The organism is Pseudomonas sp. TE12234 (assembly GCF_054061835.1).
Window position 1 is genome coordinate 228,755 of the sequence record NZ_JBSSEP010000003.1, and the last position, 57,671, is coordinate 286,425.

47 protein-coding genes and 2 pseudogenes (2 of these 49 running past the window's edge) are annotated in these 57,671 nt (G+C 60.3%); 22 read left to right on the forward strand and 27 right to left on the reverse strand.

All coding sequences use genetic code 11. The features are described 5' to 3' along the window. From ACVWYU_RS07530 to tauD, 7 genes are all read left to right on the forward strand, one after another. On the forward strand, positions 1 to 1,859 hold the 3' portion of the coding sequence (locus tag ACVWYU_RS07530) for a Tex family protein (RefSeq protein WP_090327862.1). Its footprint begins 466 nt before the window's first position; only the last 1,859 of its 2,325 coding nucleotides appear in the window; its start codon lies beyond the left edge, outside the window; its stop codon occupies positions 1,857 to 1,859. After that, positions 1,859 to 2,242 carry a PaaI family thioesterase gene (locus ACVWYU_RS07535; RefSeq protein ID WP_247256704.1) on the forward strand — a complete coding sequence of 128 codons (384 nt, stop codon included), beginning with the start codon at positions 1,859 to 1,861 and terminating at the stop codon, positions 2,240 to 2,242. Before ACVWYU_RS07530 ends, ACVWYU_RS07535 begins: the two co-directional genes overlap by 1 nt. A 207-nt stretch (positions 2,243 to 2,449) precedes the next feature. Further along, on the forward strand, positions 2,450 to 4,033 hold the full coding sequence (gene gshA / locus ACVWYU_RS07540) for a glutamate--cysteine ligase (RefSeq protein ID WP_090327856.1): 1,584 nt from the start codon (positions 2,450 to 2,452) through the stop codon (positions 4,031 to 4,033). 242 nt (positions 4,034 to 4,275) lie between these two features. Beyond that, positions 4,276 to 5,253, forward strand: a complete 978-nt coding sequence (gene tauA / locus ACVWYU_RS07545) for a taurine ABC transporter substrate-binding protein (protein ID WP_457372346.1) — start codon at positions 4,276 to 4,278, stop codon at positions 5,251 to 5,253. Positions 5,254 to 5,269: 16 nt separating this feature from the next. Further along, a complete protein-coding gene (tauB, locus tag ACVWYU_RS07550; RefSeq protein ID WP_090327851.1) occupies positions 5,270 to 6,064 on the forward strand; it encodes a taurine ABC transporter ATP-binding subunit in 795 nt (264 codons plus the stop codon). Beyond that, entirely contained in the window at positions 6,061 to 6,894 is an 834-nt protein-coding gene (gene tauC, locus ACVWYU_RS07555) for a taurine ABC transporter permease TauC (protein WP_457372347.1), read from the forward strand. The genes tauB and tauC overlap by 4 nt, the downstream gene beginning before the upstream one ends. A 72-nt stretch (positions 6,895 to 6,966) precedes the next feature. Next, the gene (gene tauD / locus ACVWYU_RS07560) at positions 6,967 to 7,809 is read left to right on the forward strand and encodes a taurine dioxygenase (protein WP_090327846.1); all 843 of its coding nucleotides are present in this window, start codon (positions 6,967 to 6,969) and stop codon (positions 7,807 to 7,809) included. Positions 7,810 to 7,968: 159 nt separating this feature from the next. On the opposite strand, the gene mgrA is transcribed toward tauD, so the two are convergent. After that, on the reverse strand, positions 7,969 to 9,006 hold the full coding sequence (gene mgrA, locus ACVWYU_RS07565; protein WP_090327844.1) for an L-glyceraldehyde 3-phosphate reductase: 1,038 nt from the start codon (positions 9,004 to 9,006) through the stop codon (positions 7,969 to 7,971). A gap of 437 nt (positions 9,007 to 9,443) precedes the next feature. Between mgrA and ACVWYU_RS07570 the strand changes: the two genes are divergently transcribed. Then, positions 9,444 to 9,704: a hypothetical protein gene (locus ACVWYU_RS07570; protein WP_090327842.1), complete on the forward strand. Its 261-nt coding sequence runs from the start codon at positions 9,444 to 9,446 to the stop codon at positions 9,702 to 9,704. Between the two features lie 8 nt (positions 9,705 to 9,712). On the opposite strand, the gene betT is transcribed toward ACVWYU_RS07570, so the two are convergent. Both betT and epsC read right to left on the reverse strand, forming a co-directional pair. Continuing rightward, the gene (betT, locus tag ACVWYU_RS07575; protein ID WP_457372398.1) at positions 9,713 to 11,668 is read right to left on the reverse strand and encodes a choline transporter BetT; all 1,956 of its coding nucleotides are present in this window, start codon (positions 11,666 to 11,668) and stop codon (positions 9,713 to 9,715) included. A 403-nt stretch (positions 11,669 to 12,071) separates the two neighbouring features. After that, positions 12,072 to 12,998 (reverse strand): serine O-acetyltransferase EpsC, encoded by a 927-nt coding sequence (epsC, locus tag ACVWYU_RS07580; protein WP_090327837.1) that lies wholly within the window; start codon positions 12,996 to 12,998, stop codon positions 12,072 to 12,074. A 197-nt stretch (positions 12,999 to 13,195) separates the two neighbouring features. On the opposite strand from epsC, the gene ACVWYU_RS07585 reads away from it, so the two are divergent. The 13 genes from ACVWYU_RS07585 to ACVWYU_RS07645 all read left to right on the forward strand — a co-directional run bounded on the left by ACVWYU_RS07585 (position 13,196) and on the right by ACVWYU_RS07645 (position 26,557). Beyond that, entirely contained in the window at positions 13,196 to 14,203 is a 1,008-nt protein-coding gene (locus tag ACVWYU_RS07585) for a D-cysteine desulfhydrase (protein WP_247256708.1), read from the forward strand. A 285-nt stretch (positions 14,204 to 14,488) separates the two neighbouring features. Then, on the forward strand, positions 14,489 to 15,283 hold the full coding sequence (gene tcyJ / locus ACVWYU_RS07590) for a cystine ABC transporter substrate-binding protein (RefSeq protein WP_090327831.1): 795 nt from the start codon (positions 14,489 to 14,491) through the stop codon (positions 15,281 to 15,283). Further along, positions 15,283 to 15,948: a cystine ABC transporter permease gene (gene tcyL / locus ACVWYU_RS07595; RefSeq protein ID WP_090327828.1), complete on the forward strand. Its 666-nt coding sequence runs from the start codon at positions 15,283 to 15,285 to the stop codon at positions 15,946 to 15,948. The genes tcyJ and tcyL overlap by 1 nt, the downstream gene beginning before the upstream one ends. 4 nt (positions 15,949 to 15,952) lie before the next feature. Further along, the gene (gene tcyN, locus ACVWYU_RS07600) at positions 15,953 to 16,708 is read left to right on the forward strand and encodes an L-cystine ABC transporter ATP-binding protein TcyN (RefSeq protein WP_390958111.1); all 756 of its coding nucleotides are present in this window, start codon (positions 15,953 to 15,955) and stop codon (positions 16,706 to 16,708) included. Between the two features lie 466 nt (positions 16,709 to 17,174). Next, positions 17,175 to 17,939 (forward strand): hypothetical protein, encoded by a 765-nt coding sequence (locus tag ACVWYU_RS07605; protein WP_457372348.1) that lies wholly within the window; start codon positions 17,175 to 17,177, stop codon positions 17,937 to 17,939. A 368-nt stretch (positions 17,940 to 18,307) separates the two neighbouring features. Next, on the forward strand, positions 18,308 to 19,549 hold the full coding sequence (locus ACVWYU_RS07610) for an SfnB family sulfur acquisition oxidoreductase (protein ID WP_457372349.1): 1,242 nt from the start codon (positions 18,308 to 18,310) through the stop codon (positions 19,547 to 19,549). A gap of 38 nt (positions 19,550 to 19,587) precedes the next feature. Beyond that, complete coding sequence (locus ACVWYU_RS07615; RefSeq protein WP_457372350.1) at positions 19,588 to 20,781, forward strand: SfnB family sulfur acquisition oxidoreductase; 1,194 nt, start codon at positions 19,588 to 19,590, stop codon at positions 20,779 to 20,781. Continuing rightward, positions 20,781 to 22,133, forward strand: a complete 1,353-nt coding sequence (locus ACVWYU_RS07620) for an LLM class flavin-dependent oxidoreductase (protein WP_457372351.1) — start codon at positions 20,781 to 20,783, stop codon at positions 22,131 to 22,133. The genes ACVWYU_RS07615 and ACVWYU_RS07620 overlap by 1 nt, the downstream gene beginning before the upstream one ends. Before the next feature lie 262 nt (positions 22,134 to 22,395). Next, positions 22,396 to 23,205, forward strand: coding sequence for a MetQ/NlpA family ABC transporter substrate-binding protein (locus ACVWYU_RS07625; protein ID WP_457372352.1), 810 nt, complete (start codon positions 22,396 to 22,398; stop codon positions 23,203 to 23,205). A gap of 2 nt (positions 23,206 to 23,207) precedes the next feature. Continuing rightward, positions 23,208 to 24,329, forward strand: coding sequence for a methionine ABC transporter ATP-binding protein (locus ACVWYU_RS07630; RefSeq protein ID WP_457372353.1), 1,122 nt, complete (start codon positions 23,208 to 23,210; stop codon positions 24,327 to 24,329). Beyond that, positions 24,319 to 24,963: a methionine ABC transporter permease gene (locus ACVWYU_RS07635; RefSeq protein WP_090327810.1), complete on the forward strand. Its 645-nt coding sequence runs from the start codon at positions 24,319 to 24,321 to the stop codon at positions 24,961 to 24,963. The genes ACVWYU_RS07630 and ACVWYU_RS07635 overlap by 11 nt, the downstream gene beginning before the upstream one ends. A gap of 464 nt (positions 24,964 to 25,427) precedes the next feature. Then, entirely contained in the window at positions 25,428 to 25,784 is a 357-nt protein-coding gene (locus ACVWYU_RS07640; RefSeq protein ID WP_247256715.1) for a DUF6124 family protein, read from the forward strand. 143 nt (positions 25,785 to 25,927) lie between these two features. After that, on the forward strand, positions 25,928 to 26,557 hold the full coding sequence (locus ACVWYU_RS07645) for a class I SAM-dependent methyltransferase (protein WP_090327805.1): 630 nt from the start codon (positions 25,928 to 25,930) through the stop codon (positions 26,555 to 26,557). A 122-nt stretch (positions 26,558 to 26,679) separates the two neighbouring features. On the opposite strand, the gene ACVWYU_RS07650 is transcribed toward ACVWYU_RS07645, so the two are convergent. The 5 genes from ACVWYU_RS07650 to ACVWYU_RS07670 form a co-directional block, all read right to left on the reverse strand. Then, complete coding sequence (locus ACVWYU_RS07650) at positions 26,680 to 29,733, reverse strand: efflux RND transporter permease subunit (protein ID WP_090327802.1); 3,054 nt, start codon at positions 29,731 to 29,733, stop codon at positions 26,680 to 26,682. Further along, positions 29,730 to 30,797 carry an efflux RND transporter periplasmic adaptor subunit gene (locus ACVWYU_RS07655; RefSeq protein ID WP_247256716.1) on the reverse strand — a complete coding sequence of 356 codons (1,068 nt, stop codon included), beginning with the start codon at positions 30,795 to 30,797 and terminating at the stop codon, positions 29,730 to 29,732. Before ACVWYU_RS07655 ends, ACVWYU_RS07650 begins: the two co-directional genes overlap by 4 nt. Beyond that, on the reverse strand, positions 30,794 to 31,897 hold the full coding sequence (locus ACVWYU_RS07660) for an efflux RND transporter periplasmic adaptor subunit (RefSeq protein WP_090327797.1): 1,104 nt from the start codon (positions 31,895 to 31,897) through the stop codon (positions 30,794 to 30,796). Before ACVWYU_RS07660 ends, ACVWYU_RS07655 begins: the two co-directional genes overlap by 4 nt. A gap of 120 nt (positions 31,898 to 32,017) precedes the next feature. Continuing rightward, positions 32,018 to 33,163: an RHS repeat-associated core domain-containing protein gene (locus tag ACVWYU_RS07665; protein WP_457372354.1), complete on the reverse strand. Its 1,146-nt coding sequence runs from the start codon at positions 33,161 to 33,163 to the stop codon at positions 32,018 to 32,020. Between the two features lie 522 nt (positions 33,164 to 33,685). After that, on the reverse strand, positions 33,686 to 34,468 hold the full coding sequence (locus ACVWYU_RS07670; RefSeq protein WP_090327789.1) for a MetQ/NlpA family ABC transporter substrate-binding protein: 783 nt from the start codon (positions 34,466 to 34,468) through the stop codon (positions 33,686 to 33,688). A gap of 199 nt (positions 34,469 to 34,667) precedes the next feature. Between ACVWYU_RS07670 and ACVWYU_RS07675 the strand changes: the two are divergent. Further along, a pseudogene (locus tag ACVWYU_RS07675) lies at positions 34,668 to 34,745 on the forward strand (outer membrane lipoprotein carrier protein LolA); the annotation flags it as partial. Here the strand turns inward: ACVWYU_RS07675 and ACVWYU_RS07680 are convergent. The 19 genes and pseudogenes from ACVWYU_RS07680 to tssA all read right to left on the reverse strand — a co-directional run. Beyond that, positions 34,741 to 35,664 (reverse strand): sigma 54-interacting transcriptional regulator, encoded by a 924-nt coding sequence (locus ACVWYU_RS07680; protein WP_457372355.1) that lies wholly within the window; start codon positions 35,662 to 35,664, stop codon positions 34,741 to 34,743. The pseudogene ACVWYU_RS07675 and the gene ACVWYU_RS07680 sit on opposite strands and share 5 nt — an antisense overlap. A 67-nt stretch (positions 35,665 to 35,731) precedes the next feature. Continuing rightward, a complete protein-coding gene (locus ACVWYU_RS07685) occupies positions 35,732 to 36,313 on the reverse strand; it encodes an alpha/beta hydrolase (RefSeq protein WP_047536146.1) in 582 nt (193 codons plus the stop codon). Between the two features lie 281 nt (positions 36,314 to 36,594). After that, positions 36,595 to 36,726, reverse strand: a pseudogene (locus tag ACVWYU_RS07690) (ExbD/TolR family protein); the annotation flags it as partial. A gap of 411 nt (positions 36,727 to 37,137) precedes the next feature. Continuing rightward, a complete protein-coding gene (locus tag ACVWYU_RS07695; protein ID WP_457372356.1) occupies positions 37,138 to 38,142 on the reverse strand; it encodes a serine/threonine-protein kinase in 1,005 nt (334 codons plus the stop codon). Further along, the gene (locus ACVWYU_RS07700) at positions 38,139 to 38,867 is read right to left on the reverse strand and encodes a PP2C family protein-serine/threonine phosphatase (protein ID WP_390958084.1); all 729 of its coding nucleotides are present in this window, start codon (positions 38,865 to 38,867) and stop codon (positions 38,139 to 38,141) included. Before ACVWYU_RS07700 ends, ACVWYU_RS07695 begins: the two co-directional genes overlap by 4 nt. Then, on the reverse strand, positions 38,867 to 42,388 hold the full coding sequence (gene tssM / locus ACVWYU_RS07705; RefSeq protein WP_457372357.1) for a type VI secretion system membrane subunit TssM: 3,522 nt from the start codon (positions 42,386 to 42,388) through the stop codon (positions 38,867 to 38,869). Before tssM ends, ACVWYU_RS07700 begins: the two co-directional genes overlap by 1 nt. Before the next feature lie 13 nt (positions 42,389 to 42,401). Beyond that, on the reverse strand, positions 42,402 to 43,277 hold the full coding sequence (icmH, locus tag ACVWYU_RS07710) for a type IVB secretion system protein IcmH/DotU (RefSeq protein WP_248916132.1): 876 nt from the start codon (positions 43,275 to 43,277) through the stop codon (positions 42,402 to 42,404). Positions 43,278 to 43,282: 5 nt separating this feature from the next. Continuing rightward, positions 43,283 to 44,614 carry a type VI secretion system baseplate subunit TssK gene (gene tssK / locus ACVWYU_RS07715; protein WP_390958078.1) on the reverse strand — a complete coding sequence of 444 codons (1,332 nt, stop codon included), beginning with the start codon at positions 44,612 to 44,614 and terminating at the stop codon, positions 43,283 to 43,285. Positions 44,615 to 44,617: 3 nt separating this feature from the next. After that, positions 44,618 to 45,118, reverse strand: coding sequence for a type VI secretion system lipoprotein TssJ (gene tssJ, locus ACVWYU_RS07720; protein ID WP_390958076.1), 501 nt, complete (start codon positions 45,116 to 45,118; stop codon positions 44,618 to 44,620). 5 nt (positions 45,119 to 45,123) lie between these two features. After that, positions 45,124 to 46,320 carry a type VI secretion system-associated FHA domain protein TagH gene (gene tagH / locus ACVWYU_RS07725; protein ID WP_457372358.1) on the reverse strand — a complete coding sequence of 399 codons (1,197 nt, stop codon included), beginning with the start codon at positions 46,318 to 46,320 and terminating at the stop codon, positions 45,124 to 45,126. 17 nt (positions 46,321 to 46,337) lie between these two features. Beyond that, complete coding sequence (locus ACVWYU_RS07730) at positions 46,338 to 46,478, reverse strand: type VI secretion protein (protein ID WP_248916128.1); 141 nt, start codon at positions 46,476 to 46,478, stop codon at positions 46,338 to 46,340. Between the two features lie 87 nt (positions 46,479 to 46,565). Beyond that, a complete protein-coding gene (locus ACVWYU_RS07735; protein ID WP_457372359.1) occupies positions 46,566 to 48,083 on the reverse strand; it encodes a sigma-54 interaction domain-containing protein in 1,518 nt (505 codons plus the stop codon). A gap of 10 nt (positions 48,084 to 48,093) precedes the next feature. Beyond that, the gene (tssH, locus tag ACVWYU_RS07740) at positions 48,094 to 50,739 is read right to left on the reverse strand and encodes a type VI secretion system ATPase TssH (RefSeq protein ID WP_457372360.1); all 2,646 of its coding nucleotides are present in this window, start codon (positions 50,737 to 50,739) and stop codon (positions 48,094 to 48,096) included. Positions 50,740 to 50,752: 13 nt separating this feature from the next. Beyond that, positions 50,753 to 51,760, reverse strand: a complete 1,008-nt coding sequence (tssG, locus tag ACVWYU_RS07745) for a type VI secretion system baseplate subunit TssG (protein ID WP_457372361.1) — start codon at positions 51,758 to 51,760, stop codon at positions 50,753 to 50,755. Next, positions 51,724 to 53,511, reverse strand: coding sequence for a type VI secretion system baseplate subunit TssF (tssF, locus tag ACVWYU_RS07750; protein WP_457372362.1), 1,788 nt, complete (start codon positions 53,509 to 53,511; stop codon positions 51,724 to 51,726). The genes tssG and tssF overlap by 37 nt, the downstream gene beginning before the upstream one ends. 156 nt (positions 53,512 to 53,667) lie before the next feature. After that, positions 53,668 to 54,078 (reverse strand): type VI secretion system baseplate subunit TssE, encoded by a 411-nt coding sequence (gene tssE, locus ACVWYU_RS07755; protein WP_248916123.1) that lies wholly within the window; start codon positions 54,076 to 54,078, stop codon positions 53,668 to 53,670. Positions 54,079 to 54,092: 14 nt separating this feature from the next. Beyond that, positions 54,093 to 55,568 (reverse strand): type VI secretion system contractile sheath large subunit, encoded by a 1,476-nt coding sequence (tssC, locus tag ACVWYU_RS07760; RefSeq protein ID WP_248916122.1) that lies wholly within the window; start codon positions 55,566 to 55,568, stop codon positions 54,093 to 54,095. Positions 55,569 to 55,596: 28 nt separating this feature from the next. Next, positions 55,597 to 56,100 (reverse strand): type VI secretion system contractile sheath small subunit, encoded by a 504-nt coding sequence (gene tssB, locus ACVWYU_RS07765; RefSeq protein ID WP_457372363.1) that lies wholly within the window; start codon positions 56,098 to 56,100, stop codon positions 55,597 to 55,599. Positions 56,101 to 56,132: 32 nt separating this feature from the next. Further along, positions 56,133 to 57,671 carry the 3' portion of a type VI secretion system protein TssA gene (tssA, locus tag ACVWYU_RS07770; RefSeq protein ID WP_248916120.1) on the reverse strand. 18 nt of this gene lie beyond the right edge of the window, so 1,539 of the gene's 1,557 nt are visible here — the last part of the coding sequence; its start codon lies beyond the right edge, outside the window; the stop codon is at positions 56,133 to 56,135.

Below are 57,671 nucleotides of genomic sequence, written 5' to 3' on the forward strand. Positions count from 1 at the left end.
CCCTCGAAGGCGCCAAGTACATCCTCATGGAACGCTTCGCCGAGGACGCCGGCCTGCTGGACAAGCTGCGCAATTACCTCAAACAGGAAGCCACCCTCAGTGCCCGCGTGATCGCCGGCAAGGAAGAGGAAGGCGCCAAGTTCCGCGACTACTTCGAACACGACGAACCGTTGAAAAGCATGCCGTCGCACCGCGCGCTGGCGATTTTCCGTGGCCGCAACGAAGGCATTCTCAGCTCCGCGCTGAAAGTCGGTGATGAACTGCCCGGCACCATGCACCCGTGCGAAGGCATGATCGGCCAGCACGTCGGCATCCAGAACCAGAACCGCGCCGCGGACAAATGGCTGGGCGAAGTGGTGCGCTGGACCTGGAAGGTCAAGCTCTACACCCACCTGGAAACCGACCTGCTGGGTGAACTGCGCGATAGCGCGGAAACCGAAGCGATCAACGTGTTCGCCCACAACCTGCACGACCTGCTGCTGTCGGCCCCGGCCGGCCCGCGTGCCACCCTGGGCCTCGACCCGGGCCTGCGCACCGGCTGCAAGGTCGCCGTGGTTGATTCCACCGGCAAGCTGCTGGATCACGCCACGGTTTATCCGCACGTGCCGCACAACAAATGGGACCAGACCATCGCCGTGCTCGCCGCCCTGTGCGCCAAGCATTCGGTCGATCTGATCGCCATCGGCAACGGCACCGCCAGCCGTGAAACCGACAAGCTGGCCGCTGAGCTGATCAAAAAATATCCAGCCATGAAGATGACCAAAGTCATGGTCTCCGAAGCCGGCGCGTCGGTTTACTCGGCCTCGGAACTGGCATCCAAGGAATTCCCTGACCTCGACGTGTCGATCCGTGGCGCCGTGTCGATTGCTCGCCGCCTGCAAGACCCGCTGGCCGAGCTGGTGAAGATCGATCCGAAATCCATCGGTGTCGGCCAGTACCAGCACGACGTGTCGCAGCTGAAACTGGCGCGCGGCCTGGATGCGGTGGTCGAAGATTGCGTGAACGCCGTGGGCGTGGACGTGAACACCGCTTCCGTGGCGCTGCTGGCGCGCATCTCCGGCCTCAATGCAACCCTGGCGCAAAACATCGTCAGCCACCGCGACGAGCACGGCGCATTCAAAACCCGCGCCGCGCTGAAAAAAGTCGCGCGCCTGGGCGAGAAAACCTTCGAACAGGCCGCCGGCTTCCTGCGCGTCATGAATGGCGAGAATCCGCTGGATTCGTCCGCCGTGCACCCGGAAGCCTATCCGCTGGTTCAGCGAATCGCGGCTGAAACCGACCGTGACATCCGCTCGCTGATTGGTGATGCCGCGTTCCTCAAGCGTCTCGATCCGAAGAAATACACCGACGAAACCTTCGGTCTGCCGACCGTGACCGACATTCTCCAGGAGCTGGAAAAGCCCGGTCGCGACCCGCGTCCCGAGTTCAAGACCGCCGAGTTCCAGGAAGGCGTCGAAGACCTCAAGGACTTGCAACCGGGCATGATCCTCGAAGGTGTGGTGACCAACGTGACCAACTTCGGCGCGTTCGTCGACATCGGCGTGCATCAGGACGGTTTGGTGCACATCTCTGCACTATCGGAGAAGTTCATCAAGGATCCACGGGAAGCGGTGAAGGCAGGCGATGTGGTGAAAGTGAAGGTCATGGAAGTCGACATCCCGCGTAAACGCGTGGGCCTGTCGATGCGCATGAGCGACACCCCGGGCGAGAAAATCGACGGTGCTCGCGGTGCACGTCCAGGATCGGCTCCGCGCCAATCCCAGAACACCGCGCCGCGCAAGGAAACCACGGCGGCGGCTCCGGCCAACAACGCCATGGCTTCGCTGTTCGCCAATGCCAAGCAGTTGAAGAAACGCTGATGGACATCCCGGCCGGGCTGACCGAAAGCGCGTTTTTCAAGCATCTGGGCTGTCGTCTGCACAGCCTGGAAACCGGGGTGGCGCAAGTCGCCCTGGCGCTGGAACCCGAGCTGCGCAATCGCGGCGGCAAGCTGCACGGCGGGGCCTTGTTCAGTCTGGTGGACATTGCCATGGGGCTGGCCTGCTCCAGCACCCACGGCTTTGATCAGCAGAGCGCGACCATCGAATGCAAGATCAACTACATCCGCGCCGTCGCCGACGGTGAAGTGATGTGCACCGCCCGGGTGATCCACCCGGGCCGGCGCACGCTGGTGGTCGAAGCTGACGTGATGCAAGGCGACAAACTCGTCGCAAAAGCACAAGGCACGTTCGCTGTCCTGTAGCTAGACGTCATCGATTTGAGTTAATTTCAACGCAATCAAACCTGTGGGAGCGAGCTTGCTCCCACAGGGATTGTGCGGTTATTGACTGACCGGCATATGGCCTGAGCGGCTCCAGAAACCAGGCGAAAACGCCAGTTTTAACTTCACCCTTGTAGACCGTCTTGCCCACCCCCATATTGGGGCGACTGACGCGTGAAGGAATCCAACTTGAGCGAACTTCTCAACCGCCGCCTGGCCCTGCTCGGCGAGCGCGCTAACCTCTCTCTGCTCGAACAGTGCCTTCACGGCATCGAACGTGAATGCCTGCGCGTGACCGATGAAGGTCGGCTGGCGCAAACGCCGCACCCGGAAGCATTGGGTTCCGCGCTGACCAACGAACAGATCACCACTGACTATTCCGAATCGCTGCTGGAGTTCATCACCCCGGCCCTGCCCGATCCGGCGGACACGCTGGCGAGCCTGGACAAGATTCATCGCTTTGCCTACAGCAAGCTCGGCAACGAGTACCTGTGGAGTCCGTCGATGCCGTGCCCGCTGCCGGCCGAGGAAGATATCCCGATCGCCTATTACGGCACGTCCAACATCGGTCAGCTCAAGTACGTCTACCGCAAGGGCCTGGCCCTGCGTTACGGCAAGACCATGCAGTGCATCGCCGGGATTCACTACAACTTCTCCCTGCCGGAGAAACTCTGGCCTCTGCTCAAGCAGGCCGAAGGCTTCGTCGGCACCGACCGCGACTATCAGTCGTCGGCCTACATCGCCCTGATCCGCAACTTCCGCCGCTACAGCTGGCTGCTGATGTACCTGTTCGGCGCATCGCCGGCACTGGACGCCGGCTTCCTGCGCGGCCGTTCGCATCAGTTGGAACAGCTGGATCCGGACACCCTGTACCTGCCGTACGCCACCAGCCTGCGCATGAGTGACCTGGGTTACCAGAGCAACGCCCAGGCCGGCCTGACGCCGTGCTACAACGATCTGGGCAGCTACATCGACAGCCTGCGCAAAGCGGTGGCCACGCCCTATGCGCCGTACGTCGAAGTCGGCACCCACAAGGACGGTGAGTGGGTTCAACTCAACACCAACATCCTGCAGATCGAAAACGAGTACTACTCCAACATTCGCCCCAAACGCGTGACCTACACCGGCGAGCGGCCGATCCAGGCGCTGATGGCCCGTGGCATCCAGTACGTTGAAGTTCGCTGCCTGGACATCAACCCGTTCCTGCCGACGGGCATCGATCTCACCGAATCGCGCTTCCTCGACGCCTTCCTGCTGTACTGCGCCCTGAACGACAGCCCGTTGCTGACCAACACCAGCTGCGGCAATGCGACCTCGAACTTCCTCAGCGTGGTCAAGGAAGGTCGCCGTCCTGGCCTGCAGCTGCAACGCGATGGTCACCCCGTAGACCTGAAAGAGTGGGCCGCACAATTGCTGGAAAACATCGCGCCCCTGGCGGCGATGCTGGATCAGAGCCACGGCGGCGATGCCCACAGCAAGGCGCTGGATGCGCAACTGGCCAAGGTCAAGGACCCATCCCTGACGCCATCGGCCCAGGTCCTGGCGGCCATGGCCGAGCACAAGGAAAGCTTTGCCCAGTTCTCCCTGCGCCAAAGCCGCGCCCACGCCGAGTTTTTCCGCAGCCAGCCATTGCCGGCTGAGGAACAGGCCCGGTTTGAAGAACTGGCGCGCTCGTCGCTGGCTCAACAGGCGGAGCTGGAACAGAACGAAGTCGGCGATTTCGACGTGTTTGTCGGGTCGTATCAGGCGAGCATTCTGGCGATCAGCAACTAACCTGCAGCCGTAGCCTCCTTGTGGGAGCGGGCTTGCCCGCGAAGGCGCCGTATCAGTCAACATGGTCGTCGACTGACACGCCCTTTTCGCGAGCAAGCCCGCTCCCACAGAAAGACGATCCAAGCGACTCCTTAGATTTTTCCGCTCATAAGCTCATTCGAAAAAGTTATTTATTTTCGAATTCTTAGATCATTTAGTCTCCTTTCACGCCGACTCTCGGTCGCCTGACAAGGAGCTTCCCGATGAAACTGCATTTCCCTCTTCGCCTGCTGGCGGCCGCCTCTCTAGCGGCAGCGAGCTTCTTTGCCCAGGCGGCTGATGTGACTGTCGCCTACCAGACCACCGTTGACCCGGCCAAAGTCGCCCAGGCCGATGGCGCCTATGAAAAAGCCACCAAGGCCGACATCAGCTGGCGCAAATTCGATAACGGTGCCGACATCATCGCCGCCATCGCCTCCGGTGACGTGCAGATCGGCTACCTCGGTTCCAGCCCCCTGACGGCGGCCATTACCCGCAAAGTCCCGGTGGAAACCTTCCTGATCGCCACCCAGATCGGCGCCGCCGAAGCGCTGGTGGCCCGTGACGGTTCCGGGATCAAGACCCCGCAAGACCTGATCGGCAAGAAAATCGCCGTGCCATTCGTTTCCACCGGCCACTACAGCCTGCTGGCCGCTCTGAAGCACTGGAACATCGACCCCTCGAAAGTCACCGTCCTCAACCTCGCCCCGCCCGCCATCATCGCTGCATGGAAACGTGGTGACATCGATGCCACCTACGTGTGGGACCCGGCCCTGGGCGTCGCCAAGGAAAACGGCAAAGTGCTGATCACCTCCGGCGAACTGGCCAAGTTCGGCGCGCCGACCTTCGATGCCTGGATCGTGCGTAAGGACTTCGCCGAGAAGCACCCGGAAATCGTCACCGCGTTCGCCAAAGTGACCCTGGACGCCTACGCCGACTACCGCAAAGACCCGAAAGCCTGGCTGGCCAATCAAGGCAATGTCGACAAGCTTGTAAAACTGTCTGGCGCCAAGGCCAGCGATATTCCGCTGCTGCTGCAAGGCAACGTCTATCCACTGGCGGCTGATCAGGTCATCACCCTGGGGGCGCCGACCACCAAGGCCATCACCGACACCGCCGCGTTCCTCAAGGAACAAGGCAAGGTCGAGGCTGTGCTGCCGGACTACGCACCCTACGTCAGCACCAAGTTCATCACCAACTGATCGGGAGTTCATCGCCATGGCCTTGCTACAGCTGGAGCGCATCAGCGCACAGTACCCTGGCAGCCCGGAACCGGTGCTGGCGGATATTTCCCTGAGCCTGGGGCCCCGGCAATTGCTGGTTGCCCTCGGCCCGTCCGGCAGTGGCAAGACTTCGCTGTTGAACCTGATTGCCGGTTTCGTCGAACCCAGCGCCGGGCGCATCACCCTCGACGGCGTGCCCGTCAAAGGCCCGAGTGCCGAACGCGGCGTGGTGTTCCAGGACGACGCTCTGCTGCCCTGGCAGGACGTGCTGGCCAACGTCGGCTTCGGCCTGGAACTGGCCGGCATTCCTCGGGACAAACGCGAAATCCGCGCCCGGGAAATGCTCGCGCTGGTAGACCTTTCCGGATTTGAACACCGCCGCATCTGGCAACTGTCCGGTGGGCAGAAGCAGCGCGTCGGCCTGGCCCGCGCCCTCGCTGCCGACCCACGGGTTCTATTGATGGACGAACCCTTTGGCGCCCTCGATGCGTTCACCCGCGAGCAGATGCAGGAACTGCTGCTGCAAGTCTGGCGGCGCACGGCCAAACCGGTGTTCCTGATTACCCACGACATCGAAGAAGCCGTGTTCCTCGCCACCGACCTGATTCTGCTGGCGCCCAATCCGGGGCAAATCGTCGAACGCCTGAGCCTGGACTTCGGCCAGCGTTACGCGGCCGGCGAGTCGGCACGGGCGATCAAATCCGACCCGCGCTTTATCGAAACCCGCGAACACGTGCTCGCCAGAGTCTTCTCCCAACGCAGCGCCGCCCAGCGGCAGGAGCGCGCATGAGCAGCTATGAAATTCCGGCCGTTGCGATAAAACCCGGCGCTTCGGTGATTCCGGTTCGTCGCACTTTGAGCACTCGCTGGATCAGCGTGCTGACGCTGATCGCCCTCGTGGTCCTCTGGTGGGCCGTTACCGCGACCGGTTTGATTGAACCCTTGTTCCTGCCACCACCGTCCGCCGTCCTGCAAAAAGGCTGGTTGCTGGCCACCAGCGGCTACATGGATTCGACCCTGTGGCAGCACCTGGGCGCGAGCCTCAGCCGCATCGGCCTGGGCCTGGGCTTCGCGGTGCTGAGCGCCGTACCGGTTGGCATCGCCATCGGTCACAACCGCATCGCTCGCGGCGTTCTCGATCCGCTGATCGAGTTCTACCGCCCGATTCCACCGCTGGCCTATCTGCCGCTGATCGTGATCTGGTGCGGCATCGGCGAGCTGTCGAAAGTGCTGTTGATCTACCTGGCCATTTTCGCCCCGATCGCCATTGCCAGCGCGACCGGTGTACGCACGGTCGACCCGGCGAAATTGCGCGCCGCGCAGTCGTTGGGCGCGACCCGTGCGCAGTTGATTCGCCATGTGATTCTGCCCAGCGCGCTGCCGGATATTTTGACCGGTGTGCGCATTGGTCTGGGTGTGGGCTGGTCGACACTGGTCGCCGCCGAATTGATCGCCGCCACCAGCGGCCTGGGTTTCATGGTGCAGTCGGCCGCGCAGTTCCTGGTCACCGATGTGGTGGTCCTGGGGATTCTGGTGATCGCGCTGATCGCCTTTGCCATGGAGATGGGCTTGCGCGCCCTGCAACGCAAACTGGTGCCATGGCACGGCCAGGCTCACTAAAAATTGCCATGTGAAAAACCTGTGGGAGCAAGCTCCCACAGGAGTCAACACTCAGAGTTGAAGAGAACCATCATGAGCCACCTGACCATCACCCCACTAAGCTCCGCCCTCGGCGCGCAGATCAGCGGCGTCGACATCAGCCAGCCACTGAACCTGGAACAGCGCGACGCCATCGAGCAAGCGTTGCTCAAACATCAGGTGCTGTTCTTCCGCGACCAACCGATCACGCCCCAGCAGCAAGCGCGTTTCGCGGCCAATTTCGGTGATCTGCACATTCACCCGATCTACCCGAACGTGCCGGAACAACCGGAAGTGCTGATCCTCGACACCGCCGTCACCGACGTGCGCGACAACGCAATCTGGCACACCGACGTGACCTTCCTGCCCACCCCGGCGATGGGCGCGGTGCTCAGCGCCAAGCTGCTGCCGGAGTTCGGCGGCGACACCCTGTGGGCCAGCGGGATTGCGGCGTACGAAGCCTTGTCGGCGCCGGTGAAAGCCTTGCTCGAAGGGCTGACCGCCACCCACGACTTCACCCGTTCGTTCCCGCTGGAGCGCTACGGCAATACGCCAGAAGCGTTGGCCCAATGGGAAGAAGCACGGCGCAAGAATCCACCGCTGTCGCACCCGGTGATCCGTACCCATCCGGTGAGCGGGCGCCGTTCGTTGTTCGTCAATGAAGGGTTCACGTCGAAGATCAACGAGCTGTCGGAAACCGAAAGCGAGGCGATTCTGAAGTTCCTGTTCGCCCACGCCACCCGGCCGGAATTCACCATTCGCTGGCGCTGGCAGAAAGACGACATCGCGTTCTGGGATAACCGCGTGACACAACATTACGCGGTGGATGATTACCGGCCGGCGCGGCGGGTGATGCAGCGGGCCACGGTGTTGGGGGATGTGCCGTTTTTTCGCTGAACTCCAAGTGCAGTGTTGATTGTCCCGGCCCCATCGCGAGCAGGCTCGCTCCCACACTGGTTCTGTGTTGACCAAAATTTTGCGGTCAACCGCCAGCCCTGTGGGAGCGAGCCTGCTCGCGATAAGGACGGAGCAGACGCCAGAAGACCTAGCTGACGGTTACTCAGCCGTCGAAGGCTTCTCCCAAAGATTGATCCCACCCTCCTGGGCAAACCGGTCGATCTCCGCCAGCTCCTGCTCACTGAAACTCAAATTCTTCAACGCCCCGACGTTCTCGATAATCTGCTCCGGCCGGCTCGCACCGATCAGCGCCGAGGTTACGCGCGGGTCGCGCAGGGTCCAGGCCAGGGCCAGTTGCGCCAGACTTTGACCGCGACGCTTGGCGATCTCGTTAAGCGCACGCACGTGGGCAATGTTGGCCTCGGACAGGTGCGAAGCCTGCAACGAAGCGCCGCCAGGACGATTGACCCGTGCATCCGCCGGCACGCCATTGAGGTACTTGTCGGTCAGCAAACCCTGGGCCAGTGGCGTGAACGCAATCACACCCGTGCCAAGTTCGTCGGTGGTATCGAGCAGATCTTTTTCCACCCAGCGATTGAGCAGGTTGTAGGCCGGTTGATGGATCAGCAGCGGGACTTTCCACTCTTTGAGCAGCGCTGCCATTTCGCGGGTCTTCACCCCGGAATAGGACGAAATGCCGATGTACAGCGCCTTGCCCTGTTGCACCGCGGTGGCCAGCGCGCTCGCAGTTTCCTCCAGCGGGGTGTCCGGGTCGAAACGGTGGGAATAGAAAATATCCACGTAATCCACGCCCAGGCGCTGCAGGCTCTGGTCGAGGCTGGCCAGCACGTATTTGCGTGAACCGCCGCCCTGACCGTAAGGGCCGGGCCACATGTCCCAACCGGCCTTGCTGGAGATGATCAGCTCATCGCGGTATTGCTTGAAGTCCTCGCGCAGCAAACGCCCGAAGTTGATCTCGGCGCTGCCGTAGGGCGGGCCGTAGTTGTTGGCCAGGTCGAAATGGTTGATGCCCAGGTCAAACGCGGTGCGCAACAACGCACGCTGGGTATCGATCGGCGTGCTGTCGCCGAAGTTGTGCCACAGGCCCAGGGACAGCGCCGGCAGCACCAGCCCGCTGCGGCCCACGCGGCGGTAAGGAATGGAGTCGTAGCGGTTTTCGGCAGCGGTGTAAGTCATCGAATCCTCTCTTGTCTGTCTTGAATCTGGTATCGACTGCTTCGCCAGTCGCCCAGCATACGCTTAGACAAACGCCAGAAAAGCCCGGCGTCGACCAATTGCTGAAACGTTTCACAGAATTCATCGTTTGATCTTCATCCGGCCCGCGCAAACACCTCCCCCAAACACCGGCATCGGTGACGGTGGTGTGTCATTGAGGAATTTCATCCCGGGTGAATGGGCAGATCCTGCGGGTCAAGGGTGGGTTGGTTTAAGGCCGGGCCCGCCTGACCTATGCTCAGTAGTGGTATTGATGACTTGGCTTGCACTGACACCGTCGTGACCCCAATCGCGAGCAGGCTCGCTCACACAGGGATCGCGGTGATCTTTGTGGGCGCGAGCTTGCTCGCGATCGCGGTTTGTCGGGCATTGCTCATCTATCGGATGGAACACAGACCATGCACACCACCATCATCATCACCTTCGGCCTGATCCTCCTGGCGCTGATGCTGTTCATCGGCGAGAAAATCGGCTTCACCCGCCAGACCCTGGCCTATGGCTTTGTCGCGCTGTGGCTGGCGCTCACATTGATCAATTCCGCGGTCGGCATGGTTCACGCCGGTCAGCCATTGAGCACCGAAGTGGTGGTCGGCACCGTGGTGTTCAGCGTCCCGGTGGCGGCGCTGGTGCTGTTCATGGTGCTGACCAGCGAAACCTGATCCCCCGATCAACGCACCAGATGCAGGAACTGCATGTGCCGCTCGTACTGATCAAGGATGTCGTTGATGATCTGCTCCTTGGTGTACCCCACCAGATCGTAGTTCTGACTGCCCTCGCTCAAATGCACTTCGGCCCGATAATAACGACGGTTGTTGAGCTCCTTGGAGCCCATGCCGCCGCGGGCAAATGACGGCGTGAAGTAGCCACGCATCTGCACCTGATAGATAAACGGATGCTCGTCACCGTGACCGATTTCCAGGCTGATGTTGTCATTGGCCGGGTCCGGCTGTGTGATGACCTTCAGGCCCTTTTCGACGAACACCGCCGAGACTTCTTCAATGGCCGGGCGCACCGTCGAATCGAGGAAGCGATAGACCTCGTCCCGCGACGGGAAATGCACCGCCTGACTCAAGCGCTGACGCCAGCCGCCGCGCCGCGAGCCGGACACCGGTGCCAGGGAATGCAACTGCGCGATCTGCTTTTGCGACTCCAGGTAAAACGCTTTGTGCAGCCCCCACATCATCAACAGCAGAATCAGCGAGAACGGCAGCGAAGTCAGCACCACCGCCGACTTCAGCGCATCGATGCTGCCGGAGAACAGCAGCGCACTGGTCACCAGCGCCGTCATCGCGCCCCAAAACACCCGCAGCCATTTCGGCCCGTCTTCGTCCGGATTGCCGCCCTTGGCGGACAGCGTCGACAACACCACCGTGCCGGAGTCGGCCGAAGTCACGAAGAACACAAAACTGATGAACACCGTGACCGCAATCACGGTTTTGCTCCACGGGTAGGTTTCCAGCAGCAGGTAGAGGGTCATCGACGGGTTATCAATGGCCGACATGCCCAGCGCACTCATGCCGTGGTTGAGCACTTGATCGATGGCGCTGTTGCCGAAGATCGACATCCACGCCAGGGTGAAACCGAGCGGGATCAGCAGCACACCGAAGACGAATTCGCGGATGGTGCGGCCGCGGGAAATCCGCGCGATGAACAGGCCCACGAACGGCGACCAGGCAATCCACCAGGCCCAGTAGAACACCGTCCAGCCGCCGAGCCAGTCGCTGGGTTTGTCATAGGCGTACAGGTCAAAACTCTTCATCGGCAAGGCGCCGAGGTAGTCACCGAGGTTCTGGATCAGGGTATTGAGCAGGTGCTGCGTCGGGCCGGCGAACAACACGAACAGCAGCAACGCGCAGGCCAGCAGCATGTTGATGTCGGACATGACCCGCACCCCCTTATCGACGCCGGACACGGCAACGATGATCGCCGCCCCCATCATCAGGGTGATCAGGCCGACCTGAATCCACTGGGTGTGGGCGATGCCGAACAGGTAGTCCAGGCCCGAGTTGAGGTGCAGCACACCAAAGCCCATGTCCGCACCGAGACCGAACACCGTGGCGATGATGCCGAAGCCATCCACCGCGTAGCCGATCGGCCCGTTGATGCGCTTGCCAATCAGCGGATACAGCGCCGAACGCAAGGCCAGCGGCAGGTTATGGCGGTAGGCGAAATACGCCAGCGCCATGCCGACGAAAGCGAACACACCCCAGCCGTGCAGGCCCCAGTGCAGAAACAGAATCTGCATCGCCTGACGCGCCGCGTCCGCCGTGCCGGCCTCGCCTTGGGGCGGTTGCAGCATGTGGGTCAGCGGTTCGGACACACAGAAGAAAAACAGGGTGATGCTGATGCCGGCGGCGAACAACATGCCGGCCCAGGACAGGTAGCTGAACTCGGGCTCGTCGTGGTCGGCACCGAGCTTGATCTTGCCGTAGCCGGACAAGGCGGTGACCACCACGAAGACCAGATACAGCGTCATCGCCAGCATGTAGTACCAGCCGACCGTATTGGCCGCCCAGTTTTGCGCCGCCAGCAACCAGGCACCGGCCTGTTCGGGCAAGGCGATGACCACGACGCCGAACAGCAGAATGAAACTCGCCGCAAAGTAGAACACCGGCGGATTCATGCGGACCAGGCCGCTTGGAGGGAGGGACGATGCACTCATGAACGGTGCACCTCGAAGGGGTAAAACGTGGCTGTAGAAATCAGACTCAGCAAAGGCAAGCCTCCTGTTGTGAGCGGGCGGCGAACCACCGGTTTAACTTGAATGAACGTTCAATTTAAACATGGATAGGGTGCTAAGGACTAATCGCAGGGCTCGGCGGTCGTTTTCCTGTGCCAGTTCAAGGGAGGGTATGAGGCAGGATTAAATCAAAGCCGTTAGCTCGATTCGGCATGAAATCCAATCGCGAGCAAGCTCGCTCCCACCGTGGATCTTCAGTGAACACCATGACTGTGAACACCCGAAAATCCTGTGGGAGCGAGCTTGCTCGCGATGAGGGCCTGTCAGTCAGCCAGGATTTCTGGAATTACTTCTGCGCCCCATCATCATGCTGCAGATTCGCCTGGGTCAGGTTGCTGCCCGCCGGCACGCTGCGGGTCAGCCAGACGTTGCCGCCAATGGTCGAACCCTTGCCAATGGTGATCCGCCCCAGAATCGTCGCGCCGGCATAGATCACCACGTCATCCTCGACAATCGGGTGACGCGGCTGGCCCTTCTGCAATTGACCGTCTTCGTCCGCCGGGAAGCGCTTGGCGCCCAGGGTCACGGCCTGATAGATCCGCACGCGCTCGCCAATGATGGCGGTCTCGCCGATCACCACGCCTGTCCCGTGGTCGATGAAAAAACTGCGGCCAATCTGCGCGCCGGGGTGAATGTCGATGCCGGTGGCCGAGTGGGCGATTTCCGCGCTGATCCGCGCCAGCAACGGCAAACCGGCGCGATACAAATGGTGAGCCAGGCGATGGTGGATCACCGCCAGAATCCCCGGATAGCACAGCAATACTTCATCGACGCTGCGTGCCGCCGGGTCACCGTGATAGGCCGCCAGAACATCGGTATCGAGCAGGCTGCGCAACCCCGGCAACGCGAGGGCGAAGTCCTGGATGATCTGGATAGTCCTGGCCTCGACCTCGGTATCGACCTTGGCGCTGTGGCGCGCGGCGTAGCGCAATTCGAGCCGCGCCTGAGCCAGCAAGGCATTCAGTGCGACATCGAGGGTGTGTCCGACGTAGAAGTCTTCGCTTTCCTCGCGCAGGTCCACCGGCCCCAGGCGCATGGGAAACAGCGCACCGCACAAGGCTTCGAGAATCTCCGCCATGGCCGCGCGGGACGGCAATTCGCGCCCTCCCTGCTCGGTGCTGGCACGGCCGTTTTGCGCGCGCCACTGGTCACGTGCCGTGCGCAGCTGGCTGACGATGCTCTGCAATTGCCAATGGCTGGAACGCTCACTCACGGTAAAAACTCCTCACGGGCGGCCGGACAGTCTGGCCGCGTCAAAGGCAAATACTTTACGGCAAGGGCCGTGAGCCAAATTAAGAACCAATTGTGCTGTGTTAAGCACTGTTGGCTATAAGCGATTGGTGGTTGGCGGTTGCCGCTTCAAATAGGCGTGCCTATAGTCCACACATCTCCCACCGCCAGTACGGAACCATGTTCAATCAAGAGCCGATCAAACAACAGCTTGCCCGCTTTAACCGTCTCGACCTGCTCGGTCAGCCCACCGCCCTGGAAAAGCTCGAACGCCTGTCGACCTGGCTGGGCCGCGACGTGTACGTCAAACGCGATGACCTGACACCGCTGGCCATGGGCGGCAACAAGCTGCGCAAACTCGAGTACCTGGCCGCCGATGCCCTGGCGCAAGGTGCCGACACCTTGATCACCGCTGGCGCGATTCAGTCCAACCATGTGCGCCAGACGGCCGCCATTGCCGCCAAACTGGGCCTTGGCTGTGTAGCGCTGCTGGAAAACCCCCTCGGCACCGACGACGCCAACTATCTCGGCAATGGCAATCGGCTGTTGCTGGACCTGTTCGATGCCAAGGTCGAGCTGGTGGAAAACCTCGACAATGCCGACGAGCAATTGCATGCCCTCGCCGCTCGCTTGCGCAGCAACGGCAAAAAGCCGTATCTGGTGCCGATTGGCGGCTCCAATGCGCTGGGCGCCCTGGGGTATGTGCGTGCCGGGTTGGAACTGGCGGAACAGATCAAGGACACCGGCCTGAATTTCGCCGCCGTGGTGTTGGCCTCGGGCAGCGCCGGAACCCACAGCGGCCTGGCATTGGCCTTGAGCGAAGCACTGCCGGATTTGCCAGTCATTGGCGTCACGGTGTCCCGTAGCGATGAGGACCAGCGGCCGAAGGTACAGGGCCTGGCCGAGCGCACCGCCGAGTTGCTGGGTGTAAGCCTGCCGAAGAGTTTCAAGGTCGAGTTGTGGGACGAGTATTTCGCGCCACGCTACGGCGAACCCAATGCCGGGACTCTGGCGGCGGTGAAGCTGGTGGCGAGTCAGGAAGGCCTGCTGCTGGACCCGGTCTACACCGGCAAGGCGATGGCCGGGTTGCTTGATGGCATCGGTCGTCAACGCTTCGATGAAGGCCCGATCATCTTCCTGCACACCGGTGGGGCGCCGGCGTTGTTTGCCTACAAGGATTATCTGTAACTGCACTGGAGCCGTTTCGCTGGAAAGCCAGCTCGTACAGGTGCAACGCGAACTCTGTAGGCGCTGGCCAGCGAAAGCGAGAGCCACCAAGACATATACTAATAACGCATAACAAAAATAGAATTTATTATTTTCTAATCTAATAACGCCATCATATAGTCATACCTTAGGCAAATTTGCTGCAAGACGCATACGCTGCTTTAGGGCAGGATATCGCAGTCGTTCAAATCCCGAATTTGCCAACTTTCCTAAAGCGTCTTCCATAAGAAAACACAGGGGCTTGTCATGAATTTTTCCGCACTACGTCGAAATCTGCTGGTAGGTTCGCTGGGCCTGGCGCTGGGCGTCGGTCTGCTGGGACAAGCGGTTGCCGGTGAGCAACTGCAAAAAATCAAGGACGCTGGCGTGATCAACGTCGGCCTGGAAGGCACCTACCCGCCGTTCAGTTTCGTCGACGCCGACGGCAAACTGACCGGCTTCGAAGTCGAGTTCTCCGAAGCCCTGGCCAAAGAGCTGGGCGTGAAGGTCAAACTGCAACCGACCAAATGGGACGGCATCCTCGCGGCGCTGGAATCCAAGCGTCTGGACGCGGTGATCAACCAGGTGACCATCTCCGAAGAGCGCAAGAAGAAGTATGACTTCTCCGAGCCTTACACCGTTTCCGGGATTCAGGCGCTGACGCTGACCAAGAACAAGGACACCATCAAGACCGCCGCCGACCTGGCCGGCAAGAAAGTCGGCGTAGGCCTGGGCACCAACTACGAAGCGTGGGTGAAAGAGAATGTGCCCAAGGCTGACGTCCGCACCTACGAAGATGACCCAACCAAGTTCCAGGACCTGCGTGTCGGCCGTATCGACGCCATCCTGATCGACCGCCTCGCCGCGCTGGAATACGCCAAGAAAGCCAAGGACACTTCTGCCGCCGGTGAAGCGTTCTCCCGTCAGGAAGCCGGCATTGCCCTGCGCAAAGGCGAGCCTGAGCTGTTGGCCGCTGTGAACAAAGCCATCGACAAGCTGCGCGCCGACGGCACGCTGAAAAAGCTTTCGGAAAAATACTTCAGCGCTGACGTCACTCAATAATGGAAGAAGCTTTTCAACTCGCACTGGACTCCCTGCCCTTCCTGCTCAAGGGGGCCTACTACACGGTCATCTTGAGCCTGGGCGGGATGTTCTTCGGCCTGGTGATGGGCTTCGGCCTGGCCCTGATGCGCCTGTCGCGCTTCAAACTGGTGAGCTGGATCGCCCGCATCTACGTGTCGTTCTTTCGCGGCACGCCGTTGCTGGTGCAACTGTTCGTGATCTATTACGGCTTGCCGCAATTGGGCATGGAACTCGATCCGCTGCCGGCAGCCCTGATCGGCTTCTCGCTGAACATGGCCGCCTACGCCTGTGAAATCCTGCGTGCCGCGATCAGCTCTATTGAGCGCGGCCAATGGGAAGCGGCTGCCAGTATCGGCATGACCCGTGCGCAGACCCTGCGCCGGGCCATCCTGCCGCAGGCGATGCGCACCGCATTGCCGCCGCTGGGCAACAGTTTCATTTCGCTGGTCAAGGACACCGCCCTGGCAGCCACCATCCAGGTGCCGGAGCTGTTCCGTCAGGCTCAGCTGATCACCGCCCGTACCTTCGAAGTGTTCACCATGTATCTGGCCGCCGCGCTGATCTACTGGATTCTGGCCACGGTGCTGTCGCACCTGCAGAACCAGTTGGAAGCCCGGGTCAATCGGCACGACCAGGAGTCCTGACCCCATGATTGTCGTAGAAAAACTGACAAAGCAGTTCAAGGGTCAAGTCGTGCTCAACGGCATCGATCTGCAAGTGAAGGAAGGTGAGGTCGTGGCGATCATCGGGCCGAGCGGCTCGGGCAAGACCACGTTCCTGCGCTGCCTGAACTTCCTGGAAGAACCCACCAGCGGCCGGATCAAGGTCGGCGACATCGAGATCGATACCAGCCGCCCGTTGAACCAGCAGCAGAGCCTGGTGCGCCGCTTGCGCCAGCACGTGGGCTTCGTGTTCCAGAACTTCAACCTGTTCCCCCATCGCACCGCCCTGGAAAACGTCATCGAAGGCCCGATCATCGTCAAGAAGATCCCGCACGCCGACGCCGTTGCCCTGGGTAAAAAGCTGTTGGCCAGGGTCGGCCTGGCGGGCAAGGAAGACGCCTACCCGCGCCGCCTCTCGGGCGGTCAGCAACAGCGTGTGGCGATTGCCCGTGCGCTGGCGATGGAACCTGAAGTGATCCTGTTCGACGAACCGACCTCAGCGCTGGACCCGGAGCTGGTAGGCGAAGTGCTTTCGACTATTCGCAGCCTGGCTGAGGAAAAACGCACCATGGTCATCGTCACCCACGAAATGGGCTTTGCCCGCGACGTGGCCAATCGTGTGGTGTTTTTCGACAAGGGCGTGATCGTCGAACAAGGCGAAGCGAAGGCGCTGTTTGCCAATCCGAAGCAAGAGCGCACCAAACAGTTTCTCAGCAAGTTCCTGAATAACGCTCACAACTAAATCCCCTCGCAACAATTGCAAACTTCCATGGATGGAAGTTTCACCCCCTATCAAAACCCCTTTCACACATAATTAAGCAACACACACAATAAGCATCTTTTTGTCAGAGCACACGGTACATATTTATATCCTGCAACAAACACATAACGTCTCCAGGCCGCTCGCCGCCACCCCACACTATCGCCAAAAACCCAAGCATTGCTGGCCCTCATGGTCAATGTCGACGCACCTATAGCGTTTATTAACTTCACTACGTAGGAACTTTCTGAATAACAGCGGATTTTGTATTCGAGCAACTAACGCTATTGACACTTATTCAAGCGAACTCGTATCTAGTCTCCCACCGGCGTCAATCATCACGCGCACTCATTATTTCCACTCAAAGTAATGAACGGTCTTGCTGCTCGACATTAAAGTTTCCGGTTTTCCAGAAACGGACCTCGTTGCAAGACTCCAAGGAGACTCTATGACAAGCACCTCGAACAAAACCGGACTGGCGGCCCCGACCCTGGCGCAATCCCACAAAACCGGCATCAACATCACTTCCGCCGCGCACCTGCTGATCGAGGTGCCCGCCTACGCCACGATGGACGAAGGCGACCTGATCGAACTGTTCTGGAACCACTGCTACGTCGCCTCCCGCGTGCTGACCGCCACTGACGTCGGCCATCCCGTTCAACTGCGCGTGCCCGAGAGCTTCATCGACAATGGCACCTCGCGCATCCACTACCGGGTCATGCAGGTGGGCCGGGGCCCGGCGCTGTCTGCCGCCAGATCCGTACAGATCAAACTCGATTGCCCCGGTGGCCAGCCCTCGGCCCTGTGTGGCGATGAAAACCAGAGCCTGGCACCGGTCAGCATCCCCGAGACGATCCGCCGCCAGGGGGTCAATCCGAACCAGGTCAAACGCGGTGTGCCGTTAACCATCGAGCCGTACCTGAACATGGCCGCCGACGATGAAATCACCCTGCGCTGGGGTGACGTGCGCATGGACCTGCCCCGGGTCAAGACCAGCGATGTTGGTCAACCGATCCAGGTCTGGGTGCCGCCTGCGATCATCCTCGAAGGCGGCGAAGACCTGCGCCTGGAAGTGACGTACTGCATCCTCGACCGCGTGGGCAACAACTCGCGCTGGGCGCCGGCGCGAACGCTGAAGATTGGCGGTGCCAACCCTTACCTCAAAGTCCCGAAGAAAGCCCCCCTCAAAGCAGCCGAAGCCCGCAGGCGATGAGACATTTGCGCCTTGCGCGGCGCTTTTTCTACAGGAGCAAGGCGTGTCCGCGATGGCGATCCAATGGGCGCTATCGCGGGCACGCCTTGCTCCTGCAAAAAGCCAAATCCAGCCTTGAACTGTTGCCCCGGAAACAACTGTTGCCCCATGAACAGTGGGCGATGACACACTTCTATCTATATTCCTAAAAGTTAGTTCATAACTTATTTATAAAAGCTTAGGGTATATAGACCGGACCACCGGACATTCTTGTTTTCGTTCGCCGCACCCCGCGGCGCTTCCATGAGATGTGAGGTAGGTATGGTCCGGAACACAATCACCCCAGTGCAGATCGCCAGGGCATTGCGTGCAGCCAAGGAGTGGCGTTGATGTCCAGTCTGGCAGAAGCAATTGTCCAGAGTGATCTGGACGTCGCCCCGCTGTTGTTGCCCGCGCAGGTCTTGCGCAACGACGCACAAGCGATCAAGGCGGCCCATGAGCTGGCGCAAGTCGCCCGCCTGCAAGCGGCCAAACGCGACCAGCAGCGCAAGCTGCCGTGGTCGGAAGTCGAACAGTTCACCCGCAGCGGCCTGGGCAGCATCGCCATCCCGCGCGAGTACGGTGGCCCACAGGTTTCGTTCGTCACGTTGGCCGAGGTGTTCGCGATCATTTCCGCGGCAGACCCGGCGCTCGGGCAGATCCCGCAGAACCAGTTCGGCATCCTCAACCTGGTGTCCGGCAGCGCCACCGAAGTGCAGAAAAAACTGCTCTTCAAAAGCGTGCTCGACGGCTGGCGCATCGGCAATGCCGGCCCTGAACGCGGCAACAAAAACACCCTGGAGCTCAAGGCGCGCATCACCGCCGATGGCGATGGCTATGTCCTCAACGGGCAGAAGTTCTACTCCACGGGCGCGCTGTTCGCGCACTGGGTCGCGGTCAAGGCGCTCAATGACGACGGCAAGCAAGTGCTGGCCTTCGTGCGTCGCGGCACGCCGGGCTTGCGCATCGTCGACGACTGGTCCGGTTTCGGCCAGCGCACCACCGCCAGCGGCACCCTTTTGCTCAACAACGTGCGGGTCGACACCGAGCTGGTGGTGGACAACTGGAAAATCAATGAAAAGCCCAACACCCAAGGCGCCGTCTCGCAACTGATCCAGGCCGCCATCGACGCCGGTATCGCCCGTGGCGCCATCGACGACGCCATCGAATTCGTGAAAACCCGTGCCCGGCCATGGATCGACGCCAAGGTCGACCGGGCCAGCGATGACCTCTACGTGATCGCCGACATCGGCAAACTGAAAATCGAATTGCACGCCGCCGAAGCCCTGCTGCGCAAGGCCGGGCAGGTGCTCGATCAGGTCAGCGCCGCGCCGCTCACCGCCGAGTCCGCCGCCCGCGCCTCGATTGCCGTGGCCGAAGCCAAAGTGCTGACCACCGAAATTTCGCTGCTGGCCAGCGAGAAGCTGTTCGAACTGGCCGGCAGCCGCGCCACCCTCGCCGAGTTCAACCTCGATCGCCACTGGCGCAACGCCCGGGTGCACACCCTGCACGACCCGGTGCGCTGGAAATATCACGCCGTCGGCAGCTATCACCTGAACGGCACATTGCCCGCTCGCCATTCCTGGATTTAACGACCAGAACACTTTTCACCAGAGCTCTGGAGAACCACATGACCCTTTCTCAACATGTCGCGGTCATCACCAGCGATGAGCAAGCCCTGATTGTCGCCAGCGACCTGGCCGAAGATTTCAAACGCGACAGCGCCCTGCGCGACCGTGAACGCCGTTTGCCACACCCGGAACTGGAAGTGTTTTCCCGCTCGGGCCTGTGGGGCATCAGCGTGCCCAAAGAGTACGGCGGCGCCGGGGTTTCCAACGTCACCCTGGCCAACGTCATCGCCCTGATCGCCCGGGCGGACGGCTCGCTGGGGCAGATCCCGCAGAACCATTTCTACGCCCTCGAAGTGCTGCGCGTGAACGGCAGCCCCGAGCAGAAAAAACGCCTGTACGCCGAAGTGCTGGCCGGTCAGCGCTTTGGCAATGCCCTCGCCGAACTGGGCACCAAAACCGCCCATGACCGCGTCACCCGCCTGACCCGCGATGGCGACGGCTATCGCATCAACGGCCGCAAGTTCTACTCAACCGGGGCCATTTACGCCCAACGCATTCCGACCTCCGTTGTGGACGAAAACGGCGTGCAGCAACTGGCGTTCGTCCCGCGCAACAGCCAGGGCCTGACCGTGATCGACGACTGGAGCGGCTTCGGCCAGCGCACCACCGGCAGCGGCTCGGTGGTGTTCGAAGACGTGTTTGTCGCCGCCGAAGACGTGATTCCGTTCCAGAGTGCCTTCGAGCGCCCGACACCGGTTGGCCCGCTGGCGCAGATTCTCCACGCCGCCATCGACACCGGCATCGCCCGCGCCGCCTATGAAGATGCGCTGCACTTCGTGCGCACCAAAACCCGGCCGTGGATCGACGCCACCCACGAAAAAGCCACCGATGACCCGCTGACGATCAAGAGCTTCGGCCACTTGAGCATTCGCCTGCACGCTGCCGAGGCCCTGCTGGAACGCGCCGGTGAACGCCTCGACCAGGCCCAGGCCGACACTAACGCCGAGACCGTCGCCGCCGCATCGATTGCCGTCGCCGAAGCCCGCGCCCTCAGCACCGAAATTTCCCTGGCCGCAGGCAGCACCCTGTTCGAACTGGCCGGCAGCCAGGCCACCCTGGCCGAACACGGCCTGGATCGCCACTGGCGCAACGCGCGCGTGCACACCCTGCACGACCCGGTGCGCTGGAAGTACCACGCAGTGGGCAACTACTACCTCAATGATGAAAACCCGCCACTGCGGGGGACTATCTGATGGCCAGGAAAAAGATCCTGCTCAACGCGTTCAACATGAACTGCATCGGGCACATCAACCATGGTTTGTGGACCCATCCCCGGGACACCTCGACCCAATACAAAACCATCGAATACTGGACCGAACTGGCGCAGTTGCTGGAACGCGGGCTGTTCGACGGCTTGTTCATCGCCGACATAGTCGGCGTCTACGACGTCTACCAGCAGTCCGTGGACGTACCGCTGAAAGAGTCGATCCAGCTGCCGGTCAACGACCCGCTGCTGCTGGTCTCGGCCATGGCCGCCGTGACCAGAAACCTCGGCTTCGGCCTCACCGCCAACCTCACCTACGAACCGCCGTACCTGTTCGCCCGGCGCATGTCGACCCTGGATCACCTGAGCCGTGGCCGGGTGGGCTGGAACATCGTCACCGGCTACCTCGACAGCGCCGCCAAAGCCATGGGCCTGAACGAACAGGTCGAGCATGACCGCCGCTACGACCAGGCCGACGAATACCTGGAGGTGCTCTACAAGCTCTGGGAAGGCAGCTGGGAAAACGGCGCCGTACTCAACGATCCGCAACAACGGATTTATGCGCAGCCCGAGAAAGTGCACAAGGTCGAGCACAAGGGCGAGTTCTATCAGGTCGAGGGGTATCACCTCTGCGAGCCGTCGCCGCAACGCACGCCGGTGCTGTTCCAGGCCGGCAGCTCCGATCGCGGCTTGCTGTTCGCCGGGCGCCATGCCGAATGCGTGTTCATCAGCGGCCAGAACAAACCGTCGACCAAAGTGCAGGTGGACAAGGTCCGCGCCAGCGCCGTCGAAGCCGGGCGCAACCCTGAGGACATCAAGGTGTTCATGGGCCTGAACGTGATCGTCGGCGAAACCGAAGAACTGGCCTGGAAGAAGCACGCCGAGTACCTGAGCTACGCCAGCGCCGAAGCCGGGGTGGCGCATTTTTCCGCGTCCACCGGCATCGATTTTTCCGAGTACGCCATCGACGAACCGATCCAGTACGTGAAAAGCAACGCGATCCAGTCGGCCACCAAAAACCTGCAAAACAACGACTGGACCCGACGCAAATTGCTCGAACAACACGCCCTGGGCGGCCGCTACATCACCCTGGTCGGTTCACCGCAGCAAGTGGCGGATGAGCTGGAATCGTGGATCGCCGAAACCGGGCTGGACGGCTTCAACCTGACGCGGATCGTCACGCCGGAAAGCTATGTGGATTTCATCGATCTGGTGATCCCCGAGCTGCAACGGCGAGGCTCGTACAAGACCGCCTACGACAACGGCAGCCTGCGCGGAAAGCTGTTTCATGGTGAGGCGCATTTGCCTGAGCAACATACGGGCGCAGCCTACCGACGCTAAAAGCATCGCTGGCAAGCCAGCTCCCACAGGGTTTTGTGAACATCACAGATCCACTGAGGGAGCCAGCGCGAAAAGCTGTTTCACGGTGAGGCGTATTTGCCTGAGAAACATACGGGCTCTGCTTACCGCCGTTAAAAGCATCGCTGGCAAGCCAGCTCCCACAGGGTTTTGTGAACGCCACACACCCACTGTGGGAGCTGGCTTGCCAGCGATGAGGCCCTGATTAACACCCAAAATTCATGCCCTGACTGGAAAAACCAACATGACCAAAAACCACCTCTCTAACCCAGTCAAAGCACTGGCCCTGGCCCTCGGCCTGTTCAGCTCTGCGGTGTTCGCCGCCGACGCACCGTTGAAAATCGGCACCACCGCCGCCTTCGCCATTCCCCTGGAAGCGGCGGTCGAAGAAGCCGGCAAACAAGGCCTGAAAGTCGAGCTGGTGGAGTTCACCGACTGGATCGCCCCCAACGTCAGCCTCGCGGCCGGCGACATCGACGTGAACTACTTCCAGCACATCCCGTTCCTGGAAAACGCCAAGGCCGCCTCCGGTTTTGACCTGGTGCCATTCGCGCCGGGGATCATCAACAACGTCGGCCTCTACTCGAAAAAATACAAAAGCTTCGATGAGCTGCCCGAAGGCGCCAGCGTGGCCATCGCCAACGACCCGATCAACAGCGGTCGTGGCTTGCAGCTGCTGGCCAAGGCCGGCTTGATCACCCTCAAGCCGGGCGTCGGCTACAAGGCCACCGAAGAAGACATCATCGCCAACCCGAAGAAAATCAGGATTCTTCAAGTCGAAGCCGTGCAGCTGGTGCGCGCCTATGACGACGCCGATCTGGTCCAGGGTTACCCGGCCTACATTCGCCTGTCGAAGACCTTCGATGCCAGTTCCGCCCTGCTGTTCGACGGCCTCGATCACAAGGAATACGTGATCCAGTTCGTGATCCAGCCCAAGAGCAAAACCGACCCGCGCCTGATCAAGTTCGTCGACATCTACCAGCACTCGCCCGCCGTGCGCGCGGCCCTGGATAAAGCCCACGGCAAGCTCTACCAAGCCGGTTGGGAGAGCTGAGCATGACGGCTGCGACCCAACGGCGACTGGAGATTCCAGAGCCCCGCCATGCGCAACAAACCGAGCTGCACCCGGAGCTCAATCGTGCCCACGTGCGCTTTGTCGGCCTGGGCAAAACCTACGACGGCAAGCAAGGCCCGGTGGCCGCCCTGCAAGGCATCGACCTGGCGATCCAGCGCGGTGAAGTGTTCGGCATCATCGGTCGCAGCGGCGCCGGCAAGTCGTCGCTGATCCGCACCATCAACCGCCTTGAGCAACCGACGTCGGGGCGTGTGTTGATCGATCAAGTGGACATCGGCGAGTTCAATGAAGAGCGCCTGGTGGCCCTGCGTCGGCGCATCGGCATGATCTTCCAGCACTTCAACCTGATGTCGGCCAAGACCGTTTGGCAGAACGTCGAACTGCCGCTGAAAGTCGCCGGGGTGCCCAAGGAAAAGCGCGATCAAAAGGTCCGCGAACTGCTGGAACTGGTGGGCCTGCAAGCCAAACACAAGGCGTACCCGGCGCAGCTGTCCGGCGGCCAGAAACAGCGCGTCGGCATCGCCCGCGCCCTGGTGCACGACCCGGCCATTCTGCTGTGCGACGAAGCCACCTCGGCGCTCGACCCGGAGACCACCCAATCGATCCTCGGCCTGCTGCGCGAGATCAATCAGCGCCTGGGCCTGACCATCATTTTGATCACCCACGAAATGGCGGTGATCCGCGAGATCTGTGATCGGGTGGTCGTGCTCGAGCACGGGCGCATCGTTGAGCAGGGGCCAGTGTGGGAAGTGTTCGGCAACCCGCAGCACGAGGTCAGCAAAACGTTGCTCGCGCCGCTGCAACATGCGCTGCCGACAGAACTGCAAAGTCGCTTGCAGGCGCAACCGCAGACCTCGGACGACGCTGTCGTTCTGCGCCTGCAATTCACCGGCTCGGCCCAGGACGAACCGGACATCGCCGCCCTGTTCGGTGCCCTCGGCGGTCGCGTGCGTTTGTTACAGGGTGGCGTGGACCGGATTCAAGGCCACGCCCTCGGGCAACTGCTGCTGGCCGTGACCGGCTCGCCCCTGGGCGCCGAAGCACTGCGCCAGCGTGCCAGCCAATGGGCGCAACAGGTTGAGGTATTGGGCTATGTGGTTTGATCGATTGCTGCAAGGCTTCATCGACACGTTCTTGATGGTCGGCGTGTCGTCCTTGATCGCACTGTTGGCGGGGATTCCGCTGGCGGTGATCCTGGTCACCAGCTCCAAAGGTGGCATCTACGAGGCACCGACCATCAACCGCGCGCTGGGCGCGTTCGTGAACCTGTTCCGCTCGATTCCGTTCCTGATTCTGATGGTCGCGCTGATTCCGTTCACCCGCCTGATCGTCGGCACCACCTACGGCGTCTGGGCGGCCGTGGTGCCGTTGACCATCGCCGCGACGCCGTTCTTTGCACGCATCGCCGAAGTCAGCCTGCGCGAGGTCGATCACGGCTTGATCGAAGCGGCGCAAGCCATGGGCTGCCGGCGCGGGCACATTGTTTGGCATGTGCTGTTGCCTGAGGCGCTGCCCGGCATCGTCGGGGGTTTCACCATTACCCTGGTGACCATGATCAACTCCTCGGCCATGGCCGGGGCGATTGGCGCGGGCGGGTTGGGGGACATCGCCTATCGATACGGGTATCAGCGCTTTGACAGCCAGATCATGCTGACGGTGATTGTGTTGCTGGTGGCGTTGGTGGCGGTGATTCAGCTGGGCGGGGATCGCTTGGCGCGGGGGCTCAACAAACGCTAAGGGGGCCTTTTGTGGGAGCGAGCCCGCTCGCGATGGACGTCAACGATAACGAGGGCTGCCTGGATGAACGCGGCGCTCTTGCGTCCATCGCGAGCAGGCTCGCTCCTACAAAAAGCGGATTTTTCCTACAGGAAAAATAGGTCTCCTACAGCCCTGTTCCCTTTCCTTTGCAGGACATTTCCTAGATTATTTCGCTCGCTTGCGCCTGCCAATTTGGATGACTAGTCTCGGCCCGTCACTGCTCATCAGTGACCGGGTTTAGTAGCCCGGAACAATAGGCGCATAGCAATTCCATGCTCATGTTCGGCACTTTTTGCCGCATGCAGAATATGGTGGCTGTGCGCGGGGCATCTTCGGATGCACGGTTTTCCTATTGACCGGCCTACTAACCTGCGTACAGCCGCCACCCAATCGTTTAGTAGGCGAGAAGTGACGGCTCCCATGAAGCAATAGGAGCAACACTCATGGACAGATCCGTTCCCGATCCACCCCCCGAAACAGCCTCCAACGAAGACATCACCGACGACCTGCTCAGAGATCGCTCGGCGCTCTACCGCGCCATCGATTTCTACCTCACCGGCGATCAACCCTCACCGCCCGACGAACTGCGTTTCTACAACGTCAGCAAAGACGTGAGCTTCGAAGACACCCAGCTCTACATCGCCGATCTGCTGCGCTGTGCCTCGGTCACCGCCTATCAGTGCGGCGACCACCTCAAGGGCGCCGACCGGGCCATGGTGTTCTCGGTCTGGCATTTGCTGGAGATCGCCAAGGCGATGGTTGATCGATCGATTGAGTGCTTGGGGATGAAACACGGTTGAGCCATTAAAACCGCCATCGCGAGCAGGCTCCCACAGGGAAACGCGACCCAATGTGGGAGCGAGCCTGCTCGCGATGGGCTGCACAGCAGCCCCCTACCTGATGGCGTATATTCGACCCATTCCAATTGCCTGCGCAGCCCACCATGAAACAGACCCCCGACGATCTCCAGCAAATCACCGCCACCACCCTGGCCCATTACAACTCGGTGGCCGAAGGTTTTCGTGAAGGCACCCGCGATCACGATGTCAGCCAGAACATCGATGCCCTGCTGCGCCATATCCAGGGCGAGGCGCCGTTCGACATTCTGGATTTTGGTTGTGGGCCGGGTCGTGATTTGCAGACGTTCACGCGCCTGGGGCACAAGGCGGTCGGCCTCGACGGATCAGAAAAATTCGCCCAGATGGCGCGCGAGGACAGCGGTTGCGAGGTCTGGCAGCAGGACTTTTTAAAGCTCGATCTGCCGGCCGAGCGCTTCGACGGGATCTTCGCCAACGCCGTGCTGTTTCACATCCCGCGCCAGGAATTGCCTCGGGTGTTGAAACAATTGCGCGAAACCTTGAAACCGGGTGGCGTGCTGTTCAGCTCCAATCCCCGTGGCGAGAATCAGGAAGGCTGGAACGGGCCACGCTATGGCGCCTATCACGATTTGCAGGCATGGCAGCAGTTGCTGACCGAAGCGGGGTTCGTGGAGCTGGAGCATTACTACCGGCCCGCAGGGCTGCCGCGTGAGCAACAGCCATGGTTGGCGAGTGTCTGGCGTAAGCCTGCGTAGCCCATTCGGACGCTATCGCTGGCAAGCCAGCTCCCACAGTGTTCGAGGTGGATTCGGATTTTGCGAACCACACAAAACCCTGTGGGAGCTGGCTTGCCAGCGATGAGCGCGAAGCGCTCGCCTTACTGTCCGTCCTTCTGTGGCTCGCGAATCTTGTACCAGGCCACGTACAGCGCCGGCAGAAACAGCAGCGTCAGCAAGGTTGCGACAATGATCCCGCCGATCATCGCGTAGGCCATCGGCCCCCAGAACACTTCCCGGGCGATCGGGATCATCCCCAGGCTCGCCGCCGCAGCGGTCAACAGAATCGGCCGACGCCGGTGCTCGGTGGCTTGCATCACCGCATCCCAGGGTGAAAGGCCTGCCCTCTCCATCTCATCGATCTGGGTCACCAGAATCACCGAGTTGCGGATGATGATGCCGATCAGCGCCAGGATCCCCAGGATCGCCACAAAGCCCATCGGCGTTCCCGTCGGCACCAGCGCCAGCACCACGCCGATCAGGCCCAGCGGCGCGACGCTGGCCACCAGGAAGAGCTTCTGCACGCTGTGCAACTGGATCATCAGGAAGGTGGCCATCAGGAACAGCATCAACGGCACCACTTTGGCAATCGGCCCCTGGGCCTTGCCACTCTCCTCCACCGTACCGCCGGTGGCGACCTTGTAGCCCACCGGCAAACCGGCGGCGAATTTGTCGATGTCCGGTTTGAGTCGGGCCACCAGGTCGGTGGGCTGTATATCGCCGACGACCGCCGCCTTGATGGTGATGGTCGGCCTGCGGTCGCGACGCCATACCAGCGGCTGCTCCAGTTCGTAACGCACGGTGGCAAAGGCCAGCAGCGGAATCGAGGTGCCGCCCGGCGTGACGATCTGCAGGTTTTGCAGGGTCTCCGGCGAACCCCGTTCGGCGTCCACCGCACGACCGACCACGTTGATCAGGTAGATGTCATCGTCAACCTGGGTCACGGTCGAACCGCTGACAATGCTGTTCATCAGGTTCGCCACGTCTTGGGACGACAGGCCGAGCTGGCGCGCCTTGTCCTGGGCGATGTCGATGCGCAGCACCTTGCCGGGCTCGTTCCAGTCGAAAATGATCTCGCCGATGTACGGGCTCTTGTCCAGTTCGCTGGCCAGGTCGATGGCGTGCTTGCGCACCTGGTCGATGTCCTTGCCGCTGACCCGATACTGCATCGGCCGCCCGACCGGTGGCCCCATTTCCAGCGCTTGCACGTAACTGCCGATGCCGACAAAGTCTTTGCGCAGGCGCTCACGCAGGCGATCGCTGAGGGCTTTGCGGGCTTCGAAGTTTTTGCTGACGATCACCAGTTGCGCGTAATAGGGGTTCTGCAATTGCTGGTCGAGGGGCAGGTAGAAACGAATCGCGCCTTGGCCGATGTAGGTGCTCCAGCGCACGATGTCCGGGTCGCCCTTGAGCGTCGCTTCGAGCTTGTCCACCGCTTTGCGGGTTTCGTCGATGGAGGCGTTTTGCGGCAGGTTCAGGTCCACCAGGATCTCCGGACGATCCGAGGACGGGAAGAACTGGTTCTGCACGAACCGCATGCCGAACACCGACAACCCGAACAGCAGCACGGTGATGCCAATCGCCCACCAGCGATTGCGCATGCACCACAGCAGGCCAGCGTTGAATGCCCGCCCGACACGCCCCGGTTCGGCCGAATGCGGCTTCACGTTGGTGCTGAGAATGTGCACGCCGATCACCGGGGCGAACAGCACGGCGACGATCCACGACACCAGCATGGCCACGGCAATCACCGCAAACAGGGTGAAGGTGTATTCGCCGGCGGAACTGGCGTTCAGGCCGATCGGCACGAAACCGGCGACGGTCACCAGCGTTCCGGTGAGCATCGGGAAGGCCGTGGAGGTGTAGGCGAAGGTGGCGGCCTGCTCCTTGGTGTCGCCCAGCTCCAGGCGCGAGACCATCATCTCGACGGTGATCATCGCGTCATCCACCAGCAAGCCCAGGGCAATGATCAATGCACCCAGGGAAATCCGTTGCATGGTGATGCCGCTGTATTCCATGAACACGAAGACCATCGCCAGCACCAGCGGGATCGAGCACGCCACCACCAGCCCGGCGCGCACGCCCAGGCTGATGAAGCTGACCACCAGCACGATCACCACCGCTTCGAACAGCGCACTGGTGAAACCGCCGACGGCTTCTTCCACCACCACCGCCTGGTCGGACACGTTGTGCACGCCGACGCCCACGGGCAGGTCGGCGGTCAGCTCATTGATGCGCTGATGCAGCGCCTTGCCGAACACCTGGATGTTGCCGCCCTTTTGCATGGCGATGGCCAGGCCGATGGCGGGTTGGCCGTTGTAGCGAAACTCCGGCGACGCCGGGTCGACGTAGCCGCGGCTGATATCGGCGATGTCGGCCAGGCGATAGAAGCGGTCGTTGAGACGCAGGTTGACGTTGGCCAGATCCTTTTCGGAAACGAACTGCCCGGAGGTGCGCACGGAAATCCGCTCGGGACCGGCCTCGATCACCCCGGCCGGGGTCACGGCGTTCTGGGTTTGCAGGCTTTGCACCACTTGCTGCTCGTCGATGCCCAGCGCCGCCAGTTTGCGTGTCGAGAAATTCAGGTAGAAGACTTCGTCCTGCTGGCCGACCATCTCGATTTTGCCCAGCCCCGGTACATCGTGGATCTCGGCGCGGGCCTGCTCGACGTAATCGCGCAACTGACGCATCGACAGTCCATCGGCGGTGAAGGCATAGACCGAACCGAACACATCACCGAACTCATCGTTGAACGCGGGGCCTTGAATCCCCTGAGGGAACGAGCCGCGAATATCGTTGATCTTCTTGCGCACCTGGTACCAGATTTCCGGGATGTCCTTGGCGCTGGTGGTGTCGCGCAAGTACACGTAGACCGTGGACTCACCGGGACGGGTGTAGCTTTTCACGTAGTCGAGCGAGTCGAGTTCTTCGAGTTTTTTCTCGATGCGGTCGGTGACCTGCTTGAGGGTTTCTTCCTGGGTCGCGCCGGGCCAGCGGGTCTGGATCACCATGGTTTTGATGGTGAACGAGGGGTCTTCCTCGCGCCCCAGGTTCATGTAGGAAAACACGCCCATCAGCAGCGCGACGAACATCAAGTACCAGACAAACGACTGATGTTTGAGGGCCCATTCCGATAAGTTGAAACTCCCTTTCATTGCGGGCTGTCCTCGTCGACTTTCACTTTCTGCCCCGGTTTGAGGCTGTTCACACCGGCCGTGACAATCCGCTCGCCGGATTTCACGCCACTGGCCACCACCACTGTGCTGTCCGAGCGACTGATGATGCTGACATCCCGGGGCGCCACGGTTTGCGCTTGCACATCGACCACCCAGATACGCGGTTTGCCGTCGACCTCCTGCAGTGCGCTCAGGGGCAGTTCAATGCGCGGCTTGATCGTTGAGCTCAGGGTCACGCTGATCGCCGTGCCCAGGCGAAAAGCGGTCGGTGTTTCGGCCAGGGTCAGGCGCGCACGCCGGGTGCGGGTGGTGCTTTCAGCCTGGGGTTCGATTTCGCGCACGGTGGCGGTGGTGGAGATGTTTGGATTGAGTTGCGAGGCGACCTGAAACACCACGCCCTCGGGCAACTGGTCGACCAGGGTGTCGGGCAGGTCGATCACCGCTTCCTTGATGTCCGGTTGCGCCAGGGTCACCACCTGCTGACCCGCCGTGACAACTTGCCCGGCTTCGGCATTCCACGCGGTGACCACGGCCTTGTGGTCGGCGCGCAATTCAACGTAGTTGAGCTGATCCCTGGCCTGGCTGAGCGAAGCCTTGGCCTGGTCGAGGGAGGCCTGGGTGGTTTTCAGGTCAGTCTGCGCCCCATCGAGCTGCGCCTGGGAACCCACGCCGCGATCGAACAATTCCTGCTGGCGCCGGGCATTGGCCTGGGCGTTGATGAACTGCGCCTGGATGCTCGCCAGATTGCCCTCGGCGGTGCGCAACTGGTTCTGCTGGTCGGTGGGGTCGAGCGTGGCGAGCAAGCTGCCCTTGTCGACTTCGGCACCGACATCGACGCTGCGACTGGCGATGCGCCCCGGCACCCGGAAACCGATATTGCTTTCGTAACGGGCCTGGATGCTGCCGGCAAAGCGCCCGAGGTTTTCCTCGTCGAGTGCCTGGACCTTGATCGACAGCACCGGGCGCACGGGCTCTGGCGGTGGTTCTTTTTTCGAGCAGGCCACCAGCATCACACCGGCTAAAACCAGTAACAGACGCCTCATGGCTGAGCCCCCACGGTCAGGTCCTTGTAGGTGTTTTCGGCAATTTCCACCTTCACACCGGGGTGCAGCAACTGGCCGCCGGCAATCACCACTTTTTCACCGCCCTCCAGGCCGGCGCTGATGATGACTTTGCCGGTCAGGTAGCGGCCGACCACGACGTTATGCAACTGCGCCCGGCCTTCCCCATCCACCAGCCAGACTGCCGGTTCGCTGAGGTTTTTGGTGAGCGCCGACCACGGCAGTTCCACGGCGGTTTTGCCTCGAGCACTGGCCGTGGCACTCACCACCGAGCCCAACTGCATGCCGTCCGGCAAGCTGTCCAGGCTGACCTTGACCTGCACGGTGCCGGTCTGCTCGGAGACCGCCGGGGTGATTTCGCGGAGGGTACCGGTGGTTTTGATCGCCGGATTGTCCAGCAGGCTGACCACCACCGTTTTGTCCGCAGGCGATCCGGCCAGCAATGATTCGTAGACGTTGAACACCGCATCGCGCTCACCGTCCCGGGCCAGGCTGAAAATCGGCACCGTGGCCTGCACCACCTGACCGACTTCGGCCTGGCGCGCCGTAATCACACCCGGCGCCTCGGCGATCAACGCGGTGTAGCTCAGTTGTTCGCGGGCATTGGCCAATTGCGCCTGGGCCGCCGCCAGGGAGCTCTGGCTGCTGCGCAATGCGGCTTGGGCGGAATCGTATTCGCTTTGACTGGTATAGCCCTTGGGCAGGAGTTTTTGCTGACGCACGAAGGCCGCGGCGTTCTGCTTGACCTTGGCCTGTTCGGCAACGACCTGGGCCTGGGCCGAGTCGACGTTGGTTTGCAGGTCTTTGGGGTCGAGCCGGGCGAGGACTTGTTTGGCGGAAATCCGGTCACCGACATCGACCGTGCGCTGGATGATCTTGCCGCCGACGCGGAACGACAACTCGGTCTGCACCCGCGCCTGCACATCGCCGGTCAGGGTGACGCTGGCGGCGTAATGAGCCGGTTTGACTTCTTGTACGAAAACCCTTGGCCGGTTCTTCTCCACCGGTGTTTTGTCGCCACAGGCACTTAGCAAGGCCAACAGGCTCAAGCCCAGCGCCATTTTCATTCCGGGACCAGCCATGCAGACTCCTTTGCGTTTAACGGGCGCAATTCGTCTGTCAGCTTAGAACAGGGTTACAAAGCTGCGTCCGGTGAAGTCAAAAAAGTCTGGGCTGTAGGGTTCTCACCGCGACTTCCGGGGCTACCGGGAATGACGGCGGCGGATATTGTTGGCCGTCGTTGTTACATCAGAGTGGCGACGAAACGTTTTTTGTTGGGCAACCCAAATTTGTCTGTCGATTTGTTTATTCAAGAATTCTTTAGCCCCGTCCGAGTTTGAAAAGTTGAACCTTGTAGCATCGGCAGGACTACCCGTCAGGGGTGGAGCGCTTGCACCCTCAAAAGCGTCTGGAGTCAGAGGCGGTGCAGACGCTGTATATCTGGTGCTGGGGACCTCTACCCGCCCTTTGTTACCGACAAAATTCTTCAGCGCGGGAATGGTACGGGGATCTCTGGCGGCCCAGCCTGATCCCAATCTTGCCGTAACCGTCAGCGCGGCCAGGCCCAACGCGATGAACCCCAGGGTTTTCACAGCCTCAGTGTCTCCGGTAATGCCCGCGACCGCACTGCCCACCGCGGTCACCGCCGAAACCATCGTCGTGATTCCGGCGATGGTCGCCCCCGCGGCACCGAGTGATTGCTTGAACGGCAACTTCCTTGCCGCGCCCCATAGCAGAGCTTCTCTTCCCAGTTTGTAGGGGATGGAGGTGGACAGGACAATACGCGCGTTTGTTACGCTGAGCAGGCTGGTGACCAGCCGGGCAAACTGTCCGGTCGGATCAGTGAAATTCACCGGATCCCCCAGGCAATACGCATAAAGATTCAGCCCACCCCGACCGAACGGGCTCCAGCTGTCCGGGCTGTTGAAGCGCATCAGCACCGGGTTGAACACCCGGCGCCCATTGCCCAGAAAATAATGCCCGGTGACCGGGTCCACCGCTTCACCGGTAAACCCCAGGAGGCTGCCTGAACCACTGTCGACCCGACGATGGCCGTGGGGTGCATAAGCCTGGCGAACAGGCCCGCCAGGTCCGGTAACCTGCAAGACAGAGCGTTGTTGATCGCTGGCCAGCAAGCCGCTGTTGAAGGCATCACCCTGGCGCGACTGCAGCGCCAGCAGGAGTTTGTCGTGCTGGAAAACATGCTGGCTGGACGTCCCCTGAAGTTCGGTCGCCAGATGCTCGCGGCAGTAAAACCTTTGCAGCGCCCGGGCATCGGCCGGTTCGACCCCGACCAGCAGGTCCAGCGCGTCATACCGATACCCGGATTTTTTAAACGTGGCCATCATCAGAACCTCGTAAAGCATTAGCTTGCCCTAACGAAGTCGCCCTAAATACCTATCAGAACTGATAGGTAGTCCATTTGGCAGGGACGGCGCTATCCTCGCAGGCCGGATTGGCGATGCCTGAAATATCGAATCGCGATCAAGCTCGCGATGATCATTGAGCGCGATGAGGAACGTTGCCGAGGCAACGGAAGACGTCTATTTTCCCTTGCGCCGTAGGAAGGATCTATTTTTCAAGATGCCCCTCCAAGGACGGACCGCTTTTGGCCAGACTCCCCGGCCAACGACTCACAAGGAAGAGAAAATGGCAGACGCAAAAGTGCCTAAGCCGATGAATCCACAGGACGTCGTGAAGTTATTGGTGGCGTTGCGCAGGGCATTAAAGGCAAAGGAGGCCTGAGGAGTTTTGGGCGAATCAGTGGGAGCGAGGCAGCTCGCTCCCACATGAAATCTGCGCAGGCAAAAAAACGCCGACGCTGCATCAGCCGTCGGCGTTTCAAACCTTGAAGGGGTTTACCGCGTCAATCAGAACGCCGGCAGTACCGCGCCGTTGTACTTCTTCTCGATGAACGCTTTCACTTCCGGGCTGGTCAGGGCTTTGGCCAGTTTCTGCATGGCCACGCTGTCCTTGTTGTCCGGACGAGCGACCAGGAAGTTCACGTAAGGCGAATCGGCACCTTCGATCACCAGTGCGTCTTTAGCCGGGTTCAGACCCGCTTCCAGCGCGTAGTTGGTGTTGATCATGTCCAGGTCGACCTGATCCAGCACGCGCGGCAGCATGGCCGACTCAAGTTCCTTGAACTTGAAGTTGTGCGGGTTCTTGGCGATGTCTTTCGGGGTAGCCAGGGCGTTTTTCGGGTCTTTCAACTCGATCAGGCCTGCCTTCTGCAGCAGGATCAGTGCACGGCCGCTGTTGCTGCCTTCGTTCGGGATGGCGATGGTCGCGCCGTCCTTCAGCTCAGCCAGGGTTTTGACTTTCTTCGAGTAGCCACCGAACGGTTCGACGTGCACGCCGATCACGGTTTCCAGGTGAGTCCCTTTACCTTCGTTGAAGCTTTTCAGGTACGGCAGGGTCTGGAAGTAGTTGGCGTCCAGACGCTTCTGGTCGACCTGCACGTTCGGCTGAACGTAGTCGGTGAAGACTTTGATTTCCAGGTCCACGCCTTCTTTGGCGAGGGTGGGTTTGATCAGCTCAAGAATCTCGGCGTGTGGAATCGGGGTCGCCGCTACCACCAGTTTCTCGCCCGCCTGGGCCAGGCCCGCAGTCAGGGCAGCCGCCAGTGCGGTGAACAACAGAACCTTTTTCATGCAGTGTCCTTATCGAAAATCACAGTCGCTTGTGGCGACGGCTAAATATTGTGGTGCCAGTGAAGTGCTATCGCTGGCGTGAAGCGGACAATACCGGGATTTTTTATTCCCGAACAATATCTTTTATTCACTTTCATATTCCATTTCGTTCATACAGCTCTAGCTCGCACATTGCCTTGCAGGAGCGAGCCGGCTCGCGATGGTCGTCAACGATAACGATGGGCACCTGACACCCCGCGGCGCTCTCAGGTTCATCGCGAGCAGGCTCGCTCCTACAGGAGGCCGGTTTGCTTAAGTATTTGTTTAAGGGCGTCTTTTTCGGCGGCAGAACCCTTGGCGAGAATCTGTTGGAGTTGCCGCTCAATTTGCGCCAGCCCTTCATCCGGAAGATTCAAATGCTCGGGCAAAATCTCGTCGCCGGTGCTCACCAGCAACGCAAAGTGGATGACGTTTTCCAGCTCTCGGGTGTTGCCCGGCCAGGAGTGACACTCCAGCACCGCTTGCGCGGCCTCGCTGATCAGCGGCACGGGCAGGTCCAGGCGTTGGCTGTAGATGCCGAGGAAGTATTCGGCCAGCGACAGAATATCGCCCACCCGCTCGCGCAAGGCCGGCAGTTCGAGCTGGCCTTCGCTGAGGTAGTGATAGAGCCGCTCATGGAATTTGCCGGCAGCGACAGCCTGGGCCAGGTCGATGCTGGTGGCGGCCACCAGGCGCACGTCCACCGGGCTTGGCTGGTGCGCGCCGACACGGGTCACTTCGTGGTTTTCCAGGGCAGCGAGCAATTTGATCTGAATCGGCAGCGGCAGATCACCAATCTCGTCGAGGTACAAGGTGCCGCCATTGGCCGAGCCGAACCAGCCGGCGCGACTGCTGGCCGAGCCGCTGTAACTGCCTGCGGCATAACCGAACAATTCCGCGTCAGCGTAGGTCGGGCTGATGGCGCCGCAATTGACCGAGACAAACAACCCGCCGCGATCGCTGGCGCGATGAATGTGCCGGGCCAGCAACTCCTTGCCGCTGCCGGTTTCGCCACGGATCAGCACCGAGATCGAACGCGGCGCCAGTTGTTCGAGATCCTGGCGCAATTGCCGGGAACGCGGATCGACGAACACCAGCGCCTTGGCGCGGATGCTCAAGGGACTTTTTTCAGCATCGGGAAAGGTCAGCAGCGGCTGGCCGAAGGTTTCAAAGCTCATGGCAGACTCCCGCCCAAAAACCGCCGGGAGACGGGGGCGTTATTTAAAAATGAAAAAAACCAAAGACTCAGGCGCGACGCAGGGCGTGATGTTCCATGCGGTTTTGCAGACGGTAGAGATAGGCAAAACCCTGCTCCCAGCGTTGGTGACCCGACTTCACATTGATGTGCCCGGCACCCGCCAGAATCCCCGCTTCAGCACCCCAGTTGCGCGCCAGTTCCAGGGCGCGTGGTGCACTGACGGCGGCGTCGTTATCGGAGCTGACCACCTGGCTGGGAAAGGGCAGCAGATCACCAGGAATCGGTGCGAAATTACGCAGGGCCGGCGCGCAGGCGGGACGCTCGACGTCCGCCGGCGCGACCAGCAAGGCACCGCGAACCTGCCGCAGAAACTGCACGGGCGCAGTCGCCGCCCAATGCGCGACGGTGATGCAACCCAGGCTGTGGGCGATCAGGATCACCGGCGTGCTGTCGGCGGCAATCGCTTCGGCCAGCGCGGCAACCCAGTCTTCACGACGCGGCGTCAACCAGTCAGCCTGCTCCACCCGTGCGCTGTTCGGCAGGCTGTTCTGCCAATGGCTTTGCCAATGATCTTCTGGCGATCCTTGCCAGCCCGGCACAATCAGATAGCGAATGGATTCGTTGCGCATGGGGGAGCTCTCCTGCTGCGTGTCTGTTCCTGATCGAGTATAGGGACGGGATTTATATTCGTTAAGGAATAAGAAGATATTTATTAAGACCTATATCGAATATGCAACCAATCCTTGTGGGAGCGAGCCTGCTCGCGATAGCGGTACTTCAGACACAGCGATGTCGACTGACACTCAGCCATCCCGAGCAGGCCCCCGCGCCCACAGGGACTGGTGTTTTTGCGGAATAAAAAAGGGGCCGCACCCTGCCAAGGAGACGGCCCCGGAAAATCGTAAATCTGTCAGCGCGCGGCACTCACCGACAACCTGGTGATGCCTGCCCGCTCGATGGACACCATGACTCGCGCCACCTCGCCGTAATTCACCCCGTCATCGGCCTGCAACTGCACCCGCACTTCCGGGTCCTTGGCCTTGAAGCGGGAATACAGAGGAGATACCCACGACGTCATGGTGTACTCCTCGTATAACCATTTCGCGTGAAACAGGTTTCGGTTTCATGAATATCGACATCGGGTGGTTGACCCGACACATCCCCCTGCTTGGCCGACACAAATCGCCAACACTTCACGGCACTCAGGTCCGCTTCCGCAATGCCCATTGATTGACTCCTGCGGTCTCTTTGCGAATAACCCGACACGCCGAGCCAAACTCCCCCAAACGACGTATCGGTGGGTGAATCATTGAGCCAGACGCTTATTTCTTAAAGTAATTTTTTACGCTAAAACGAGATCAAAATCGCATATGCGCTGGAAAGGGTTGCGAAGCACAAACCCAAACTTTCCGGTGATTCACGCAGATGACCCGGGCTTGGTCATCTGAAGTCCTCAGTTGCGCCGAGGAATCAAACGTTGCAGCCAGGATGGAGTGACAGCGAAAGTGTCATGCAATTGACTGGCAGTGATTGTTCGATCAGCCACGTCAAAAGCCAATGCTGCCCGCAAGGCTGGCCAGCAGTGTTTCGGCAGGTGCTCAGGCGCTCGCAGCTCGCGCTCCAGATGCTCATTGCGAGCCTGGGTCGAGGGCAAGCGGCGAAACGGGTGCCTTCCTCCGGCCAGCTCATAGATCACACAGGCCACTGCGTAGACATCGGCGCTGGCCAAAAGCGGCTGACCTTCCAGTAACTCCGGAGGGGCGTAGCTGGCAGTCCAGCCGTTGAAGCGTTCGCGACTCAAGTACGGCAGGCCCGGCAGAACGCCTTTCTCCGCCTGGCCAAGACCGAAGTCAAACAAGCGCACCCCTTCTTCGCTGAGCATCACATTGCTCGGCTTCATATCACCATGCAGCACGCCGCGAGCATGGGCATAGGCCAGCGCATCGAGCAGCGGCAGCGCGATATCGCGCAGTTCTCTCCACGGCAGACCCAACGGCCGTTCGCAAAGGAGTTTGTCCAGGGTTAACCCGCGCATGAGCTCCATGGTGATGAAGGCACGCTGGCAATCGGTGTCCACTTCAAAGCTGTACAAACGCAGCACGTTGTCGTGACGCAGGTACCGGGTCATGGCGAACTCGCTGTAAAGCAAAGCACTGGCGTCCGGCGACTCGGAAAATTCTTCGCTGAGGATTTTCAATGCAATGTAAGGGGACGGATCGCCGAACTGTTCGCCCAGCAAGTCCCGTGCACGGTAAACCAGGCCCATGCCTCCGGCACCTATCAGGCGCTCGATGCGGTAACGGCCTGCCAGTACATCGGGTAGCTCACCGATGCTGTCCTTGGTAGGCGCCCGTGCCGCTTCAACCTTTTGCGACGCGGCGTATGCAAAGTAGGTCAGGTTGCTATCCTGCTCTTCGCTGTCCGGTACGTCGTCGATCGACCGAATGAGCTCACTCATTGCCGGATCACCACGGCGGTCAGATTATCCCGGGCCGAGCCTCGCAGAGCCCCGTCGAACAGACGCGCCAAGGCAACATGGGGAGCCGTCAGGCTCAAGGCGCTGCACAAGGCGTCGATACTCAACCCGTTGTACAAACCATCGCTGCAGAGCAAAAACGCATCGCCGGGATACACCTCAAGTTCCAGTACATCCAGGGTCAATTGCGCGGCCGCACCGACCGCGCGGGTCAGGGCATGCGCTGCGGGATGGTCCTTGGCCTGTTCCGCGCTCATGTGCTGTTCGTCGATCAGTTGTTGTTGCAGTGAATGGTCCTTGGACAGCTGATACAAACGCTGATCACGCCACAGGTAGCAGCGGCTGTCACCGGCCCAGACGCAGGCCGCGCGATTGCCCTCAACCAGCAGTGCCACCACGGTGCTGCCCATGATGCTGTCATGGCTCCCTGCAACAACCGTCAACTCTTGACCCAGACGGCGGTTGAGCCAGTGCAAGCACTGGCGAATCCCTTTGAGTCGTTCGTCGAAATCTTCCCGCACGGGCAATTCCGCCAGGCTGGCGACGATCAACTGGCTGGCGATATCGCCTCCCTGATGACCGCCCATACCGTCCGCGACCACCCACAGCCCCTGTTGGGGAGCGTCCAGGAAAGCGTCTTCGTTGCGCGCCCGAACCTTGCCGGCGTCGGTGCGCGCGGCGCTACGCCAGGGGCCGGGCACCCGCATCAAAGCTGCGCCGGCAGGCGGAAGCTACGCAATACGCCCATGTCGAACGGGTTGGGCGTGCGCTGACTGGTGAGCAGGTAGTTGGCGCGCAGGCCGCCCACATCAGCCTTGAGCACCAGCACGTCGCGACCGCTCAGGTATTCGGTCTGCATCAAATCGAACAGACGGAACAGCGACCAGGGGCCAGTGTTCTTCTCGATACCCAGCGGGCGACCGACCATTTTGTCAAGCACCAGACTGGTACGACCGTCTTCAGCGTCGCTCGGCCACTTGAACGACACCGGCACGATCGGTCCATGGCGGTATTCGATAGTCTTGTCGCCAAACTTGAACTCGGAACGGCTGACAGCCGGGTCGAGGGTGTAAGGCTCCAGTTTGAACGTCACCTGAGGCTCGGCCGGGCTGTTGGCGAAAAAGCTCTGGCGGATCACCAACGCAGCGGCCATCTGATCAAGGTAGACCCTGGAAATCGGCAGACTCTGACCATCGAGGCTACGCATGCGGTAGTGACCCGGATCACCGCTGACAAACGGACGCAGATAGCCGTCGAAGAAGCGGTCGGCAATGCCCTGCGCCTTGAAGAACTCGCTGAAGTCGTTGATTGCCACGTCGCTGGCGCTGTGGGCGTTGAACGGATAGCGCTTGCCGATCGCTTTGTCGTAGAAACTGTACAGCTCATTTTGATAGCGGTGATTCAGGTACCGGTAGGAGTCTCCGAGTATCAGACGCCAGGTGTCTTCAGCCAATACGTTGAACCACACGCCCACTGGACGCGGCAGACGGCCGGCCGCATGGCGCAAGCTACTCAGCGCATCTCGCTGGCCGCCCATGCGGGTCTTGGCCATTTCGAACGCCGCTTGCTCTGGCAGACTGGCACGGGACAGGCTGGCCATCTGCATTTGCAGGTCATTGAGGGCGGACAGCACCGGGGTCAGCTCAGCAGTTGGGCCGTTGTTGTCATCGAGCAAGCGGTGCAGTGATTCAAAACGATTTTGCAGGGATTTCCTCGCGGTATCCGGCAGTTTTTTCACCAGGGTTTCAGAGGCCTTGCCTGCCGCAGCGACCGCCAATTTGCCGAGCTTGCCACCCTTGTCCGCCAGTTTCCCTGCCGTATCGGCGGTGCCATCTGCCAGGTCGGCTATTACCGGAAAACGAGTGTTTTCACGCACTTCAACCAGCAGCTTCAGGACCGGCGAATTGGCCGACGTCAGGCCCGCCAACAGCTCCGCGACTTCAGCGAAATCGCTGATTTCCGGCAACGCGACCCGGCCCACCGCCTCACCCCAGTAATTGGCATAGTCGCGAAAATACAGCTGTTCCAGCTCAATCATCAGGCGACGCAAGTCCATATCGCTGATGCCGGAGCCTTCACCCAGAACCCAGTTGTCACGCAGGATATCGGTGACCAGTATCGAGCCCTGCACCGAAAAATACTGTTGATAGCCCTGCTGGGTGTAGAACCCCGGGATCACATAATCGGTACCGACAAGCTTCGCCCCCTGGGGGCCCAGGTGTTGGCCCAAGCGGTACTCCGGCAGATTGCGGGCCTGCTCGCGCAGCATCCGGTACACCACGTTGACCAGGGACTCGCTGCGCAGAACCTGACGTGCCTGAGCCACCAACTGATCGTTAAGCGGATAAATGAACGGCTTCTTGAGCAAACGCTCGAAGTGGTTGTTCAAGCCATTTTGCAAGTCCGTATTGCCTGGGTAACGCCGGGACCATTCGCCGGCTACCCAGTCCTTGAGCCACGGCACGTCGCGGCGATCCTTGAAATTGAGCATCAGGTAGGCACGCAGGCTGTTGAGCAGGCGCTCGCGATCCTTCATGTTGGCGCGAATCTGTCCTTCCAGCAGGATCGCGACCTGTGGCAACAGTTGCTCTTCAAGATCATGTTCGTAGGCGGCCTTGACCACGGGGCTGACGTCTTCGCCTTGATACAGCCCCCCGCGCTCGTGGTAACCCACATCGCCTTTCTTCGGGAACACTTGAGTTGCCGCGTAGCGAGTGTCGAGCGTCTTGAGCACCGCCATCGAGTCATCGCCGGTGGCTGGCGTCGCGCGTTGTTGGGTCCAGGTTTGTGCCAGGCTGCGCAGCTTTTCCAGGCGCTCGTAGTTGGCAGAGAAACCACTGGCCCAGAGCACCCCGAATAGCACCAGTACGGCCAATGAACCCACGTACAGCGCACGTTGGCCCCAGTGGATCCGGCTGCGTTCGCGTTTATCCAGGCCAGCAAGATCGGCCTCGGGAAAAATGACTCGGCTGAACAAATGGTGCGCGAAGCGCGAGCGGCCATTGCGCAGGGTCGGGAGCACACCGGTCTTGACGGCCAGTTTGGCGCCGATACTGGCGGCGGTTTCGTCCATTTCCTCAGTCAGATAAGGCGAACTTGTCAGGTAAAAGCCGCGCAACTGGCTGCCACGCTGGTAGCGGTTACCGGTGAAGGCCATATCCACGAACAGGCACAGACGCTCGCCGATTCGCCCCAGTTGATGCGGAAAGTCGAGGATGCGGCCACGACGTCGGGTGTCACGCTCCTGGTGCATGCGCATGATCAACTGACTGTTGAGGCGATACAGCAATGCCTCGAACTCGCCGCGCAGCACGGCCACATCAGCACCGTTCTGGTCCTTGCGGAAAGTGGCACCGAGCACCTGATCGCTTTCATCACGCGTCAATTGGTCAAAAAACGCTTCAAAGCCCGGCAGGCCATCGGCCTTGCTCAATACAAGGTAAATCGGCACATCCACGTGCAATTTCTGATGCACCTCTTGCAGGCGCGCACGCACCGAGTGGGCCAGGGATTCAATGTCCTGTTCATCGTTGAGCAGGATATGCGCCGGAATGGTCACCAGCACACCGTTCAATGGACGGTCGCGGCGACCCTTGCGTAGCAGGTCGAGCAATGTGTTCCAGGCGTGGGTATCGACGGTATCTGCCTGGGTCATGTAACGGCCAGCGGTGTCGATCAGTACGCCATGGTCGGCGAAATACCAGTCACAGTGGCTTGTGCCGCGGGTGTCACGGGTCAGTTTGCGGTCGATCTTGTTGATCGGAAACTCAAGGCCCGAGAAGTCCAGCAAACTGGTCTTGCCGCTGCCCTGCGGTCCGATCAGCAAGTACCAGGGCAAATCACCGCGCCAGCGTTCGCTGCGACCGCGATACAGGCTCGAGGTCTTCAGGGTCTTGAGCGCATCCTTGAAACGCGCCTTCAACTCCTTCTGTGCCTCGTCGATCAGCTCTTCACGGCGGATTCGATCCTGCCCAACTTCACTGTCTTCGATGGCTTTCTTGCGTACACCCGCGCGCCAGCCAACGAAGACCATTGTCAGCCCCCAGATCAGCGACAGCGCACTGATGGTCAGCAGGCGGGAGGTCGAGGCTTCCCAGAACTTGTAGTCGTCTACCGCCAACAGCGGCCCGACGAACCACACCAGCAGCGCGACGAACATCACCAGCAGCAGGGTCCAGACCCAGGTCTTGCGCAAGAACGCGCCGACTTTCTTGAAAATCTTTTTCATCACTCGTCCCTGTTTACGGCAGCGGCCGAGGTTGAACCGCGGCCGGATCGAACTGCTGATAAGGTTGCAGAACGGTTTCGCGTTGCTCGCCCAATACCCAGGCAAAACCCGAATACATCACCACCAGGCACACGACGGTGAACAGCACGATCATCCACGCGGGCACGATACGCACCAAGGTGCGGCGCTGATCGTTCAAACCTTCCCAATGGGGCGACAATTCCCGTGGCACATCGCCGCGCAGTTGACGAATCTGGCGATACAGGGCGTCGCGGATGCCTTCGAGCTCGAGCATGCCGCGGGCTTGTACCCGGTACTTGCCTTCAAAGCCCAGGGACAAGCAGAGGTACATGAGTTCCAGCATCGGCAGGTGCTTGGCCGGGTTTTTCGACATCTGATCAAGCAGTACGAAAAATTTCTCGCCGCCGAATGTTTCGTTGTGGAAGCTGCTGAGCAAGCTCATCTGCGACCAATCGCTTTCGTTGCCCCACGATGTGGTGACGACCGCTTCGTCAGCGACGGTGCAGAGCACGTAACGGGCGGTCGACACATGACCGCTTTCGGCGCCGTTGTGATACGCGCTGCTTTCAAACAGGTTCAGCCCGTTGGTCAGTCGCACGTTGAGCTCGCGCAGATTTTCAGGGCCATCGCTGTGCTTGAGGCGCACCACTTCCGATAACAGCCCGGAGGCGGCGGCCACCAGCGAGTTGAGGCTGACGTTGAACGTTTCTGCCGGGCGCAGTCGCGCGGCGTAGATCATCCGTTCTTCGAGCTGCTCGAAACGCGGCGGCGCGGCGAGGTCGGTCAGCGGACCCGACGCAGGGCCGTGGCCCTTACGGTCGAGAAGAACAGTTTGCTCGTCCTGGCTGTATTCCGTGTCCTTGTTCATGTCGGTCAGTTCCTGATGGCCCAGAATTTCAGTTCAAGCTCGGCAAATTCGCCGGACACGTGAAACGCGAAGCCGCCTGAGCGCTCGAGTTGCGCCTGGTCTTCGGAACTGAGTTCGAGGATGAAATAGGTTTTGTTGGAGTGGAACGCGATCTGCCGTGGAGCCACGGGCAACGGTTTGACCTTGATGCCCGGCAGATGCAGGTTGACTAGTTGGCGGATGTTTTCCACCGGGCCGACCTTGAGGTGCGCCGGCAAGCGATGGCGCAATTCTTCGGAGTCGCAGTTGGCACTGGCCGCCAGCACAAACGAAGCCGAGCCCAAGAGTTTATGATCGTGCAACGGCGAGACGACGATTCCGTACTGACGCGCTTGCAGCACCAGTTCGATGGCGTGCTGTTCCAGCACCATCGACAGCACCTGCCGGATCGCATCCATCAATTTGCCAAAGCTCGCCCCTTGGTCGCTGTGCTGATAACGGCTGTCCAGACGTGGACGCTTACTGTCGCTGGAGAAGGTCGCCAGATCGCCAAGCATGGTCAGCAGCGTGCGGTACAACTCTTCCGGGTGTACCTGTTCCAGGCTGAGGTAGTGGCGCAGGAGTAGTTCGGTACGATTGATCAGTTGAAGCATCATAAAGTCACCGACCTCCGCGCCACCCACCTTGCCATTGGAGCGGATCCGCTCAGCGATGGTGTCACCCCGGTGACCGAGCATGCTGATCACTTCCTTCAGACACGACAGCAGATAGCTGGAGGCGTGGGCCTGGATGTAGGTCGGTACGAACTCCGGGTCCAGCCTGATCACTCCGTCCGGCGTGCTGTCGAGCACTGCGCAGATTTTCAGCTTCACATACGCCTGATCGTTCTGCTGCTCGCCAAGCAACAGTTTGAAATCCGGAAGCGCGCAATTGATCTGACTGGCGGAGTCGTCGCCCGCGTTGGAGTCGGTCACCTGCGCCTCGTACGTGGTATAGCGCGCCAGCACGTCCGACTGCTCCGGGCGACGGGCCTCGATGTGATTGCCGGTGACCAGTGGCAGCGCCAGATAAACCGGCGTATTGCCAGTGTTTGGGGGCACGTCCAGGGCCAGCGGCTCGGTGTTGCCGCCCAGCTCGAACAGGCTCCCGTCGGGCAGAATCCCGGAGGCCTGGCTGATCACCAGTTTGCCCATGTTGAGAAACTGCGAGTCGATGTCCAGGTTGAGGAAGCCCCAGATGTAGCTGCCCAGCAATTGGGTGCGGGTCTTCATCTGGTGGTCGTAGTAGCGATCGTTGTGCTGGAAGTGCTGCGGACGCAGCAACATGCCTTCCTGCCAAATGACTTTATGGGTGTTCATGGGTCAGTCATCCACTTTGGCGAGCGATTCATGGGTGTTGCGAATGCCGCTCTCGTCGAGAGACAGGTCGGCGTCGGTGACTTGCTCCGGAGTGACTCGCAGGGTGTGGCGCCATTTGCTATCCGGAAGATCACGGTAGGCGGCGAGGACACCGACGTAGCGACTGCCCTCCTTCACACTCAGTTTGAGTTCGATCGTTTCACCCGGCCGCATTTCCAGCTCCTCGCTGGCAACCATGTCCGGAGCCAGGGAATCCTTGGCGCGCTCGTACAGACTGAAGAAGTCCGCGCTCTCGAAAGCTACCGGGTGTTTGAGTTCGATCAGGCGTATGACTATCGGCGACGGACGGCCATTAAGGTCCGGGTTCAACTGATCGCTGGCCGTCAGCTTCAGGTTGAGTTTGGTGACGTGGGAATACGGCGATAGCGTCGAGCAACCCGCCAACAGCGCCAGGGTGGTCAGCGCAGGCAGCGCCTTGGAAAAAACAGTCAAGCGGCGAGACATGCGCATCATCCTTGGTGGTCGGTATGGAGGGTGGAGATCAGTCGGATCTGCTCTTCGTAGGCCTGGGCGAAGTCACGGGCCATCAGGCGCTCACTCCAGTCATCGTCCTGGCACAACGCCTGGTGATAACGCCCATAAGCTCTCCAATGACTGCCAGCGGTGGCGAGCAACGGTTTGTTGTCACGCTCGAAACGCAGGGTGAGCTGCTGAGGCGAGAAGTATTCCAAGGTGCTGCGAACGGCGGTTCGGCTCGCTGTGAGCAAGGCCACCTGATGTGCCTGTAAATCGCGGAACGCACGGGATATGGCCTGTTCAGCCGATAGCTGCCCCGGCTTGCCCGGTTGCAGAAGAATGCCCAGCGCTTCACCGGTATCAACAGCGAACTTCAACGGGTTCTTTTGCGAGCCATGCACCGTGGTCTGCGCAAGCCGCAACTCGTTTTTCAGCTCGCTTCGTGTACGCAGGCTCTGCTGGAGACCGCCGACGCTCTGCTTGAGCAAACACGCGGCTCTCAACGCCAGGGCTTCTTTGGCGTCATGATCAAGGCCGTCGAGATCCACGCCCAAGGCGTCGGCAAACTTTTCCCAGAAACCGTCAGCCTGACGCTCGACCTCTATCGGTGCCGGTTCGGGCTCAGGCGCCGCCGGGGCATCAATCAGCTCCGGCACCCTGAGACTTTCCATGTCGATACGGGCATAGTCGGCTCGCTGACAGGGCTCTTCGTTGGCCTTGCCCGGTGAGATCAGCGGGTCGATGTCCGAGCACGCACCGTCCTCCCGATTGAGAGCGTTCAACGGGTCGAGGTCGAAAAATGCATCGTCAGGAATGACACTGCCCGCGGGTTGCGGACGACCGACTTCCACCTCGAAATTGGCCGGATCACGAACCAGCCGTGCACGGATCTCCACATCACCCAGCACATACACGCTGCCGTGCTCGATACGTACTGCCACGCCCTTGGGCAGTAGTGCGCCGCTGCCGCTGTACGAAATACCGTTGCTACTGGTATCGGTCAGGAAAAACGCGCCTTCGCTGTAGCTGATCAAGGCGTGTCGGTTAGACATGTGTCGGTGGATGTCCGGGATAATCCAGTCGCAATCCCCGTTCCGCCCAATCACGCCACCAGCCTGCTTGAAAGTCTTGCGCCACAACTCCATCGGTACGGGCTGCTTGGTGCTCAGCATTTCGAAAATCAGTTCCATGATGATGCTCCTTGCGGTCACTTGCCGCGATTGACCGACTGCGGATCACCCAATGGGCGATAGGTGTTGTCGTTGTATTTGTAATTGCCGTTGCAGGCGGCGAGGCCACATAGAACGACAACTGTCAGCAGGACGGCTTGCCAGTGACGAATAGACATCAGAGGGTCTCCAGGGGCAGCACAAGGCACTGGCCCTTAGGGTTGAGGCTGTTAAAAGCGGATGAATTGAAACCGGGTGCGTCTGGCCTACCCATCAACGTTTCCCGTGTTGATGTTCAGGCGACCAAGGCGGTAGAGGAATGTGCGTCGTGGCAGGCCAAGCTCGCGGGCCGAGAGGGTCTGATTACCGTCGTTCTTGCGCAGGCAGTCGATCAGCAGGCTGCGCTCGATCTGCTCCAGGCGTTCGCGCAGGTTCATGCTGCCGACTTCGGGCAGGGTGTCCGTACGTAGGGAGAAGTGCTCCACCAGCAACTCGCTGCCTTCGCAAAGCAGTACCGCGCGTTCGACCAGTCCCTTGAGTTCACGCACGTTGCCGGGGAATGCGTAACTGGCCAGTAGATCCAGCGCTCCGTTGGACCAGCTCACCTCATCACGCTGCAAAAACGCACAGGCTTTGTCGGCGAAGTGCCGTGCCAATTCGAGGATGTCGTCTTCGCGTTGACGCAGGGGCGGCAGTTCAATAGGGAACTGCGCGAGACGGTAGTACAAGTCCTCGCGAAACTTCCCCTCGCTGACCAGCACCGATAAATCCCGATGTGTCGCGGCAATAATGCGCACGTCAATCTTGTGGGTGTCGTTGGAGCCCAACGGACGAATCTCACCCTCTTGGAGCACTCGCAACAGCTTGGCTTGCAACGACAGCGGCATGTCACCGACCTCATCAAGCAACAAGGTCCCGCCATTGGCAGCGTCGAACAGGCCGGATCGGTCTCTGTCGGCACCCGTGAAGGCGCCTTTACGGTAACCAAACAGCTCGCTTTCGAGCAGGTTTTCCGGAAGCGCGGCGCAGTTCTGCACGATGAATGCCTGAGAGCGACGAGGTCCGCCATCGTGGATCGCCCTGGCCACCACCTCCTTGCCGGTACCCGTTTCACCACCCAGCAGCACGGTATAGGGGCTGTGCAGGACTTTACCGATCAGGGAATACACACGGCGCATGGCTGTGCTTTTACCCGTGAGGCCATAACCGCTGGCACTCGCAACGACGACCGGTGTCGGCCCTACATTGCCGCTTGGTCGCCGCAACCGCTGCAGCAAATGCAAATGGCCCAGCACGAACGAGCCAAGTCGACCAAACGAGTCGGCGAAGCCTTGCAGCTCAACGTGCCGATGGCTGGCGCACAGCAACAACCCTTGCACAGACTTCTGCTGGTTAATCAGCGGCACGCACAACAGCGATTGCCAAGGCCTCGCCTGGGCCGGCAGAAAACCGGTCTCGTGCAGGCTGCCGCTCAATTCACTCATGCACACAACACGGTTCTGGCACAGCGCAAATTGCAGCAGTTGCTCACCGTTGTAATCCACCGACAAGCTGGCGGTTTCCCGGGGTTGCAGATTGCCGTTGAGGCACTCGGCGCTCATCTCCAGGGAGGTGTGGGTGGCGTCCAGCAAGTACAGCTGGGTCAATTCGCAATGGCTGAGTTCAGCCAACCCGAGTACAAATTCCTTGAGCAACGTAACGCCATCCATCGCTCGCGACAGACTGGAAAACTGCGCTAACAACGCTTCGGCATAGGCCAGGGGTTGTGGCACTGAAGTGAACATCACTCCCACCTCAGGCGAACTCACAAGTCACTCCGCCGCCACCGAGCGTGGCGTGCACACGCTGGAGGGTTTCCCCGGTGGTCATGGCATCCAGCAGGCGATCGGCAATCAGCGGCAGTACGTGCAGGTCCAGCAAGTGATCGATCAGGCGCGCACCGCTATCGCTTTGGGTGCAGCGTTCGGCCAAGTGATCGACGAGGCCCTGCGAGTAAGTGAAATCCAGCTGGCGACGGTTCAGGCGCTCGCCCAGACGACCGAGCTTGATTTCGATCAGCTCGCGCAGCACCGGACCACCGACCGGGTAGTAAGGCACCACGCGCATCCGCGCCAGCAGTGCCGGTTTGAAGTGCTTGATGAGCACTGGACGAATGGTTTGCTCAAGTACCTCGGCAGTTGGCCGCGCACCGTTTTCGCAGAGCTCGCTGATACGGTCGCTCCCCAGGTTAGAGGTCATCAGAATGAGTGTGTTGCGGAAGTTGATCTCACGCCCTTCACCGTCATTGACTACGCCCTTGTCGAAGATTTGATAGAACAGATTGAGCACGTCCGGGTCGGCCTTCTCGACTTCATCGAGCAGCACGACCGAATAGGGCTTCTGCCGCACGGCTTCGGTGAGCATGCCGCCCTCGCCATAGCCGACGTAGCCTGGCGGTGCACCGATCAGGCGCGAAACGGTATGTTTTTCCTGGAATTCGGACATATTGATGGTGGTGATGAAACGATCACCTCCGTACAACAAATCAGCGAGGGCCAGTGCGGTTTCGGTCTTGCCGACGCCACTGGGGCCCACCAGCAGAAACACACCCTCGGGCGCATCGGGATTGTTCAGGCCCGCCGCAGTAGCGCGCATCGAGCGATCAAGGGCGTGAATGGCCTGTTCCTGACCCCGAATGCGGGTACGCAGTTCATCAGCGAAGCTGGCAACCTTGGCATTATGCTCACGGGCCAGCTGCGCCAGCGGCACGCCGGTCCAGGCACTGATCACTTCAGCCACAAGCCGCGGGCAGACCTCAAAGCTCACCAGTCGCTCTTTGACTTGCATCTCGGTCAGCGCTTGGTGAGTTTCGTTGAGCGTCGCTTCCAGTGTTTCGACGCTTTGCGCTTCGTCTACGGGCAGGGTTTCGATCACGGTGACTTCGGCGTCGTCATCGACCATCACAGGCGGCTCTGCGTCGACGGCTTCACGGGCCTTGGCCAATTGCCGGCGCAGTTCCAGCAGATGTTCAGCCAATGTTTTCTGTTCGGTCCAGAGGGCTTCCAGCGCGACCCTTTCGGATTCGGCCTGGCTCAGGCGTGCGTCCAGCAAATCCAGCGCTCCGCGCTCGATCAGCAGACCGGCCTCGGCATCGCGGCGCAGGGCCTGGCGTTGACGGCCACCCTCAGCCAGCTCGCCGCGCAGCCGCTCCAGGCTTTGCGGCGCAGCAGCAAGGCTGATGCGCACTCGGGCGCAGGCGGTGTCCAGTACGTCGACAGCTTTATCCGGCAGTTGACGACCCGCGAGGTATCGAGCGGACAACTCGGCAGCGGCGACCACTGCGTCATCACGCAAATAGATACCGTGGCTCTTCTCGTATACCCGAGCAAGGCCACGAAGGATGGTCACCGCCTCGCTGACGGTTGGCTCGTGCAATTGCACCGGTTGGAATCGGCGGGCCAGCGCCGGGTCTTTTTCAAAGTACTTTTTGTACTCCACCCAGGTGGTTGCAGCGATGGTACGTAACTCTCCTCTGGCCAACGCCGGTTTAAGCAGATTGGCGGCGTCGGAACCGCCGGCATTGCCACCCGCGCCGATCAGGGTATGGGCCTCGTCGATGAACAGGATGATCGGCCTGGGCGAAGCCTTGACTTCGTCAATCACACCTTTGAGGCGACGTTCGAATTCACCTTTCACGCTGGCACCGGCCTGTAACAAACCCATGTCCAGAGACAGCAACTCGACGCACTTCAATACCTGCGGCACTTCACCGGCAGCAATGCGCGAGGCAAGGCCTTCGACGATCGCCGTTTTACCAACGCCCGCTTCGCCAACCACGATCGGGTTGTTCTTGCGGCGTCGAGCAAGGATGTCGACCATCTGCCGGATCGAGTCGTCGCGGCACAGCACCGGGTCAAGCTTGCCGTCACGGGCTTGTTGGGTCAGGTTGTGGGTAAAACGCGGCAGCAGTAGCTCACTCGATCCGATCGGTTTGCCGCTGTCCAATGGTTCTTTGCGGGATAAGGCGAACGCTTTCAGACGGTCGATATTCAATTTGGCCAGCAGCGGCTGGTAGCGACTGCCGGCATAGCGCATCGGATTACGCAGCAACGCGAGAATCAGTGCAGCCTGTTCGACCTGGGTCTGGCCCAGTTCAAGGTTGGCAACCAGCAAGGCGTCTTGCAGCCATTGCACCAGTTCCGGAGCGAATACCGGGTTGCGCGAAGCGCTGTGCTCGACCCGGCTTTGCAGCACGGCACTGAGTTCACCAGCATCGACTTCAGCATCCTGCAAAGCGCGGGCAAGCAAGCCTTGCGGACGTTCCAGCAACCCCAGCAGCAGGTCTTCGATAAGGATCTTGCTGCCGCCACGCGTCACACAGCGCTCGGCGGAACTTTCCAGGTCACGACGGGTTTCGGCATCGAGCGCCTGGATAAGCTTTTGCAGGTCTACGTTAATCATTTGTCAGCTGTCCTTAATGAATTTTGCTGCCCAGAGTCACCACGCCGTCCGCTTTTTCGCGACCGAGCCAACTGGTCCATCCCAAGCGACAAGCGTTTTGCTCACCAATACGCAGTTCGCGAATTTCATCCCGGCGCAGCATCAGGCGTATGTCGTAATCGAGCGGGTCACGCAGGGTGAATCGCACCAGCGCACATAGCGGCTGGTAGCCGAAACCAATCGGCAGGAATTCATGAAAGCGCTGCCAGTCCAGTTCGCGAATGTGGATCCGGAACTTGCCGCTGCGATCACGAACGCTCTCCCCCAGCACCACGTTTTCACCCAGCGCGGTATTGACTTGTCCCAGGCGATTACGTTGTTCGTCGAGAATGTCCACATGGCGCTCAATGCACTGTTCAATGGTCAGATCGGCGTGCTTGAAGTAGTAACGCAGCACCGCTTCAATCAGCGCAGCCGAGTGCGCACGCAAACTGAGCAAGCCCAGATATGGCAGCAGACGCTTCCAGTTCAGCTCCCGGGCTTGGCGGATCTCTTCACCACCGAGGCCGATCAGGGCAAATAGCCGGGAGGAAAAAGGGTCGAGGGCACCGCTCTCGAAACTGGCGCGGTAGCGATATTTTTTCCAGATCGGCAACATCAGTCGTTGCAAGCGATGGTGGAACAGGTCGAGGAAGTTGCGGGTCGGGTTGCCGTCCTCGCTGTCGCCCAAGGCCTGTTCCGCGTAAAACGCCGGCAGGGGCGATCCTGAACCAACCAGCCCGATCAAGTTGAAACGCAAGCGAGCGCGCATCAGCCCGTCTTCGTGAAAGAACTCAACGCGATCAATATCACTGCCTGGAAACCCCAGACTGGGATTGGCCTGGAATTCCAGTTGGTCGTACAAATCGTCCTGGCTGAGATAAGGGTGCGCTTCGCGTAGTCGGTCAACGACCAACAGCACGGCCTGAAACAGCGAGTATTCGCGTATACCTCGAGTCAGCCCGCTTAAAGAAGCGGTTGCAGGCCCATACGTGGTGTCCATTGATACACCTCTCCCTGTGTGCTCTTTACCCGCAGCTCGTGGTACGAATTGAGGCTGGCGTAAAGTGCGAAAAACTCGTTAAGCACCGAAGCAAAAACAAACAGGTCGCCCTCGCCGATGTACCCTTGGGGGTCGATGGTCAGCTCGGTACGCAGTCCACGAACCGGTAACCCTCGGTGCAATCGATCGACGTATTGGTGTTTGATCGACTTGAGGCCGCTTAGCAGGCGTTCGCTGACTTTGGCCGCGTGCTGGTCGTAATAGCGCGGCAGGTCATAGGTTTCGAGAATGACCTTCAGTGCGTTGACGTCAGCCAGCGACAGATAGTTAAGCGACATATTGCTGATCAGCTTCCAGAGGAAGTCACGATTCAGCGGCGGCGCGAAGCTCGAAGTGGCGGGGGTAATGTTTCGAAAGCTCAGGAACTCCGGCGTCTGCTCACAGGCCCGTTTGATGTCGCCAGGCTTGAGCTTGCGCGGCAGGTTCTGGTTGGTGCACATCAGCTCGACCGACAGGGTTTCATGGGCCTGGGTGTGACGAACCCCGAAGCTCAGGTAAGTGTCGAGGCCGTCGTGCAACGAAGAAGCGCGCTGGAGAACGCTGTAGTGAGGACGGCTGGTGGGCACGTCAAAACTAGGGTCGTGCTCGAAGGATTCGAACGCAACATACGCCTGATAACCGAGTCCGCCGGGTTTCCAACCCGTGACACTTTCCACGGAAAATACACCGCAGCTGTCCAGGTCGTACTTGGCGGGTAGCAGCAGGTACTCGTCCTGTTTGCCATCAAGACGAATCGGCAGTGCATCGTGGCGGAACAGATTAACGATGGGCGTACAGTGAAGCTTCACGTTATCCAGGGACGGACGCATGCGCAGGACTCCACTCTTGCGGATGTCAAAGCGCAGCTCCAGACCACGGACCTGTTTGAGAATGTCAGCCGGCAAAGACTTGAGCAGGTCCAGGCCGTTGATATCGACGAACAGGAATTTGTCCTGGAAGGCAAAATACTCTTGCAGGTAGCGATAACCGCGGAAGGTGTTCAGCGGATAGGGAATCAACGCTTCTTCTTCAGCAAAACCCACCGGCTGCACGCGGTCGCCGGGCATCTTGAATGCCATAGACACGCCGTTGACGCCGCCAATCGGGTTGCCGACATCGTCCAGTGGAATCAGCTCGATGCTTTCCAGGTTACGCAGCAGACTCAGGTACAACATCTGACTGATATAGCGCTCGCCGGCAAAGTGCAGTCGCAAGCGGCGTAATTCCAGCTCACCGAGGTGACCGTCGGCGCTCATCTCCAGACGCAGGCTCAACAGCGAGCCGTCGCCCTTCACCGAGTAATTCAGCGCAATCAGGTCCAACGCCAGGACTTCAGTCGGGTAACAGGTGCGAAAGCGGCAATGCACGTCATCTATCGGCTCGCTTTCCACCGGTGTATCGCGCTCGACCATCAATGCCGGACCGGAACGTTTCAACGGATCGAACTGCAAAATGCTGAACGCCGGCAGCGGCCGCATATAGTTGGGCCATAGCAGTTGCATCAGCGAATGGCTAAGCTCCGGCAACTCGTCATCGAGCTTCTGGCGCAGACGCCCGGTCAAGAACGCAAACCCCTCCAGCAACCGCTCCACGTCGGGATCCCGCCCGGTCTGCCCGAGAAAAGGCGCCAGTGCCGGACTACGTTCGGCGAAGCGACGACCTAACTGACGAAGTGCCGTGAGTTCGCTTTGGTAGTAGTGGTTAAAGGACACGGAGGACCTGCCTGGTTTTGGATCTCATGAAAAAAGGCTTGAATGCCCGACTGCCGAACAAATCACCCACGGCCACAGGGTCCGGATAACACCTCGATTCAACGGTGTTCATGGCTATTCGATTCCTGCCTTTTTGGATGTCAGGACATGCGCGTTTCATTGGCTGACCTTGACTTGACCGCTGCCATCCAGGCACGCGGTAAAACTGACCTGTCGCTTGAAACCGTCCACTTCCAGCAGGCCTTCGATACTGAAGGCCAGCCGAAGCTGATCGTGTTCACGCGGCAGGGAAATGACATGCACTGCGCTCAGGCGTGGCTCGTAGGCTTCGATGAAACTTTCGATGGCCGTACGGGCCTGACTCAGGGAGTCGTGCAGGCTCAGACGCATGTCATTAAGATCGGGGAGCCCGTAATCGGACAGCGTTTGCACGCTGCCCGCACGGGTGCTGAGCATCTTGGCCAGATGGGCAGCCACGGATGCCATGGCCGAGACCTCGCGACTCCAGCCGGCGCGGCCGTCTGCGTCGCCCCCCAGGCGCTCGAAAAGGCTGCCGTATCCAGTCATGAGTCAGGCTCCGTTTACTCTTTGTCCAGCTTGCCAACCAGCGACAAGGTGAAATCGGCACCCATGTATTTGAAATGCGGGCGCACGTTCAGGCTGATGCGGTACCAGCCTGGCTCGCCTTCGACATCACTGACGATGATCTCGGCTGCGCGCAGCGGGCGACGGCCACGCACTTCGGTGCCAGGGTTTTCCTGATCAGCGATGTACTGGCTGATCCACTTGTTGAGTTCACGCTCCAGGTCAGTGCGCTCCTTCCACGAACCCAGTTGCTCGCGCTGCAGCACTTTCAGGTAATGAGCCAGGCGGTTGACGATCATCATGTAAGGCAGCTGGGTGCCAAGCTTGTAGTTCAACTCCGCCCTCTTGCCTTCCGCGCCTATGCCAAAGAACTTGGGCTTTTGCACCGAACTGGCGGAGAAGAACGCCGCGTTGTCGCTGCCTTTGCGCATGGTCAGGGAAATGAAGCCCTCCTCGGCCAGTTCGTACTCACGACGGTCGCTCACCAGAATCTCGGTAGGAATCTTGGTTTCGATTTCGCCCATGCTTTCGAAGTGATGCAACGGCAGGTCTTCGACTGCCCCACCGCTTTGAGGGCCAATAATGTTCGGACACCAGCGGAACTTGGCGAAACTGTCGGTCAGCCTGGTAGCAAATGCATACGCGGTATTGCCCCACAGGTAGTGCTCGTGGCTGTTGGCGACGGTTTCTTTGTAGACGAACGATTTGACCGGGTTTTCTTCCGGATCGTATGGGTTACGCAGCAGGAAACGCGGCACGGTCAAGCCAACGTAACGGGCGTCTTCCGACTGGCGGAAACTCTGCCATTTGGCGAATTGCGGGCCCTCGAAGTGATCCCTCAGGTCCTTCAGGTCCGGCAGACCAGTGAAACTGTCCAGACCGAAGAATTTCGGGCCGGCCGCAGCGATGAACGGTGCGTGGGACATGCAGGCCACGCTGGACACGTACTGCATCAATTTCACGTCCGGCGAGCTTGGGGACATGAAGTAGTTGGCGATGATTGCGCCCACCGGCTGACCACCGAACTGACCGTATTCAGCGGTGTAGACGTGCTTGTAAAGACCCGACTGCATCACTTCCGGCGAATCTTCGAAGTCGTCCAGCAGGTCGTCCTTGGAGACGTTGAGGATTTCGATTTTGATGTTTTCGCGGAAATTGGTGCGCTCCACCAGCAACTGCAGGCCACGCCACGATGATTCCAGAGACTGGAAGTCCGGGTGGTGGAGGATTTCATCCATTTGACGGCTGAGCTTGGCATCGATCTCGGCGATCATGCGGTCAACCATGGCTTTCTTGACCGGCTCACCGTTGTTCTGCGGTTTGAGCAGCTCCTCGATGAAGGCCGACACACCGCGCTTGGCGATGTCGTAGGCTTCGTCGGCCGGAGTCAGGCGGGTTTCGGCGATGATGCTGTCGAGAATGCTGTATTCGCGGTTCTCGTTGCTGTTCTGCTGCGCTGCACTAGTGGTCATTGTCTTGGCTTCCTTGGCTGATGGGGACTCAGGCGTCCTGGGCTGCGGCGTTCAAGCCCAGCTCACCCAGTACGCGACCGCGGGACTCATCGTCGGCGAGCACGCCTTCGATGGCTTTGCGGAACGCAGGCGCGTTACCCAGCGGGCCTTTGAGGGCCACAAGCGCGTCGCGCAGGTCCATCAGTTTTTTCAGTTCGGGCACCTGCTTGACCAGCGAGGCCGGGTTGAAGTCCTTCATCGAGTTGACGCGCAGTTTCACCGCCAGTTCTTCAGTGCCGCTGTCTTCCTGAAGACGGTTCGGCACGCTCAAGGTCAGCTCCAACTCCTGCTTTGCCAGCACTTCGTCGAAGGTCATTTTGTCGATGCTGATCGGCTTGCGATCTTCGACTTTGCGTTCGTCCCTGCGGTGGGTGTAATCACCGATTGACAGTAGTTTCAACGGCAGTTCGATCTCTTCCTGTGCGCCACCAGTGGCAGGCTTGAAAGTGACGTTGATGCGTTCCTTGGGGGCTACCGAGCCTTCTTTGGCCATGGCTTTTCTCCTTGCGGTTGTGGCCCTGGGGCCTATTGGAGTACCACTTCAAGATCGAGGTGGCACAACCTGCGATAAACCTCTTCCTTGCGCTCACGCACAGCATGGTTCTGCGGTAACAACTCGCAGCAGCTATGCAGCAAATGCAGCACTTCGAGCACAAGATCAGGCTCCCAGGCGCTGACTCCTGAGTCCTGTAATGTCTGGTCGAGGGTTTCGAGTTGGGTCTTGGCCAGCTCGTATTTCTTGGCCATGAAACACAGCCGCGCGAGGGCGAACTGCCAGAAGAATCGGAAGCGCCCGCCCTGGGCACTTTGCAGGCCCTGCTTGAGGATCTGCACGGCAGCCTTGAGGCCGTCCTTGCGCAGGATCGGCAGGGCTTCCTCCAGGGCCAGCTCCCAGGCCGGCAGGGTGTCGGTTGCTTCAACCTTGCGCGGCGTACTGGCGGTTTGCAGATGCGGCATGACATTGGCACTGATCCAGGCGCGGGTGGCGGGATCGGCGAACGGTGTACCGTCGTGGAAACGCAGTTCGATGATGCCGGGCAGACGCCGGATCAAAAGCGCGAAGTGCACTTCCACCTCGCGCATGGCCAATTCAGCGTTCAGTCCTTGCAAGCATTCCCAGACCATTCGCTGGCCATCGAACCAGAAGGGCGCGTTTGCCAGGCTTGCCTCCAGGTCAACCAGCAGGTCTGCGTATTTGCCCTGATCATAGCGATCCTGATAGTGCTTGAGTTTGTCCACCAGCAGCCCGCGCATCACGGTAATCTGCTCGGCGTCGCGCTCGGGAATCGCGTCGATGGACAGCCACGACAGCGTGCGATTGAGGCGCAAGGCGCGCACATCAGTGGCTTTTTGCTTAAGCCACCAGGCACACAACGGACGGGCGCTTTCCAACTGAGCCCGCAAGGCCTTTTGAGCCTCTTTCTCGTTATCGATTGGCGCGCCAGGCGCGAACAACTGCGTAGCAACCTGTTTGACCTGCGCAACCGCAGCCCCCACCAGGCCGGTCTCCGACGGGCTGTCGGCGGCGCGTTGGACCCTGTTTTTCAGACGACGGCAAATCGGCAACAGCAGTGGCGCGTCATCGCCCAAATGCTCGGTACATGCAGCATCAAGACCCTCAAGGTGTTCGACCAGACGACGAAACAGCGGCAACTGTTCTTTGATCGCGATATTTTCACCTAGCACCTGCTCAAGGCGCGCCACCAGCCAGGTGAGAGCCGCGGTGCGGGTGCGTGACTTGCCCGGGTGGATCTCACTCCAGTGGTTCTCACACAGATAGCGCAGAAATCCGAGGCCAGCCAATAACCCGGAGAAGGACTCGCACCGGTACAGACCCCAGGTCAGCCAAGCCCCAACGCGTAAATCCTTGGACTGGGTGCGCAGCAGGGTTTCACTGTTTTCACAGACTTTCCGCCAATCGGTCTGGCCGCTCTCATGGATGGATTGGGCTTTACCCAGCTCGCTCTCCAACGCTTCATATTCGCTGGAAAAACGAACGTCCTCGCCCGCAAAAGCCTCATTGGAAATAGAGGTTTTTGCGAGTTCAAGATAGTAAGCAGAAAG

What these genes read in the sequence shown, in the direction of transcription:
- ACVWYU_RS07535 (WP_247256704.1), top strand. Translation starts at nt 1,859, where the DNA reads ATGGACATCCCGGCCGGGCTGACCGAAAGCGCGTTTTTCAAGCATCTG.
- tauA (WP_457372346.1), top strand. Translation starts at nt 4,276, where the DNA reads ATGAAACTGCATTTCCCTCTTCGCCTGCTGGCGGCCGCCTCTCTAGCG.
- tauB (WP_090327851.1), top strand. Translation starts at nt 5,270, where the DNA reads ATGGCCTTGCTACAGCTGGAGCGCATCAGCGCACAGTACCCTGGCAGC.
- tauC (WP_457372347.1), top strand. Translation starts at nt 6,061, where the DNA reads ATGAGCAGCTATGAAATTCCGGCCGTTGCGATAAAACCCGGCGCTTCG.
- tauD (WP_090327846.1), top strand. Translation starts at nt 6,967, where the DNA reads ATGAGCCACCTGACCATCACCCCACTAAGCTCCGCCCTCGGCGCGCAG.
- mgrA (WP_090327844.1), bottom strand. Translation starts at nt 9,006, where the DNA reads ATGACTTACACCGCTGCCGAAAACCGCTACGACTCCATTCCTTACCGC.
- ACVWYU_RS07570 (WP_090327842.1), top strand. Translation starts at nt 9,444, where the DNA reads ATGCACACCACCATCATCATCACCTTCGGCCTGATCCTCCTGGCGCTG.
- betT (WP_457372398.1), bottom strand. Translation starts at nt 11,668, where the DNA reads ATGAATCCGCCGGTGTTCTACTTTGCGGCGAGTTTCATTCTGCTGTTC.
- ACVWYU_RS07585 (WP_247256708.1), top strand. Translation starts at nt 13,196, where the DNA reads ATGTTCAATCAAGAGCCGATCAAACAACAGCTTGCCCGCTTTAACCGT.
- tcyJ (WP_090327831.1), top strand. Translation starts at nt 14,489, where the DNA reads ATGAATTTTTCCGCACTACGTCGAAATCTGCTGGTAGGTTCGCTGGGC.
- tcyL (WP_090327828.1), top strand. Translation starts at nt 15,283, where the DNA reads ATGGAAGAAGCTTTTCAACTCGCACTGGACTCCCTGCCCTTCCTGCTC.
- tcyN (WP_390958111.1), top strand. Translation starts at nt 15,953, where the DNA reads ATGATTGTCGTAGAAAAACTGACAAAGCAGTTCAAGGGTCAAGTCGTG.
- ACVWYU_RS07605 (WP_457372348.1), top strand. Translation starts at nt 17,175, where the DNA reads ATGACAAGCACCTCGAACAAAACCGGACTGGCGGCCCCGACCCTGGCG.
- ACVWYU_RS07610 (WP_457372349.1), top strand. Translation starts at nt 18,308, where the DNA reads ATGTCCAGTCTGGCAGAAGCAATTGTCCAGAGTGATCTGGACGTCGCC.
- ACVWYU_RS07615 (WP_457372350.1), top strand. Translation starts at nt 19,588, where the DNA reads ATGACCCTTTCTCAACATGTCGCGGTCATCACCAGCGATGAGCAAGCC.
- ACVWYU_RS07620 (WP_457372351.1), top strand. Translation starts at nt 20,781, where the DNA reads ATGGCCAGGAAAAAGATCCTGCTCAACGCGTTCAACATGAACTGCATC.
- ACVWYU_RS07625 (WP_457372352.1), top strand. Translation starts at nt 22,396, where the DNA reads ATGACCAAAAACCACCTCTCTAACCCAGTCAAAGCACTGGCCCTGGCC.
- ACVWYU_RS07630 (WP_457372353.1), top strand. Translation starts at nt 23,208, where the DNA reads ATGACGGCTGCGACCCAACGGCGACTGGAGATTCCAGAGCCCCGCCAT.
- ACVWYU_RS07635 (WP_090327810.1), top strand. Translation starts at nt 24,319, where the DNA reads ATGTGGTTTGATCGATTGCTGCAAGGCTTCATCGACACGTTCTTGATG.
- ACVWYU_RS07640 (WP_247256715.1), top strand. Translation starts at nt 25,428, where the DNA reads ATGGACAGATCCGTTCCCGATCCACCCCCCGAAACAGCCTCCAACGAA.
- ACVWYU_RS07645 (WP_090327805.1), top strand. Translation starts at nt 25,928, where the DNA reads ATGAAACAGACCCCCGACGATCTCCAGCAAATCACCGCCACCACCCTG.
- ACVWYU_RS07650 (WP_090327802.1), bottom strand. Translation starts at nt 29,733, where the DNA reads ATGAAAGGGAGTTTCAACTTATCGGAATGGGCCCTCAAACATCAGTCG.
- ACVWYU_RS07655 (WP_247256716.1), bottom strand. Translation starts at nt 30,797, where the DNA reads ATGAGGCGTCTGTTACTGGTTTTAGCCGGTGTGATGCTGGTGGCCTGC.
- ACVWYU_RS07660 (WP_090327797.1), bottom strand. Translation starts at nt 31,897, where the DNA reads ATGGCTGGTCCCGGAATGAAAATGGCGCTGGGCTTGAGCCTGTTGGCC.
- ACVWYU_RS07665 (WP_457372354.1), bottom strand. Translation starts at nt 33,163, where the DNA reads ATGATGGCCACGTTTAAAAAATCCGGGTATCGGTATGACGCGCTGGAC.
- ACVWYU_RS07670 (WP_090327789.1), bottom strand. Translation starts at nt 34,468, where the DNA reads ATGAAAAAGGTTCTGTTGTTCACCGCACTGGCGGCTGCCCTGACTGCG.
- ACVWYU_RS07680 (WP_457372355.1), bottom strand. Translation starts at nt 35,664, where the DNA reads ATGAGCTTTGAAACCTTCGGCCAGCCGCTGCTGACCTTTCCCGATGCT.
- ACVWYU_RS07685 (WP_047536146.1), bottom strand. Translation starts at nt 36,313, where the DNA reads ATGCGCAACGAATCCATTCGCTATCTGATTGTGCCGGGCTGGCAAGGA.
- ACVWYU_RS07695 (WP_457372356.1), bottom strand. Translation starts at nt 38,142, where the DNA reads ATGAGTGAGCTCATTCGGTCGATCGACGACGTACCGGACAGCGAAGAG.
- ACVWYU_RS07700 (WP_390958084.1), bottom strand. Translation starts at nt 38,867, where the DNA reads ATGCGGGTGCCCGGCCCCTGGCGTAGCGCCGCGCGCACCGACGCCGGC.
- tssM (WP_457372357.1), bottom strand. Translation starts at nt 42,388, where the DNA reads ATGAAAAAGATTTTCAAGAAAGTCGGCGCGTTCTTGCGCAAGACCTGG.
- icmH (WP_248916132.1), bottom strand. Translation starts at nt 43,277, where the DNA reads ATGAACAAGGACACGGAATACAGCCAGGACGAGCAAACTGTTCTTCTC.
- tssK (WP_390958078.1), bottom strand. Translation starts at nt 44,614, where the DNA reads ATGAACACCCATAAAGTCATTTGGCAGGAAGGCATGTTGCTGCGTCCG.
- tssJ (WP_390958076.1), bottom strand. Translation starts at nt 45,118, where the DNA reads ATGTCTCGCCGCTTGACTGTTTTTTCCAAGGCGCTGCCTGCGCTGACC.
- tagH (WP_457372358.1), bottom strand. Translation starts at nt 46,320, where the DNA reads ATGGAACTGATTTTCGAAATGCTGAGCACCAAGCAGCCCGTACCGATG.
- ACVWYU_RS07730 (WP_248916128.1), bottom strand. Translation starts at nt 46,478, where the DNA reads ATGTCTATTCGTCACTGGCAAGCCGTCCTGCTGACAGTTGTCGTTCTA.
- ACVWYU_RS07735 (WP_457372359.1), bottom strand. Translation starts at nt 48,083, where the DNA reads ATGTTCACTTCAGTGCCACAACCCCTGGCCTATGCCGAAGCGTTGTTA.
- tssH (WP_457372360.1), bottom strand. Translation starts at nt 50,739, where the DNA reads ATGATTAACGTAGACCTGCAAAAGCTTATCCAGGCGCTCGATGCCGAA.
- tssG (WP_457372361.1), bottom strand. Translation starts at nt 51,760, where the DNA reads ATGGACACCACGTATGGGCCTGCAACCGCTTCTTTAAGCGGGCTGACT.
- tssE (WP_248916123.1), bottom strand. Translation starts at nt 54,078, where the DNA reads ATGACTGGATACGGCAGCCTTTTCGAGCGCCTGGGGGGCGACGCAGAC.
- tssC (WP_248916122.1), bottom strand. Translation starts at nt 55,568, where the DNA reads ATGACCACTAGTGCAGCGCAGCAGAACAGCAACGAGAACCGCGAATAC.
- tssB (WP_457372363.1), bottom strand. Translation starts at nt 56,100, where the DNA reads ATGGCCAAAGAAGGCTCGGTAGCCCCCAAGGAACGCATCAACGTCACT.